The organism is Marinobacter sp. LV10R520-4 (assembly GCF_002563815.1).
Lineage (GTDB): Bacteria > Pseudomonadota > Gammaproteobacteria > Pseudomonadales > Oleiphilaceae > Marinobacter.
In genome coordinates, this window is record NZ_PDJM01000001.1 from 980,417 (window position 1) to 1,038,087 (window position 57,671).

A 57,671-nucleotide genomic window follows, 5' to 3' on the forward strand; every position below is an offset into this window, starting at 1 on the left:
CTGCTATCTTGACACTATAAAACCGTGTGGACAGATTTCAATGCCTTATTGCTAATCGTCTAAATCTTCGGTCAGCAATGAACGGCTGACCAAACCCGCAGCAATTTCACGCAGCGCGATTACAGTCGGCTTGTCATTTTCTGGTGGCACCATGGGCTCCGCACCTTTGGTGGCAATCTGGCGCGCGCGCTTGGTAGCCAGCATCACCAGCTGAAAGCGGTTATCAACGTGTTCAAGACAATCTTCAACGGTAACTCGTGCCATGATTTCCCCGACAAATAAAATGACTGATTTTGCAGACCAGCCAGTGTACTGCCAGACGGTCAATTTGTATACCGTAAAAGTCCTTACTCTTGCCGCCCGCGATGGTTGCAAAGCCCGGCCAAAAGCGCAGCGTGACGCTGCTGCTGTACATTCATACGCAAACGCTGGCCGCGCACGATGGCCAGCAAATCCGCCAAGGCATGGTCGAAGTCATCATTAACAACAAGGTAATCAAACTCGACGGCGTGGCTACACTCATCTTCCGCCTCCGCCAAGCGCCGTTCAACTACTTCCGCGCTGTCGGTGCCACGACCAACCAGGCGCCCCCGCAGTGTTTCAGCAGACGGAGGCACGATAAACACACTCACACAGCCTGGCTGCAAACGTCGAACCTGCTGGGCTCCCTGCCAGTCAATTTCCAGAACTACATCGCGGCCCGCCGCCAGAGTCTGGCGCACCCATACCTGTGATGTGCCGTAATAGTTGCCGAACACGTCGGCGTGTTCCAGGAAATCGCCGCGGCCAATCATAAGCTCGAATTCGCTGCGGCTGACAAAATGGTAGTTTACGCCATCCTGTTCACCGCTGCGTATTGCGCGGGTAGCGTGTGAGACAGACACCCCAAGCTTTGCATCGTGCTTCAGCATTTGTGCCACAAGGCTGGTTTTACCGGCCCCGGAGGGGGCAGAAATAATAAACAGGGTGCCCTGCTCTCCGGCATGACTCATGCAAATAACTCCCCAATCTTGAATGGTGGCCCGTAAACAGAACCGTTAAAGCAAAAATTATACGGCGTTTGACCTGGCACCGCACCCCAGCGCACCCCTACTGTTACTATTGGCGCAATCGATTCACCTTGCCGTCACCATGTGGAGACTCTGCCATGAAAAAACTCCTGATTGTTATGGACCCACACGACAGACATCAGCATGCCTTGGGCCGCGGCATAGAACTGGCCCGCGCCACCGGTGCCAGCCTGGAAATCGTGGCGTTTGTGCACGAGTTTCTGGAGGCTTTGCCCGACAAAACTGAGGTTCGTGAACGCGCCAGGGACTCATTGCTGAAAATGCGCCAGACCTGGCTTGAACGCATGCTAGCCATGGCCAACTGCAAAGACCTTAAAACCAGCACGCTCACGGTCTGGGAAAAGCACATACATCAGTGGCTGATTGCGCGGTGTAGCGAACAACAGGTGGATGCCGTACTGAAAACCGGCAATCGCTCCGAAACATTTCTTTATACACCCACCGACTGGCACCTGATTCGCGAATGCCCGGCGGCGGTGATGCTGGTGGCAGCCGCAAAATGGCACCAGGCTCGGCCAATTCTGGTCGCCGTGGACTTAAACTCTACCAACCCGGTGAAACAGGCCCTGAACCACCGCCTGATTGAACGCGGGTATCATCTGGCCAAAGCCCTGGGCGCCGAACTGCATCTGGTGCACGCCTTGCATACGCCCACCCTGCTGGCCGAACTGGACATGATTCACCCGGCAAGGCTGCACCAGGAACAATACAAGGCACTGCTCCCGAAGGTGGAGCACCTGTGCAATACCTGGCACTTGAAACCAGAGCAGGTGCACCTGGTGGCCGGGCTGGCGCAGGAAGTGATACCGCGCGTAGCCAGTGAGATAAAAGCCGACATGGTGGTAATTGGCACCACCGGTAAAACCGGCCTGCGGGCACGAGTTATTGGCAACACCGCAGAAAAAGTGCTGACCGCCCTGAAAACCGACCTGCTGGCACTGAAACCCGTTGAGGCAAAAAGTTGAACTGGCGAATTTCCTGCTGAGGCCATGGCACAACAAAAATCTGCACCGAAAGGAAACACCATGACAAAGCCACTCAATTCTCTGAAAGTTCTGGATTTCAGTACACTGCTGCCGGGGCCCTTCGCCACCATGATGCTCGCGGATCTTGGCGCAGAGGTACTCACGGTTCAAGCCCCGGATCGCGTTGATTTGGTTCGCACCATGCCGCCCTTCGACGGCGATCTGGCCACCGGGTATTCCCTGTTAAACCGCGGTAAAAAGTCGTTAAAGCTAAACCTGAAAGATCCGTCTGCGGTGGCCTTGGTAAAAACACTGGTTGGCGATTACGACATTGTGGTGGAGCAGTTCCGGCCCGGTGTGATGAACCGCCTCGGGCTCGATTATGAAACCTTGCGCGCAATCAACCCCGGTCTTATTTACTGCGCCATTACCGGCTACGGCCAAACCGGGCCATACAGAAATCGCGCTGGCCACGACATCAATTATCTTTCGCTGTCAGGAGTGGCCAGTCATTGCGGTCGCAAAGCCGGCGGGCCGCCACCGCTGGGCGTTCAAATTGCCGATATTGCGGGGGGTTCCCACCACGCCGTGATGGGCATACTGGCGGCCGTCATTCATCGCCAGCAAACTGGACAGGGTGTTTTTATTGACATAAGTATGACCGATGCAGCGTTTGCGCTGAACGCCATGACCGGCGCCGCAGCCATTGCCGGCGGCGTTGATCAGAAGCCGGAGCAGACACTGCTTAACGGTGGCAGCTTTTATGACTACTACCAGACCAGTGACAACCGCTGGCTGTCGATTGGCAGCCTGGAACCCCAGTTTTCAAAACGTCTGTTCGACACACTGGAACTGCCCCACCTGGCCGCGTTGGCACAAAGCCCGAAATCCGAAGATCAGCAACTGCTTAAAGTGGCGCTCAAAGCCAGGATTTTCAAACACACCCTGGCCCACTGGCAAACACTTTTTCAGCCCCAGGACGCCTGCGTAGAGCCGGTACTCAGCATTACAGAGGCCGCAAATCACCCACAGATAAAGGCTCGCGGGCTGGTGCGCGATGTTGACCGCGGAGATGGCGTTATGCAGAAACAGATCGGGAGCCCGATTCGATTCGTATCGAGCACAGAAGAAAAATTCGACTCACAATAGTGGCAAGGCGCCATGCACCCAGAGCAATCGTTCGTTAATGTAGTTTGGTTCAAACGCGATCTCAGGCTGACAGATCACGCTCCCCTGTATGCGGCCTGCAAGACAGGGTTACCTATTATTTTGCTGTATGTGGTAGAGCCCTCACAGAGGCAGAACCCTCACCTTAGCCAGCGCCATTGGCGCTTTGTTATTGAGTCGATAAGCGATATGAACAGCCAGCTCACACGTGCTGGTTGCGAGGCTAGCGTTACGCTGGCGCTCGGCGAATGCACTGAAATCCTGGAACAACTGCAACGGCACCACCGCATTCACACGCTGTTCAGCCACGAAGAAACCGGCGATGCCAGCACCTTTGAACGCGACCAACAGGTTGCAAAGTGGTGCCAGCAGCAGGGCTTCAACTGGCAGGAGTTCGCGACCGGCGCGGTGATTCGCGGGGCGTTCAATCGCGATGGTTGGGACCATCACTGGCAGCAAGTGATGGGCGCGCCGCAGCAACACGCGGACCTGCGGCAACTCCGCGTTATACATCCGCACGCCCTTACCGACTGGCAACCGTCCAACGAATGGTTGCTCCCGGATCCGCAATTTCAAACCGGCGGCGAAACCGCAGCACATCAGTGGATGGATAGTTTTTTCAACGCTAGAGGCCGGCTTTATAGTGGCTCTGTGTCAAGCCCCATCTCCAGCCGCACCTATTGTTCGCGGCTTTCACCCTACCTGGCTTTTGGCAATATCAGCCTGCGCCAAGCCTATCAGCAGTATCGCGCCAGCCGACAAAATCCGGGCTGGGACCGCTCACTGCGAGCTTTTGCCTCGCGCCTGCACTGGCACTGCCATTTCATTCAGAAATTTGAAAGCGAATGTGCCATGGAGCAGCGGCCGGTGAATCACGGATACCTGACCTACCCCTACCGCACAGACGACGGCGTGAACACCGATCTGGCAGCCTGGCAAGATGGCCGCACCGGCTACCCGCTGGTAGACGCCTGTATGCGCTGCCTGCACGCCACCGGCTACATCAACTTCCGCATGCGCGCCATGCTGGTGAGTTTTCTATGCCATTTGCTGAATATCGACTGGCAGCGGGGCGTGCACCATCTGGCGCGGATGTTCCTGGATTACGAACCGGGTATTCACTACTCGCAATTTCAAATGCAGGCGAGCGTGACCGGTATCAACACCATCCGGATTTATAACCCGGTATTGCAGTCACAGGAGCAAGACCCACAGGGCACGTTTATCCGCCAGTGGGTGCCGGAGTTGGCCGAACTGCCAGACACCCTGTTGCACAAGCCGTGGCTTCTGACGCCGATGGAAGAACAGATGTTTGATTTGCAGATTGGCCAGCATTACCCGGCGCCATTGTTCGAACTGGCGCCTGCTTACGCAGCAGCGCGGGATCGCCTTTGGGAATGGCGGAGCCGGCCGGAAGTAAAGCAGGAAGGCGAGCGCATATTACAACGCCACGTAAACGCACCAGGCAGCAACAACTTTCACCAAAGACGACGCTGATGACCGCCAAAAAACCACTACCACAAAAAACCTGCCCTACCTGTGGCCGACCCTTCAGTTGGCGCAAAAAGTGGCAAAACTGCTGGGATGAAGTGGTGCACTGCTCGGAGCGCTGCCGGCGCAATCGTAATCGTAATCGCGCAAGTGACGGCGACAGGGCGGAATTACGCAAGCCTCGGTGAGTGAACCGGGACAGATTTAAAATCTGTCCCGGCTTTAATCCGGCGGATCTGCCCGCCCGGTACTGGTGGTGTTTACCCGGAACCAGCCAGCAATAGCATAACGGTCGCGTTTGGCCGGGAGAACTTCGTGGGGGAATTCTTCACTAAGGAAGGCAACCAAAGTGCCCATGCTGGGCGTTACTTTAAGTACGCTCTGGCTCTGTTCACCGTGATGACTCCGTTCACCGTGATGACTCTGATCGCCGTGATAAAGCGCCAACTCGCCGCCATCGTCCGGCATCCAGTCCGGGTTAAGGTACAGCACCACCGACAACATCCGGTTTGACTGCCCTTTGAAAGCATCCAGATGCTTCTTGTAGAAATCACCCGGCGCGTAGTGCGAAAAATGACTTTCAAAGGAGAATAAACCGAGAAACAAACGGCGATTAAGATACTGCTGCAACTCAGCGGCCCAGTTCAGCCAGTCCTCGCCCGCAGGCGTATCGCGCTCTATCCAGCTTATGGCGTCGCTGCGTATAAAATTATTGACCGTGTGGGCTTGCTGCCTTCCAACACCGGCGGGATCAAACTGGTGGCCGGGCATAGTACGCAGCTGTTGCCAAAGCCCGCTCAGCAGGTTTGTGGGCAGGGCATTAGGTTTGATGCTGTAGCCTTTCTCCAGCAAGTCTGCCGCAATAGCCTCAAAGACGTGCTGGCTATCGCCTGTGCCGCAGTCATCATTAAACCGAACCAGTGCACTCATACGTTCATTCTCCACTTTAATACACTGGTCCAGCGCTCTATTGCCTTGTGACTAAACGTATGGTTGTAGAACATCACTCTATGTTCTGCACCTTAAAATAGAATGGGCTGTAAATTTTATTTTGAATCAATAGGTTATTAAAAATAAAATAGTAATTTTTTTAAATTACTACCCAATATACTCCCCAGATAGAAGCGTGCTTGCAAAAAAATTTGTAACGGCAAATACTTCACTGAGGCAGCGTCAGCTTCGTCGTCTACCTCCTGCGTCACCATCAGAGCCCAAACAGCCTAGCTTCGATGCGAAACCAACATTCTGCTATACAGCATTCGACCGAGTTGTCGCTTCCTCTGCAGCCACTAGAAATTGCCAAGGACATCTCCCAGAGATTAGCATGCATTATTAGCCTTACTTGTCTATTTCGCTTTGAGGCTGCGGAATTAAATTTACAAGGGGCTCGACGCCAGATCCTAGAACCCCAATTTCCCAAACAAGCTTGTCGATTTCATCGATTCTTTCTTTGACAAGCTCCCAGTATTGACTGCTTCTGTGCACCTCCGCTTGTTCACTTTTGCTGGCCCCGCAGACTGCTTCACAATCACATCTAGCCATAACTTCTTGAACCATTCTTTTCGAAAGGATGCTGATTATTCCGTTGCGAACAGCTTCAGCATCCAGCTTCTTTTCCTTCAGTTTCTTTAAATTATTTTCAAGCTTTAAGACTTTTCCCCGAGACCGACTTTTTTCATATTTATTTCGCTTGTTGGCATTACGAATGATTTGCCGTATCGCCTGAGTTCTCGATTTCCCCCCGTCCTTGGAAATTTTATCAAGCCCTCTGATGACATCTTCAGGAAGCTGAAAACTAACTTGCTTACCACTACGCTCACGATATTTGCGCTGATGCCAAGCTCCTCGCATGCTTCGAATCAAGTCTCGTGAAAGATTATCATTAGCGACAACATTCCTGATTGCCGCGAGAAGCCTCTCTCCATCTGCCGGATAAGCTGGATGTTCATTTAATAAATCACTCCTCCCTTTTTTGTAAAGATAACTGGATATCCAGCGGATCTGCTCATCCACATCTGGTTCTATCCAAGAAACCAGAGCGTCTCCCTGCCCATTGAATGCATCCGATTTCATACGTCTACCCACATTTGCGTTACAAGTTAACTTCTGATTATACGAGCATTATCACTAGTATGATAACACTGTGATTTTAGCCAACAGATGGGGTTCATATCCGAGTTAAAATAAATTAAACCTGATAGAATCCTGCTGATGGAAATTAACCTGTTTTACTATCCAGATCTGAAATTAAGCCCTGAGGCACGCTGGTTATTGCTTCAGTGGTCAAATATCTCTGGTCTCGACCAAACAATTACATCCTCGCTTAAGGAGCTTCATCGCCAGCTTGGAATGTCACCACAACATGCGAGGCTGGCGCTCGATTTTTTGAAAGCAAATAACCAAGTCATCTATGAAACTGTCCGACATGGAAGGGGGCGCCCGGTATCAAGCCATCATGTCTCGCCAAAGTTTCGCCAACAGCTGGAAAAACTGGACGCACCTGTAACCGTCCACCGGCTCGAAATCGAATCGCTCTGCCACCAAGCAATCACAGATAGAGAATCACAAAGACAAAAGTCTCAGAATCGGATGAGCGGAGAGCAGCGAGCGAAGATGTTCGTTCCTGCCACGTATTGGCTATTAGCGGTTCTTCTGGCTCATGCAGAGACGCCAGGAATTGTCAGAGGCCTCAGCTATGGGCAACTCCGTGCAGTCACAGGAATGACAACGAAAAGGCTGAAAAGCCAATTGTCCAAGCTCAAGAAATTCGGTGTCATCGCGCGCCACGAAGCGGGGTTGCCGCGAATCAAAGAAGGGCTGCGAATGTGCTCCGTCTATATGCTCGACCTAGCGCACCCGCTTCTGCTGGGCGAAACCTCCATTGGCCTAAAAGTCATATTCAAATCCGTTGGAAAGCATGAAAATTTAAACTTCTTATCAGGCTTTTACGAAGCCGCAATAGTGGCGAGTGAATTGGGCAGAAACCCTGAAAAAATACGCGATAGGGTTGCAGAGAATCTTGCATCGGACGCCACCGAAAAAGACCTCGATGTTTTGCGGAGGCATCAACTCCTAAGGGAACGTTGCTACAGCGCCTATGATAATTTGCTTCTTGATGCTTGGTCTCTTCTTCCTCCGTGGAAGCTCTTAAAACCGGTAGCTGACGACCTCTTAAGAATGCACCGGTTGGGCATGGGGGCCATTTTCAAAGCCCACATACACAGCTATGCAATGATGTTGCTTTCCAACCACTGGAGTGTTTTCGAGCGTGAGTGGGGGGAGACCCACGATCCCGTCAACGCAGTGATGGCGGCTATTCAGAGGGACTGCAACTTCCTGGCAAAAGTTGATAGTGAAGAGTGCGAGCCCTGCTCCAATGGCCCATTATTCACGTTCATCTATGCATTGTCTCATCACGTGGCAGTTCAGCTATGGCGCTACTTAAAAAACATCGACCAACATTCTGAATGCGATTTTTCCACCGCGGCTTTCATCATAGAGCCGCTGTGCTCTGAAGGTGCCAAGAGCTGGAAATTGGAAGCCTATTTCCGCCTCTCCGACGGTGTTACATATTTAAGTGATCGCTTGCGTGTAGTCACCAGTGTCAGCCTTTCATTGCCAAAGGAGTTGGATATATTGGCAGGTGAGAAGCATGAATGATGTAAAGTAATACTCACCAGCTTCATCTCATGAACGAATAACAGGAGTTCATCATGAGCATGAAACTGATTCGCATTAAAGTCGTCATGGACCGCACCGGACTTGCTAGGTCTACGGTCTATAAATACATCAGTGAGGAAAAATTCCCGAAGCCCATCAAACTTGGCACCCGTGCCGTTGCCTGGGTAGAAAGCGAAATCGAAGCCTGGATACACGGTGCAATCGAGCAAAGGGACTGCGAAGCGATTTAACATGCGGAACGCGAAATTTATTTAATGTAATTGAAGAGTCGATATTCCACCACTGCCCCCCATTGAACACCAGTGTCCACGCGCATCGACGATACACAGATCATCGTTTGCGACCCTTGTTTAATTATTATTACCAATCACAACCCTCCAAGTGGGGAGGGGCACCAAGCCCCGCACCAAGCCACGCACCAAGCCCCGCACCTAACCCAGATACAACATAGCAATACCTACCTACCCATAAATCTTCTGAATCCAGCAAAGCGTTGGAGAATTCATCGTGCCTGAAACAATCGCCCATACCCTCCGGTTCATGGGCGCTCTCCTACATTATCGGAATGAAAAATGCCAAAGCGACACCCATCCAACCCCAACCTCCATCTCCACTCCTTAAACTCATTCTGCGGCATGCCCGTTCTGGCAGAGTCCTTACCAATGGTGACCGAGTACCTCGAGGCACTCCATGCCACGCTTCTGAATGCGATGAACCACTACCCTCGGGTATCGGCCATTCGTTTTGACCCAGTCATCCCTACCGCGATCAGTGACGGGATGACAGTGGAGAATCACAAGGAGCTGATCAAACGGTTCATTGCATCCCTTAGGGCCATCATCAAGCACGATCGTGAAACAAAGCGCCAATCTGGCTGGGCACCTGATAGCGAGGTGCGTTACGTCTGGTGTCGGGAGGTTGGCGCCAACGGCAAACCGCATTACCATTTCCTTCTGATACTCAACCGCGACGCTTACCACACGATCGGCAAGGCATGCTCGCCTAATGAAAATCTCTTCAATCGAATCTCCCGCGCTTGGAACAGTGGGTTAAACCAGGAGTGGAATAGGGCGCAGCCATGGATACATGTGCCAGAAAATCCGATGTATTGGATCGATAGGAGTGATGAGAACGGCCTTCATAGGGCGTTTCACCGTGCTTCTTACATGTGCAAGGCCGCTACCAAGCACTACGGCCATGGAATGCGGGCTTTTGGAACGAGTCGAAGCTGAGGGAGGGGAGCAAATACCGACATCAGTCTCAGGGAAGGGAATTACTAAACAGTTACCGAATACGACAAAATTAGCTTGGACAGCTTTGTCTGAATCTAGCCAAGGCAAACCGGCCACGCAATAACGTGGCCGCTGGCGCTCTTGTTAATGCAGCCTCGCGAATAATTTATTTAGATAGGTCTTGCCGCCATCTTCCATAAACAATACATGCCGATTCTCCAGTTCAGCCTTCTGGGTCGGATCACCCACGTTGAGCAAATCTGAAAACTTGGTCGGTGACAGCACAAAAGCATTCAGAACCAAAGGTGGCTCTCCAGGCTTGGCCTGTGCGCCAAGAGTTTGCTCCAGTGTTTTCACTTCCTTGTAAAGCCCAAGCTTTGGATGCGAGAGATCCAGGTTCCGTAGCCCTTTAGGATCAACGAAAGACAGCCACTGCTGCCCTGTCGCTTCGTCCACCAACCACAAAAGGAAATCCGGGTAGAAATTGCCTGCCAGCGCAAAACCCAGACCTTTCTTTTCACTATCGGCATTTCGCAACAGGTACAGGCTGCGCGAACCAATCACTTCTTTGCCTTCCGGCGACCTATAAAATTCCTCCAGATCCTGAACAAACTGCCATTCGCTGGGCGCGTCAAAGCCCAGGGGACGCATTTTCAAAGGTACTAATTCCTTATCTTCTGGCGCCAGCAGTGGGTAGTACAAATGGCGATCAAAACTGATAGCCACCATGTGAGGCGCATTCCATTGACTTGCCTCGCCGATCTTGCCATCGGCCACCAACTGTTTCAGCACTTCCAGCTTTTTTAAATACTCCAGCCCACTATCAGTGTTGTCTATTTCAAATTGATAAAGCTTGAGCATCGATCCGTGATCTTCGTCGATATGGGCGATATCGTAAAACTGGCCTTCGTAGCCTTTCTTCAATGCATTGTAAAAACGGTCGGTGTGCTCAATCAGCAAGCGAATCAGGATGTCTTCCTGTTTACTAACATCGCGGAAGCGTCGAACCGTCAATTCAACCGCTGGAATAAACAGCGTGTACCAATCGGCTGGACCTGAACAGAAGCCGATGAGCTTCTGGCGATCCAATCGCAGATTGCTCCAGCTGCGCTGAATTTTATATTCCTGCAATGCCAAATAAATCCGATCCCAGTTGAACAGGGTAAAAACATCAGCACTCAGCTTGCCTTTATGACGCGCCTCAGTAGTTACCAGGCTCCTCGTATTGCGCTCTGTGCTAAGGGCCTCCACACGAGGATACAAGTCCAAGATCACATGGGGGCTTTTGATCTTGTTCGCAAACTCCGCCGGAATCTCATACAACCAGGGATAATGTGTGCGTTTGAAACCCTGCTTCTGGTTATCCTTGTAACCATCTTTCAGCGCCAGAGTCTTCAGCTTACCTGCAGGCAGGTTCGCTCTTGTGGGAAAGTCCAGCTCCAGAATCTCGTCACTGGGCGTAATCCCTTCCTCGCGCAAGTAGTCTTTAAACGCTGCCATATAGCTGGCACGCACACCGAAAACATTAAGCGTTTCAAGCTTATCCAGATGCGTTCCCTTCGGGCGTTCCTGCGGAGTGGTGCGCTTTAATGAAAAACCCTTACCTTTGAGACGCACACCGCGACCAAATAACTGGATGATTTGCGAGCCTTCACCCTGCCCCATATTCAACAAGCCCATGGTAGACACACGCCAACTGCTCCAGCCTTCGGTGAACTTCCGTGAGCCGATCAATACATTAAGCTGGCTACGCTTATTGTTCAGTGTGCCAAACAAGGCGCCACCGAAATCATCGCGCTCGCTATCGAACGCCGCTACGTCCTCTGCCTGACTGAAAAACTTGCTATCATCCCCGATGTTGATCAACCCAAATGGCTCAGCATCACCAATACGCAATGCCAACTCGCCCTTGCTGCTCTTGATATTAACCAGCTTCAGCCGCTGTCGAGCCGGGGCATTAAACACTCGCTGCAAAATATCGGCATAAAGAGCGTCAACGTTGCCTGCAAACCCCATAAGGGGCGTAAAGCGCCCACTGAAAATGTTGTTTCCCTTGGCATCCAGAATCTGCGCTTTATCAGCAACCAAATCGGACAGCCAGACCTTAATTTGCGCATCGTTATTCAGGAAGTCAGCCAGAAACTTCACCACTTCCAGAATATCTGACTCTTCGCCAGAAACCGTATTACCCACAAACACCCACAGTGGCTTTTCGATATTGAAATCGCTCAGCTTGTCGCCGTGGGTACTCCACAGCCAAAGCTGTTGATAGAAGGCCAGAAGGCAAGCGGTGAAATACTTGGCCGCATTATCCTCCTGCTCGTAGGCCTCCCCGCTCATATTGAGAATCAGCGAGTCCTTGCCGTAACCGTCTTCATAGAAGAATTTGTAGGAATAATCGAACAGAATACATTTGGCGTAGGTCTCTCGGGTAGCCGTCACCCGGGCAAAACGCCGCTCTTCAGGACTCAATGCCAGTTGCGCGAATTGGTCTTCATCCAGCTTTTTGATGTTAGTCGTGCCGAACAACATCTTGGCGCGCTTTTTCTGGATCTCCAGCTCGGCCATTTCTACGGTATAGCCTTTGGCAACGGCCTGCCCAAAAGTAGCAGAATACTCAAACGCGAAGCCCCCCTGCACCAGGGCGTTACGGCGCCTCATCCATGCAGTGGCATCTTTACCCGTGCCCCGGTGGCCTTCATCCACCAAGACTAAATTATTGCCCTCGAACGCTTCCACCGCGACGGTCTTGTCGCCCATTTCGTCGCCCAGCTTATTGATGTCGATGACCTCAACCATGCCGGGATACTTCAGCGTTTGGTTTTTGTTGAAGTGCTGCGCCGGGAATCCAGACAACTTAAGCTCTTCCAGGTGCTGCCGTGACAGCCCCTCATTGGGAGTCAGCAGAATAATCTTGTCCGGATGACTGCTCGAATGGCCCGCCTGAAAGTAATGTAGGTACTGCTTGATGTTGACGTGTAGTAGCAGGGTTTTACCACTACCCGTAGCATTCCAAAACGCTACTTTGTTCAGATCATCGGCCACGAAGTCCCGGAAGGGTTCCGCGCCCTGTTCCCCCCGGTAGCGCGTCATTTGCTCATTTACACCGTCAAGCAAGGCTTGTCGTTTGTTGAAGTACCAATCAAGATAAATTTCGCTGAACAGCAGCGACAAATACTGGAAGTACTTCATCTGCAGTACATGGCCCTCCAGCTTGTTGCGCTCGGCAGTGATCGCTTGCCAGTAACGCACAATGCTCAAGTCATAGCGGCGGAGATCCGCCTCGGCAATCAGATTGGGATTAAACAGGCCATGCATCAACTCATGGAAGAACTTGCTCTGTCCATCCTCGCCAATACCTTCATGCCGGTCATCACCCAAACGCAGCTTCAAATCGGCCAATTTTTCGGTATTGAAGAACGTTAACATCCAACGGTTTAGCACCAGTTCCTGGTGGAAGCTGCGTTTTTGTTTTTTCTTGCTCACTCCGCATCTCCCTCGGACTTACTCGGCGTGTCGACTTTGGCTTTACCGGGCTTGCTTTCCAGCATTCGAGCTGTGGACTCTAATTCGCGGATATTCTCGATGGCGCCAAGTGCTTCTTTTTCCTCACGGCGCCGTTCTGCGAATTTCTCGAACTCGGCATAAGCGATGGCATCAGCTTGCTTACGGGTGCGTTTGCCTGCATCCGGCAGAATCTGGCGGTCGTTAAACTTTAGAAAATCGTCTAGTTTCTGCTGCCAATCAGCCATGAAGACCTGCTTCCGCCGTTCAGCCTGATCTTCAGCAAAATCCAGCCACATGGTGATAATGCGGTTCAGCTCGCGGATCTCGTTCTCACTCAGGTAGTTTTTGGCCACCGTTACATCCCGCTTGCGCACATCGTCACCCGCCCAACTGGTAAGCCCGGCATTGGGCATCAAGTGATTAATGCGCCTGGCGATAATCTCCGGTGCTGTCATGCCGGCGACTGCAAAATGCAGCTTGTTTTGCATGGTCTGAAAAAAGCGCGTGGTTTCCCTCAGTGACGGCTGGTAGTCCGCTGCCAAGGTAAAGATTTCTCGCACCCGCAAGTACATCCGCCGCTCGCTGGCGCGAATATCGCGGATACGTTCCAGCAGTTCGTCGAAGCGGTCAGGGACGCCAGACCCTGCTACTGGCGGGTTCTTAAGACGCTCATCGTCCATGGCAAAACCTTTGACGATGTACTCGCGCAAAACCTGAGTAGCCCACTGGCGAAACTGAGTAGCGTGTACTGAGTTCACCCGATAGCCCACAGAAATAATGGCGTCCAAATGGTAGAAGCCAGTCAGATAGCGCTTACCATCAGAAGCAGTTATTCGGAATTTCCGAATAACTGCTTCTTCTTGCAGCTCATTGTCCTGAAAGATGTTTTTCAAATGTTCATTGATCGTTGGTACTGTCACACCAAACAGCTCGGCCATCTGCTTCTGCGTTAGCCAGAGGCTTTCATCGTACAGCCTTGCCTCCACGCGCAAGCGACCATCTTTACCAGGATAAATAACCAACTCACCGGCCATGTGCAGATCTGAAAGCGATGTATACTCATGGTCGGCCATTACACATCCTCCACCGAGAACATACGCTCTAGAAACTCGGGCTCGATCTGGCGCAACTTCAGTACACGAGTGGCGCCGCCTTCTTCATCGGTCTGGGTCAGCACGGTAGGGATGTTGTGGTCACCGTTGATATACACCACGTCGAACTCATTGTCGGCTGGATTGATAGCCAGTTTGTCGCAAAGACGAGTGACACCTTCATAATCCAGTACATCGCAATCGCGCCACAGCACTAAGCAGCTCTCACCGCTGGGCAGGGTGCCAGTGACCGTAATAAAGCCGCGCTGCTGCTGGGCATCAACATGTTTTACACGTAGACCAATCAGGTAGTTGAAGGTTTCCACCAGATCAACCTTCGTGCGCTCATAGGCACCGGCTGAATCAGTAGCGATGTTCATGGCGTAATCAAAAGGTTTTCGGAAATCCTCAACGGACAACAACGAACCCCTGCTTTCCACATCCAGCATATAGTGCAGCAGGTAGTCATCCTTGGCTGACTGAGCAAGCATCTCAAAGGTCTGACCCTGTTTTGCATCACGGCGCAGTTGCAGATTATTCAGGGCGTCCTCATAGCTTTCCAGTTTGAGGACTTTGAAGCAATGAGAAGCGGTTTTTTGAGGAGCGATGGGTTTTCCATTCGCCCACCCTGCAGAAAAAACAACTTTCTGCAACCTTGGTTTCAGTACGGCATCAAAGTACTCGCCTTGCTCAGCAATCACATATCGCCGATGCCCTCCATCTCTTCTGTTGAGATTTATTACTGCATGCGCCGTTGTCCCCGATCCTCCAAAGTAGTCTAAGATATAGGCATTAGGGTTGGATGCGCCTGAGATGTAAATCGAATCGACTACGGCATGGATAGACTTTGGATAGGAAAAAGGGTTGACGCCAAAAAGTGCCTTGAGTAGTGCAGAACCATGCTCCGTGGATGAGTGTTTGGAGTCTGCCCATGTTGATACAGAAACGACCCCCCCTTCATTCGGACGTCGCTTGTAGTAAACATAATTCTTGCCTGAGCGATCTTTTCGTACCGCCAGGTCCGACTTTCTTGCTTCAACCGTTCGCCACTCCCAGCGCCAGCGCTTCTGATCCTCGTCTTCATTATCTGGGAAAACGGCTTCTTCGCCGGCGACAGGTTGTTCACAGGGAATCCACTCTTCTGTTTCCTCGCGCCAATCCATTTTTGGTACACGCAACTCGTTGTCGGTCACATAGATCGGGTAGTACATTGCGCGACGCTTATCTCTATCAGAGTCCGAACCCTCTCGACGCAAATTACGCCATTCGAAAATTCCAATTTGATCAGACTCTTTGAACCGGGCGAGCTGCGCTGCAGTAGGCGGCAGCCGTTGAATTTTTGAAGCGTCAGATTTCCCGGCAAAAAGCAGGTATTCGTGAGAAACCGCGTAACCAGTGAGCGTTGGGCGCCCTGATGGATTGGAGCGAACATTAATAACACCAAGAAGATTGTCATTAAAAACACCTGACAATATAAAACTTAACTCTCGTTGCTGAGCATCATCGATAGCTGACACAAGCACTCCGTCAGGAGTCATCAGCCTTGGAGTAAGTTCAAGGCGGGACTGCATTAAGGATGCCCAGCTAGACGATTTATATCCATTTTTGTAGCAAATAGCGCTAGCGTTTGTGTTGTAGGGAGGGTCAATGTAAACACAATCGAATTTTTCCGCATATCGAGCATCTAAAAAACTCAGAGCTTGAAAATTGTCACTATTAATCAACAAACCATCGATTGATGAATCCAAGTCATCGATTGATTGACTCAAACGGTTTTGGACAGACTCTTCATACAAACTAGTATCTAGCATCCGGTATAACCCCGACTTTAGATCTTCAATCGTACCGGGAATGACGCCATCCCATATCCCTATTTTCTGCCATTCTTGCCACTGCTTTTCATTGGCTGCTATCTCTGGATACAGCTCTTCCGGCACCCGGTCCAAGGTAATGCAATAATGGCTGGAGACAACAAACTTCTTCTTCAACCAAAGCTTCTTCTGGAAGTCTTCCAGTTGCGCCAGAAAGTCAGTCAGCTCTAGAGCAATTGCGCGCAGGCACTGGATCATACGAAGATTTTTTTCAATGTCAGCAAAGGCGCCGGCACTCTGCACATCGTCCAGGTTCATAACTTCGTTCTTAATGTAGAAATCCAGCTCACGGCGCAAGAAGCTGCCCAAATCTTTGTGAACAAAGTAGTCGGCAGTGTTCTTGGTTGTGTAGTCAGTCAGGTACTTTTCCAGCAAAGTCCGCTGGGGGTTCTTTTCGGTGGGGGCACGGTTAGCGAGAGCCAACCAGCGAGCTTTGACGCCTTCATCGTCAAGCACAACGTCCACGGCTTGTTTGACCAAGGCATCCTGCTTGGTGCCTTTGGATTGGGGCGCATACTCGAAGCGAATAACTAGTTCTTGGCTATCAACGCTGCCGATTTCCTCAACCGGGATCAATTCATCTTCATATTCATCGCCCTGCTCATCAGTGCGAATGACTGTTTTTGGCTGAATCAGCGCAAAGCGACGCTCTTTGTCGTTATCCTTGCGGTTGTCTTTTGCAGTATCTGCCGATACCAGGCGGAAGTGCACCGTGCGTCCGTCTTCTAACTTAAAGCTATAATTTGCGAAGTTCTCACCACTTTTGGTGTAGTACTGGTCTTTGTTGGCCCAGTGCAGCATCACTTCTTCCCCGGCGTAGGGGATAGCGTATGTATCGCCCTTGTACCGGCGCTGGCTTATAAAGTCGCCGTTATTGTAATAACGTGAGAAAAAATTTAGCAGGTGAGAAAAGACGGCGTTTTCGTGCTCTGAAGCACCGGTGCTGTAAGCAGCCAGTTTTTGTCGCAGCTCCTGCACCTTTGGCACATTATTTGGATCGATTCCGTCGGCGGTGTACTGCTCTTCTTTTTCTTTCAGCTCACGGACAACCTGCTCGCTTTGGGCTGCATTGCCGCTGCTCAGTGCAGTTTGTACTTTTTCAGGTAAGCGCCGTTCCAAGTACTCATTAATCTCATCAGCGCGGGCATTGAGAATACGGTAGATGCCAAAATCCAGCTCTGGACGGTCAATCTGGAAAATCTCGCGCAGCTTGGCAACGAGTTCCTGGAATTTAGCGTTTTTAATTGAGCTCATAATTCAAGCCTTAAAGGTTGTTTCCCTGGATAATTTGCCTGGGGTGTTACACCACATGCCAGCGCAAGGTAAATAGGGTGTTGGTTTCGGTTTTTTCCTGTAAGCGTTGTTGCAGGGATTCAATAAGTTGATCACGTTTATCAATGATTTCGTCCTCTACAGCAAAGATTTCCTGCCGTTGGCGGCGCTGCTGCTTTTCTAACACTGAAATTTCCCGCTGAATACCGGACTGTTCTTGGAGGGTAGCCGCCTTACGCGCATCGCGTTTAAGCTGAGCTATGCGCGCTTTTGTGTTTTTCAGTGCCTCTTCTGCGGCCACCAGCTTGTCTTCAGCCCATTTTTCCAACTTGTCACGTTCTTCATTAAATAGACGCTGATTGACTTCAAGTATGTCAGCAATAGCTGCGGCAATGTGGCGATCACTATTAGCGTTTAATTCCGTAGGTGGCTGGTCAGTCATTCTCTCCGGGTGGCCCTTAGCCTCTATGACCATCAGCTTTTCACAGGCTTCCTGGTCAAGTAGGCGTCCATCATCGGTTAAACCAGAAAACAGCAGCGCGTCAGTGGTTTCAAACGCGGTGACTTCAAGCCTGTCCAAGCGTAGCCAGCCAGACTTTCCTATCATACTTTCCACCAGACTTATCTTGCTGCCGTGGGCGCTGTAATTGAAAACGAGTCGCGCTGCAGGTGTGGGAGACGCCAAGCTGGTTTCTAACGCCCATTCGCCCAGCGGATGGCTAAGACGGTAAGCATGGGCAAGCATATCTGGCTGAGCTGCGCCACGAATAAGTTGGTAGCGACCGGATGCGACCGTTGGACTAATTCCTGCTGGCGACTGCTTCAAGGCGAAGGCATAGCTGGCATGATCAAAGCGTGCCAGCTTTTCTAGCGCGAAACGCGTTACGCTCCAGAACCAGCGACCTAACTTATCGAGGCGCGCTTCGGCCTCATCCAGACGTAATTTGAGGCGGTCGTGTACGTCTTCATCGAAGTTTTCCAACAGCTGACTTTGAGTATTTTGAATCCGGTCGTTGATCGCTTCTTCCAACTCGGCCTGGAGAGTATTAAAGGCTCGGTCGATCTCGTGTGGATGACGGCAGGTCTCATAAATAGTGAGAATGCGCTTTTCAAAATCGATACCGCTTTCGATACGCCCTAGCACCTCGTCCGATGCACCGAAAACGCCAGAAAACAGATTGAACTTCTCAGATAACAGTTCCAATACGCGCTGATCCGCCTGGTTGCGGGTATTGAGGAAGTTAATCACCACAACATCGTAACGCTGACCATAACGATGGCAGCGGCCGATTCGTTGCTCTACCCGCTGCGGGTTCCACGGCAGGTCATAGTTGATGACCAGCGCGCAGAATTGCAGGTTGACTCCTTCAGCTGCCGCTTCTGTGGCAATCATGATATCAGCGCCAGTTCCGTCGTCCTTGCGGAAGTGGTCGATCAGGGCGGTACGGCGATCAACTTGAGGCGAGCCAGTTACTCGATCTGTGCCCCGATGCTCAATCAGCCACTGCTGATAAATAAGTGTGGTGTCTGGGTGATTATTGGTTCCACTGAAAAGTGCTAGCGTGCCCTCATAACCGTTCGAAGCCAAAAACTGATATAGGTATTCTTGAGTGCGCTTGGACTCAGTAAAAATAATGGCTTTACGAGGAGCGCCAAGCTCGGCCATGTTACTGAAACCGTGCTGAAGTGCTGTGAGCAATGACTGGGCTTTGGTATCACTATTCAGCCCCTGGGCTAAAGCGATTATGTCATTCAACTCAACGAGCTCTTGCCGTATAACCTGCTTTTTTTGCTCTGGCCCTCGCGTTACCAGATCACTCACAGCTATGTCAGCTGAATCTACGTGTTCAACTTCGCGGTTTTCTTCCTGGTCTTCCTCAAGGTAGTCGGTTTCAAGGTCATCGTCTTCGACCCACTGCTCAACCAAATTAACTTTATCTGCGTCGGCCTCGTCAACCAGCATCTGCTCCAGCCTTGCACAGATAGTTGCAAGCGTTGCCAGGATTGCAGGAGTACTAGAAGCGAGAAGCTTGCGAAGAATCAGCCCGGTTAGATGGCGCTGACGTTTAGGCAGCGCATAAGACTCCTCCCGCAACAGAAACGCTGAAACGCGCTCATAAACGGCCTGTTCTTCATCTGTAGGATTAAACGGCTGAGTCAGAGCCTTGCGTTCAGTATATTGGATGTACTCCAACACATCTTTGCGGAGCGTGCGCTGGGTAAAGCCAGCCAACCGACCGCGTAACTCTTCGAGCCCACCGGGATTATTCACATATTGCTTGCGGAATGCCTTTTCATCGCCGAACAGATGCTCGTCAATCAAGGTCGAGAGGCCGTACAACTCCATGAGAGAATTTTGCAGCGGCGTTGCCGTGAGCAAGAGCTTTTTGCGACCATCCAATGCCCGGCGCAAGGCCTGCCCGGTTCGATTACTCGATCGGTGGGCATTACGCAACTTATGAGCCTCATCAATAACCACAATGTCCCAAGGCACAGCCCGCAGTTCAGCTTCCAGCCGGGCAGCAAACTGATAAGACATGATAATAACGGTTTTCCCTGCCAGCCTTTGAAGGGTGTCTAGAGTGCTTCCAGCAGACTGCTTGCGGAGCGCTACAGCGTCCAGCACCGTGGTTGGAACAGCAAACTTCTCTAACAACTCCTGCGCCCACTGCTTGCGCAAGCTCGCTGGAGCAATAATCAGCAACTTGCGACGGCGCTCGGCCCACAGCTGGCAAAGCACCAAGGCCGCTTCAATCGTTTTGCCCAACCCTACCTCGTCAGCAAGCAGGACTCCCTGCTGGAGCGGATTGCGCATCGCAAAGAGCGCGGCTTCGATCTGATGCGGATTGAGATCTACACTGGCGTCAAACAACGACTGCGATAACCGGTCTACGCCGTCAGCGGCATGCCGTCGCGTCAGTTCATGGGCGTAGTATTTTGCATGGTAGGCGGTAATCAAAAAATAACTCCTTGGGGTAGCGCACAAGCTAACGCTATAACCAGTGGCTGGGTATCGCAATTCCATAGTTTTTAGAAACCACTTGCAGCATGCTCACTATCTCGCCGTGGCGGGCCTGCTCTTCGGTGTTCCAGCTATCGCGCCGCGCCAAGAGGATACTCAACTCACTCAAATTGTACATCTCTAGCCGATGAAAATTACCCCAAGTTGGGAGGCCAAACAGGGCAGGTTGTAGATGACCACTGTGGAATCGCGCTCACTTGCTAAACGCCTTTCGCCCTGCAGCTTGGCTTTGGCCTCCTCGGCCTCATCTTTGTCATCGTAGGTATTAAGTAGCTTCATAATTGGTGGCCCTCCATGCGCTCACCGCACTGGATGATAAAGCGATTCAGCGCCAGCTCCAATCATGGACAGACGTGATTCATTGTTTAGAGGCCTATTGGATAGCTGGGGAAGCCATTTTTGAGCCTGCTCGGGCCCAAACTCATTGGAGAGCACTGCCGATCCCTTGCCAAGTCAACCGTAATCAATTCTAAGTTCCTCCACGACATGCAGCGCAGTCAGTTATTCATCATGTGTGAGATACAGAAAAGAAACTTAGTTGAGCTCTGCAGCTGTTACCTTTTTACAAACCGACTGCGACCTACACACAAAATGACCACAGGTTTCGAGAGCACATAGCCTAAACGTTCTGGGGAGCTACGAAAAAAGGTGAGTCGCCGAGGAGTTTCCACTCGCATGTATCTTAACCGCGCATTTGACTTGAAGGACTTGTGCATTCCCGAAGTTTAGATGCGATCGAGGAGCTGACTGACACATGTTTACTTAGGCCGGACGGATAAAACCCTTCAATCACCTAGGTTATTTCACCCTCGTCATACTCACACAACGCATTACCGCCCCTTGGCAGCCGCTGCATCCAGCGCAGCCTGGTCAATGAACTTCTCTTTCATTTGCTTGGATATTTTCGTCACTTTAGCAGCAGCTCCCTGCAACGACACACCTTCCTTGATCACAAAATTCACGCAATAGATCGACGTTCGATGACTTTTGCAGCGTGCTTTTACCCCGTGAATTTCAACTCCAACGGCATATAGGCCAACAGACCACCAAAAACTGACTGAAGTGGTTCAGCGACATCCAGACACTAATGTGTGGTGCACCCCGCTTGTTCGGTAGCTAAAAATGCTGACTATTCGATAGACGCAGTAGGACTAATTCAGTGAACTCTCGCGGGAATTTGGAAGAAGAATGAAGCCAAGCCTCTCCTTAGCACGTCACACCACTAGGCAGGTGTCGCATTAGCCAGGCACAAAAGCCGGCATAGAGCGTCGGTCATCATGAACAAGAGACCCTCCTGCATATTACAGATAACGGTCAAAATATCTATAAACGACGTTTCATCTTCTACGGTAGCCAGCATTTCCTTTCAGATAATGGTCGTTTTCTAGATGTCCGCCCAATCTCCTCAAAGAGCTCAATTTTTCATTGTTTTATGCCCAACAATCACGTACAACAATCTTTGAATAGAACAGGCACATTTTATAATTATAGGTAAGGAAGCCTCAATGAAACTTGAACTTTATTTATTGAATTGTTATGGCATAAACCAGCTGATAAAAGAATTTGATTTTAGAAAATCAGTCGCTAATAATGGCGTACATTCCTTGTATGCCCCTAACGGGACACTAAAGACATCGCTGGCTAAAACTTTCAAAGATATAGAGGCTGAAAAAGAGACTAAAGATCTTATTTTTCCTCAGCGAGAAACAAAAAGAGATATTAAAGTAAATGGCCAACCCATTATAAAAGACCAAGTAATGGTCATTGATTCTTACGATGAAAGCTATAGCTCAAAACAACTTTCGACGTTATTGGTTAATGAGAGCCTCAAGCAGCAATACGACGAGGCGTTGAAAGAGGTTGATGACAAAAGAGCTCTGTTGGTTAAAGACCTAGCAAAATCCTCGGGAAAACAGGCAAAGTCGGTTCCAGAGATCGTTTGCCAAGCTTTTAACCGGCCAGAAAAAGAGCTACTTGAGCTTCTAAGTGAATTGTTTGCCAAAGAGAATGAGAACTTTTCTAGTTTCAATGGATTTAAGTACGGCGACTTATTCAGCCCTAAAGTTCTCGAACTCGCTTCTACAGATGGCTTTGGTCAAGACCTCGCTGATTATGTTGAAACTTACGATAAGCTTATTAGTGAATCGGCAGTGCTTTCAAGAACATTTAATCATCAAAAAGCTAGTGTTATTTCTAAAAGCTTGTCTGACACGGGATTCTTTACTGCTTCGCATAGTGTTAATCTATCAGTTAGAGGCGAGAGACAAGAAGTAACTTCAAAAAAACATTTGGATGAGATTCTTCAAGAAGAACAAAATAAAGTTTTCCATAACCCAGAGCTTAAAGAAAAGTTCAGCAAACTAGATAAGAAGCTTACGACAAAAGAGACGCAGGAATTTCGTGACCTCATTTCTGAAAATCAGGCATTATTTCCTGAGTATAAAGACGTAAATAAATTCAAACAAAAAATTGTGATTAGCTATCTTCAAACCCACCAGTCAGCCTGGGAAGATCTGGTAACGATCTATCAGTCTAATAAGCATATAGTAAAAAATATTATTGATCAGGCGAAACAGCAAGAGACTACATGGAGAAGCGTTATAGAAACGTTTAATATGCGATTTAGTGTGCCATTTAAACTGAGTGTTGATAACCAAGATGAAGTTATTCTGAGTGATGCGGCGCCAGTAATACGATTTGTATTTGATGATGGTCGCGACACCAGTGATCAAGTCAGTCACCAAAGTTTGCTTTCAGTGCTTAGTCAGGGTGAGAAACGCGCGCTCTATATTTTGAACGTACTATTCGAAATAGAGGTTAGAACTAAAGCTGGAACACCTACCTTAATTGTAATCGACGACATTGCCGATTCATTTGATTACAAAAATAAATATGCAATTGTTGAGTATTTGCGTGATATCGCCAAAGTTCCACATTTTAATCTTCTTTTGTTGACTCATAACTTCGACTTTCATCGGATTGTAGGTAGTCGAATTATTGGTAGTAAAGGCACAGGCGCTCGAGATCGACGATTGTTAGCCTCAAAAACAGCAACAAATATACAACTGAACACTGAGAAATATCAGAATGATGTATTTAATGCCTGGAAACGTGGAATGCATCAGAATGAACTGTATATGCTGGCTAGCATACCATTTGTTCGAAATCTTGCTGAGTATTGTGGACGTCACGCGCATTATGAAAAGCTAACGTCTCTTCTTCATTTAAAGCAGGATAGCAAAAGCATTACTGTCGAAGATTTACAGACAATCTATAGAAGCATGTTTTCTGATAATCCGAAGTTAACATTACCAAATAGTACGGACTGCGTAATTGACACACTTTTTATAAGTAGCGACGCTTTATCCAATGCTGCCAATGAGTCGCCAGAACTCGAATCCAAGGTTATTGTTGCAATGTCAATTAGATTAAAAGCGGAGGAGTTCATGATTTCAAAAATCAACAACCAAGCCTTTCTTGATACCATAAAGTTCAATCAAACTAGGGAGCTGTTTGATAAATTTGTTGAATTGTTCCCTAGTGAAACATTGTCAATTTGTTTGCTTGATCAGGTCAACCTAATGACACCAGAGAACATACATTTGAACTCTTTCATGTATGAACCGATATTGGACATGTCTGCCCATCGGCTCTATGGCTTGTACAATGAAATAAAGCAGCTAATGGTTTAATTTCTGGTTCGCGCGTGAAATGCCACTCTAGCGCGATAATTAACTTGGCCAGTCCGTATTGACTCATTAATAAACTAACTAACTGAATGCCGTTGACTCACCTAAAATCAAACTAGCGTCTGTAATTTTGGGGTGAGTAATGGAACAGATAATGAGCCTCTCAGCTCGGCGAGAAATGTTGATCAGCATTCGTCAGCGTTATCTGAAGTCGTCATGGACGGAAAAGAGTCGCGTTCTGGACGGCTTTATCGCCGTGACCGGACCGGATACGATAGAAAATACGCAATCTCGTTACTTCATCAAAAATCCAGGGCCACGGACTCAGTTAAGGCGAAGGTAAGGCCCGGTTCGCAAGTCTATGATGAGCAGTTTAGACAGGTTTTACTCTACATCTGGTACACGGCTAATCAGGTTTGCTCGAAGCGACTTGTGCCCTTTCTACCGGACCTTGTTGCTGCCATGGTCCTCATCATATTCAAACAACGCATTGCTAAATCCTTTGGCAGCTGCTGCATCCAACGCAGCTTGATCAACGCCCTCCTCCTTCATCTGCCCAGCTTTCTCTCTGGCTTGGGCAACCGCTTCCTGCAATAGCATCCCTTCCTTGACCACAAAATCCACGTAGAAGATCGGCGTGCGGCAGCTTTACGTTGTGATTTTTCCTCATAACTTCAATTTCAACGGCATATACGCCATCAGGCCGCTCGACACGGCCTGGTAGTAACTGAGCCTGGCTGCCAGTGTCCGTATGCTGTTGTAACCCGTGGTGCGGAAGATGAACGTCCCCAAGTCATCATCATCTCCAACCTTCACATTCAGACGGCCATAGGGCTTACACAGCCCGCCTATATCCAGACCCGCACAGGGTTGTTATCTGTATGGCAAAGACTGCACTCAGGTAAAAAATATTCTCGGACTAATCTGCAAATACAACACTACAAAGAAGAAATGACATTACCCAAACGAACAGCTTGCTCTCTAGTAATCCAAGCAGCCATCCTTGCAGGTCGGATCTCCGATATAGCCCCAGGCCTATTAGAAAGCAAACCAATTGCTTCCAATTGTGAGTCACGGTATTCAAGCCACTTTCGTTGCGCCGCACGGATCTTTAACTTTTCCTGATCATCTAAAACTGATAAAAGCGTTGTGTAATTCCGATTAAGCTCTGCATCCCAACCCCGCAGGCTTTGTCCGTAACATTCGAAACGTGCTAAATCATCATCAGCTAATTCCACACATGCACTTTCTATTTGATTCAGCGGGGATTCACCCGAGTAAAAAATCACAGGTATTGCTTTTCCAGTGTCCAGGCCTACCAAACGAGTGCCAGTAGAAGGTTCATAGATCAGTGACACAGCTTTTCCCTTTGCCCATGCGTCAATTTCTTTCCAATAAAGAACACTTGAATCCACTTTAACTTTTTCACCATTTCCGAGTTCTACATATCCCTGGTCATGGCTATCAACATATGTTGTAATTTCTTTTGAACTATAATTACCACTGCCAAAAGAGATCTGTCGATCCAGCTTAATTGGTTCACAATTCTCTTCCTGTTCTATCAGTGCTTCACTCGCGCGCCATTGATGGATTGAATTAAAATACCCCAAATGGTACATACTTTCAGAATTATAGGATGCACCCATTATTTTATTTAATAATAATATTCGATTATCATCCTCAAAATTTACTTGCCAGTAATTAGTATCGTCATACAACCTGAGCTCAGTATCAGAGACATAGTGAATTGTCGAAAAGAATTCGTTAGGATATTTTCCACAATAATACTTTAATGCTTGTCCGTAAGAACTGAATATCGTTCGCATGTTAAATTCATTCACGAACGCTGCGGGAGTAATTTTTCTGGGCTGTTCTGCGGCAACGCTTACGGCGTCAAAAAAAAACAAAGGTAATCCTAGTGTTGACGCGAATATTATTGCCATTGCGCTCGATTGAACCATTTATTGTCACCCTCATTATAGCTATAGATAGTTTATTTTATTACCCTTGCTCTATTTCTTTTATTTTTACTCATAGATTGGTTGCTTCTTGTCAATTTTTTAATATTTTTACGTTGCATTTTTCTTAGCTTATTCTCTCTTGGAAGAGCTGTAACTACATCAGAAATAAATGTGTATCCTCGGACATCTATTAATTCTAAATTTGCTGTTACGATAGATAACAAAAAATTAAAATCATGTAGCTTTTTCATGTGAGCAATACAGCCTGCGTTTATAGTCTTTGATTGCTCATTTTTTCCAACATAAAATGAAAACTCCTCATCATTAAAACTCCCAATTAAACGAAAAACCCCTCTGTCAAAATCAGTAACAGCATCAATCATAAACGGTTGCCAATTTTCTATTTGCCAGTCAAATTTTATTGCATCCGGATTTTGGGTAATGAGCTTTAGAGGAAAATGACTATTATCTGTGCACGGATGTCTTGGCCAAGGAGGCCCTAAGATATCGAAAAAAACCCGACCACCACTCGGGGCCTGATAAAAGAAAACAACCTCACCGCAAACGGAGCAGCGAGCATTTGGATTAACAAAACTTTTATGTTTTCCAGCTATTATAGGTATGTCAGGAAATAAATATGGTGGATATGGCGAGCTACTTTTACCTGAATGTCCTGTTCCACCCCAACCACAAGTACAGTTGAATGGATGATTCTTTGCGTTACACATATAAACTCTCCAAAATCTTAACAATCACTATATTTATTTCCGCGATATTGCACAAAACCTCGCTCTCAATAACGCCCCGTTTCTGCCACGTCACACGGGGCTAAGTCTTTTATTTAACAATAGCTTAGCCGAATTATTCTAGCAGCACCATGTAACCACCTGAACTCCTTATTGGCCCGCCTGCGCCGAAGAATTGTGATCCCTACCCGATTTACTCCCAAAACGGCGTTTCCCAACCAAAAAATAGGCATACACAGGCCGAGGCGAGCGGCCCCTTTAGGACCACTCGCTAACATCTAACCAGGCGCCGGCCGAGCGGCGTTTAAATCCTTCCTCAGTTTTGAAACGACAGACGAAGTGCCCAGCGAACTCTCATCTGCAGTAGCCGGATAAAACTCCTCAATTACCTGAGTTATTTCGTCTTCATCATATTCAAACAGCCCATTACCAAACCCCTTCGCAGCCGCTGCATCTAGGGCAGCTTGGTCGACGCCCTCCTCCTTCATCTGTCTGGCTTTTTCTCTGGCCTGGGAAACCGCTTCCTGCAATAGCATCCCTTCTTTGATCACCAAATCCACGTAGTAGATTGGCGTGCGGCGGCTTTGCGTCGTGCTTTTTCCTCGTAGTTTTAATTCCAACGGCATATACACCAGCAGGCCACCGGAGACGGCCTGGTAGTAACTGAGCCTGGCTGCCAGTGTCCGTATGCTGTTGTAACCCGTAGTGCGGAAGATGAACGTGCCCACGTCATCATCATCGCCAACCTTCACATTCAGACGGCCATAGGGCTTGCATAACCCGCCTTTGCCAAACTCGCACAAGGTTGGTGAGGGGCATGGCAAAGACTGTACTCCTGACTGTGTGAGGCGCCTACATGTGTCGCCGTTGCCTGCACACATTGGCCGTCCGTTTTTACGGTCGAACATCGTGTATTCAGCCCGCAGATTTAGATCCGCTTCGTTGAACAACATGCGCACTGGAATGGTTCGCAGCTTGCCGTTAGGCGCGTCCTTTCGTAGCTCTTCATCGAGTGGATGTAAGAGCCAGCCGTCCTTTTCCTGGACTTGGGATGTAATGGTGAATTGATTGTCTTTTTGCGGTAGCCGAATGCCGTTCTTCTCTATTACCCGGCCAATGCTGATGCGCCCCAACACCGGGGGCGTGATGGCTAAACCTTTAATCATGGTAACTCTCCTGAAAAAAGGGCCACGAGGCACTTGTCATACCCGCGTAGCCAAGGGGTGTTTATGCTTGAATGAGAAATCGCCGGCTTCCCGACTTAGTGATTGGGTATTGATCCAGAAGCCCTGGCTGATCCTGAAGCAGCTTCTTGGCATTCAGCCCAATGGAATCCTTGCTTCGTTTCCAGCTGACGCTCCCGCTTGGGAAGGTCGCCTTTGAGGCTTCACCCATTTGGCTTTGGATGCGCTGCTTCAAATGCGACTCGGTGGATTTCAGGGTTTCCATTTCAGATCGGATCGCCAGAAGCTCGTCAAACGCCTGGGACAGCTCCTTGCTCTGGCTGAAGTCCAAGGTTTCACCTTTATCCACTGGGTACAGATGGCGCAGCGCACGATCCGCTGAATCGGTACCATCGGCTGGGGGTGGTGTATCCTTTTCAACGAAATCCCAAAACTGGCGCTCCAGCACAATCAGTGCGTCGATGAGCTCTTCATTCCGCTCAATTCGATAGATTTTTAGCTCTTGCCCACACAGCAGCACGCAGACATCGGCCGCCTGCTTACCCGTCACAGCCAACTGGTGCTGTACCTGACACTGGATGTAGTCCGGCACACCCTCTTTCCAAAGACGTGAACCAAACTCCCCGGCGGTTTTGCATTCCAGGATCTGCACTTCGTCATCGGCTGCTACGGAGTAATCAAGGTTCGCCAGCATCCAGTGCTTATCGGGATCGGAATGCTGCAGTACCGCATTCACCCGGCGCACTTTGCGACCTGTCTGCTGGCTGTATTGCTCAGCCACGATGGGCTCCAGAACATGGCCCCAGTAGACCGGAGAGCTCGGGTCGTCGGAATCCGGCCTTGGTAAGCTCGCATCCCGCCCGGTTTTGACCATCCACAGCTCAAGCTGGGATTGATAAGGGTTCATGCCAATGGCTGCGGAAGCATCGCTACTGCCTATGCCCTGCTTGCGCACCTTCAGCCACTCATCTCGACTGAGATCCTTTGTAGAGACCAGCCTCAAAGCTGGTCGCTGCTTCTGAATTACTTTTTCACTCATGCCCATGATGTTTCCTCCAGACATAAAAAAGCCCCGCAAGAGCAATAAGCTCAAGCGGGGCTTTATGACGTTTTGGTGTTAGTGAGGGGTGTTAAACCACGAGAGACATGGCCTGTTCTAGTGCACGATTCTTGACGGCAGCGCCGGTTCCGAACCAGGCAGAATCCAGCCGGTGGTCAATGGTTTTAGCCCGACGCTGGTGATCGATGAATTCGGTGACGGCATTCAGCAGGCCATAGGCTGTGCCTTCTGAGGATGCCAAGTTGGCACCCATGCCCTCGCCTTCATACAGGCCCAGTGCTTTAGCCATGGAGCGTTCGTTGGTTTTGCCAACGCCAGCGCCAGAGTCATCGGTGAACACCTTGAGAAAGTAATTTCTGGCCTCGGTGGCTTTCACCTTCCGATCGCTCAGGGTTTTCAGGCGGTACATGAAATCGTCCCAGGCGGAAACGGATATCCCCAACTGTTTCTTCACCAGGTTCGCATCGAATGCAGTGTTGTGCTTCACCTTGACTGCAGTAGCGGTGGCATCCTTAAGCGCCACAGCAAGGGTGTTGTTACACACCACACGGATACTGGTGAATTGAGCTGTTGTGGCCATGGTGCCGTCACAAGCCGTCGCCAGAAGCACATAGGCATTGGTTTGGTCGTTGCCCTTCAGCACGCCGGATTGACCGGTACGGGCCAAAGCCCACATTTTACGGCCACCTTTCAAAACACCGGCAGTTTCCAGCTCAAAACCGGATACTTCGGTCAAATCCCGATAGAACTCCAGGATCTCTTCTGGCTGCACAACCTTGAATCGATTGCCAACCACAGACAGTGGCGCCCTGGTATCCGAGCGGTACAACACCTTACTGTCCGGATACGCCAGGATCTCTCCGAGGTGACCGGAGGCGTTGGTAACAAACCGCACGGGGCTTTCTTCAATCTGCCAATTCAGACCGGCCTGCTTCGCCCAAACTTCCAGGGGTTGATTCGAAGTGAGTTGATTCCCCAGGCCATGCCAAGGGGTTTGGCCAACGTAGGCCATTTGCTCGATGAGATGAGCCATAGTTGTTCTCCTTAGAAAATGCGGGGGAATTAGCGGATGTCGTTCTTAGAGCCGGAGTCCGCAGTGAAAGAATAGCCACACTCAAGACAGCGGTGATTATCGAGGACACAGTCATCCAGGACGTCACCGAAAACGACTCCAGCTGATGCGCCGCTGGCACCGCCTAAAAAAGCGCCAATGATAGCGCCGCCAATACCACCAATAGCCGCGCCTACAGGGCCAGCCCTGACGCCTATAGCCAGACCCGTTTGAGCTCCGGCAGTGACAGCGGTAAACCCGCTATAGGCGCCGATAGAAGCACCGACCACGCCAGCGGCTTTCTTTCCGTAGTTGTTTTTACCGATCCGAATCGACAGGCAATTGGGACATTGTTCAGACATTGGAATTACCTCTGTGAATTGGGAGGGAAGGCACTGTCAGTGCCTTGGTTCACAGGGGTGATATAGGTGTGAAATATTTTTGAAAATTTTAGAGTTTGCATGACAGGTTTGGATTTGATGAAGCGACCGGCTTTAGACGCATTGAGAGCCAAGAACAAAACAGACGGATGACTTCCTCGGCATAAAGTCGGCAGTGAACGCAGTCGTAGAAAGAACCCCAATGACGAGAGGATAATTTCGCCCAGTTTTTCTTCAAAAAAAACACTAATTGATTTATCTTAATAAAACCAGAAACCAGTATATATTCCATCAAAAGTGGTTACGTTAATGTTACAAAATCGAAAATTTGTATTTGACCAAATTAGCTATATTTTGGCTATTACAAGATTAGATATTGAGCAACATCAAGCCATTTCCGATTATTCTTTGAATGTACACTCTGAAAACTATTGGCGGGATATCTTCAATTTTATACACAATTCATGCTATGAAAATGCTAACTTTGAAACATCAAACACGCCATGCATTGACCTGATTGACAACAAAAAAAAGATACTAATACAAATAACAACTACAAAAACTAAGGAGAAAATAGATAACACACTCAAAGCTCTTCTGACTAATTCTTATAAAGATTATAAAATAAAAATTTATTACCTTTTGGATAAAGCTCATCCTAATGAAAAATCCCAACGTCAGGTTCTAGATCAATACGGAGTTACGCTTTCAGATATTTTGTTCGACTCACACGATATAATCTCAGACGTTAATAATCTGACTACGGCTAGAATGATCGAATTATATCAACAGCATTTTGAGCCAAATCAAGAAAAGTACACCGACATAAAGGTATTAGATCTAGCCATACACGACCTAGTAAAAAATCATACATCTATAAAACCAAACTTCAATACAAGCTATGGCTCAGTTGAAGTTAACAAGAAGATAATAATAAACAATCTTAATGAGCGATTGAGCTCAAAAATCAAAGATAATCTTGATTACGCGTGCTTAGTCGATGAAATCGCTGACGGACTAATTCTTCATGACCTTAGAGAGTTCATAATTGGAGACTTATATAAAAAAGTTCTTTTAAGAGCTCTAAGGTATAATATTGAACAATCAGATAAAAAAATATTAGCTATCGAAGACCTTAATTTTTTGGCGATGGAAAAAAGCTTGGACTTCAATGAAATAATATTAAGTTTATTTCACTCAATTGAAAGCAAATTATTAATAAAAGACTTTAATTCAACAAATGTAGGTTGGATATTAGTGTCTTACTTTTTCGAGTATTGCGATACAGGAGTAAAAAATGCTTTTCCCAACCAAAGCAATTAAACCTGCGGACTCTGTATTCTTTATCGCAGCATATCTAACTGAAGCCCTCTCACAGGGTCATGACAATTTCGACTCCGCATTTGACTACATACAAAATACGTATCCAAAAACTGTTACAATTGAATTAGTTATTTTATCTTTTGATTTTTTATTTATGCTGGACCGAATAGAGGTGAAAGGTGATTCTTTTAAAATTAAGCTCAACTAATCCTTTATTTAAGACTATTGTGTTCAATCCTGGACTAAATATAATTGCCGGACTTCAAATAAGTAGCTCAAACACGAAAGAAACGTACAATGGAGTGGGTAAAAGTTTTACTTTAATTTTGGTTCACTTATTACTCGGCGCAAAACTTGACACCAACAGCTCGAAAGGAAAAAAGATAAAGAATTTCTTGGCCGAATATGGTGAATTCAGGCTTGATTTCAAACATAACGGCATTAGTCACTATGTAGAAAAAAAGTTTTCTGAAACCGCTTACCATCTTAATGGGAAGCAGCTAAGCCAACCTAAATTCCGCGAGAAACTTAATCATATTTTTTTGCCGCCTCATCTCAAAGGAAAAATCAACTTCAGGCAAGTTTTTAATATTTTTGCCCGGCGTCATGGTGGATCATTCTACGCAAGCCCTCTAACCCAACAGGGCCAAGACAGGCATGATTACTTTCAAAAATTTGCTAATTTACAACTACTAGGATTAGACACCGATTTAGTAGAGCGAAAGAAAAAAATAAAAGAAGATCTTTCCGATTTAAAAAATACGCAGACAATTTTAGAAAACCAAAAAGAGAAGTATGAATCAAAAAACATCAAAGATCTTGAAGAGCTTGTCAATAAGCTAACAGAGGATAGAAACAACTTTGTCATAGCTGAGAATTTTGATCAATTGAAGCGTCACGGTGACGAACTTACAAATGAAGCAAACAAGTTCAGAAACCAAATCTATAAATTAGACACCTCAATTACTAGAAAGTTACACAATCTTGAACTTTCAAAAAAAATAAATATAAACCCAAGAACAGTTCAAAGCCTGTACGAAGAGGCCAAATTTCATTTTAACGAAAAGCTATACAGAAACATAGAAGAAGTCACTAACTTCCATAACAACCTACTATCTAATCGAAGAGAAAGACTGGATCAAGAAATACAATCTGCGAGGAACTCAATAAAGACACAGGATAAATACTTAAAAGACGTAGAATCTAGAAGAGACCGCATTCTGAAAGACCTTGATTCTAGAGGTGCTTTAGAAGAGTATAATTCGATTAATGAAACGATCAATCGATTGTCCAAAGAGATCGTTGAGCTTCAGAAGTTTAGCTCTATGTTAAAAGAGCTCCGCGAAAGAGAAACTGAACTAGACTTAGAGAATGCAAAATTAAAATCGGATAGTCTTGAATATTTGGATCGTGAAGAGCAAAGATTAGAGAAAATTGAGAATCAATATCGTACACTGGTAAAAAAGTTTTATGATAATCACGGTGGAAAGCTAAAGATCAACCTAACTAAGGACGCCAAATATCTTTTTGATATCGATATTGATATTCCTCGCGATGGCTCTCAAGGTGTTAGCGAGGTGAAGATATTTTGTTACGACATTTTACTTTATGAATTAAATAAAGACTTACTTGGCTTTATAGCTCACGATGGTTACATATTTTCAGAAATGGACCCGAGGCAAAAGTCGATGATCTTTAAGGTAATATTAGAAAAAACAAAATCTGGCACTTTGCAGTATTTTGTAAATATCGGCCAGTCTTCTCTTGAGGAAGTTCTAGACAAAAATAATCAAATTAGCATTCTTACAGATGAGGAAAAACATTTGATGAATCGATCAATTATTTTGGAGTTATTTGACAAAAATCCAAAAAATTGGTTATTCGGAACTGAGTTTGGGTAGCTTTTACCTAACGATTCATGATGGCACTAAATGATAAAATTTGAATTTTTTATCATAGCTGACTTCTGATTTGTAAATAATTATTGAGACAAAATCAATCATTTGAATCCTTTGTTAAATAAATGTTTTGAGCACCGATAAACGCACTAACCACGCCAGCGACTTTCTTACTGCAATTTTTTTGCCATCTGGGATTGACACGCAATTAGGGTAATATTCAAACATTGGAATTAGCTCGATGAATGAAGCTAAATCCGGATGGTGCATACCTCCCGGATGACACAAACTCCAAGACCGATAAAGAATGGCTAACCAGAGGCGCCATTAATAGATGGTGCAACCAACTCTGCCACTTTAGCCAAGGCCTCTTTCCGCTCATCGAAGTAATCGTAACGGTCATATATCCCTTCGACTCCCTTCAGCTTGTGGTTCAGGCAACGCTCCGCGACGTGCCCTGGTACGCCTTCAGCAGCCAGCAAGCTACGACAGGTGCGTCGCAGGTCGTGTACGGTGAACTGGGCGACACCCCCCATCATGTTCTCTGGCTGTAGCTTCCTCCCCGGCTCCCTACCAAAAAGCTTGGCAATGGCGCGATTCAACGTGTCCTTGCCCATATGGGGCTGTTTACTACGGCGCCGATTAGGAAAAACATAGTCTGAGCCACAGGCATGGGTTTTGAGCTCACCCAGCCAACTAACGGTTTGAATGGGAAGGGGAATGACGATCTCAGCACCTGACTTACTACGCTCCCCAGATAGCTGCCACCGGTGATTCTCCAAGTCGAACTCTGACCACCGAGCTTCAGTAAGCTCTGTCTTTCGCACACCCAAAACGAGCAACATTGCGCAGGCAAGATAATTGTCTCGGACGAAGCTGTCCTTGTTTTCCCGGAAAACTTTGAAGATCTGCCGAATCTCATCAAGGCTTAGGGCTCTATCGCGGCTCTTCTCAATGCCCCCCGCGTCATTGACATTGAAAGCCGCTGCTGGATTATAGGTAAGCAACCCCAGCTTGATGGCGTGATTAAACAACTGTTTCAAATACATCAAGGTATCGTTTGCAGTCGCTGGACGACCACTATTAGCTACTTTCCTGACAATAGCGCGCACATCCATTGGGGTGACGCCATCCAAAGTGAACTGCCCAATGGGCGGTGCGATTTCTTTTGCGAAAATCCTTTTTGGAATGTGAGGGTGCTTGAGACGCTTTTCCAAGTCCTGGTACCAGTCATCAAAGAGGTCACTCACGGTCCTAATAGTCGCTTGCTCTTCGCGTTTGCGCTCTTCGATCGGGTCGACGCCGCTGCGAATGCCCTTCTGGGCCTCCACCGCCTGCTCACGGGCTTCAGCTAAAGAAAGCTGACTGGACTTACCGAGCGTCAGCTCACGTCGTTTAGCTGCGAGCGTGTACCGGAGCATCCAGTAAGGTACACCCTTCCTGGGTATCATCAAGTACAGGCCGCTCCCATCGCTATGGCGGCCCGGTGAACCCTCTTTAGTCAAAGCCTGAACTTTCTTGGCCGTAAAGCTTCCCATCACCCCGCCTCCCTACAAGCAACCAGAAATTTAAAATAACCTTCTGATTTAGCTACCAATAGATGGGAAGTGTTAGTAAACGAAACGAGCCAATTTCCGAGGGATCGATTTGATTGGGGAGTATTCATGAATAAATTGCACCTTTGATGGAGGGTAAGCCAAACTACCACCCATTATACTCCCCAACTCCCACTGGATTACACTAGATTTTCATAGACAACAATAGACAAACTCTAATTTTATCTATTTAAAAACAAATAATTATAGATTTTTATGGACTTCAATAGACATCACTCTATGTTCTGCACCTGCTCCCGCAACTGCTCAATCCACACTTTCAGGTCCACCGCGGCGCGGGTCAGGCCGGCGTCTATACTTTTGCTGCTCAAGGTATTGGCTTCGCGGTTCAGCTCTTGCATCAAAAAATCCAGGCGTCGGCCGACGGCGTCTTCACTGGCCAGGGTATCGCGTACTTCGGCCACGTGGGCATCCAGGCGGTCCAGCTCTTCGGCGACATCGCTTTTTTGCGCCAGCATCACCATTTCCTGAGCTATGCGTTCCGGGTCTAGCTCAATTTTGGCTTTTTCAAAGCGTTCGCGCAGCTGTTGCTCCTGAGCCTGAAGCAGCTGCGGCATGCGCTCACGCACGTCAGCCACTTGGGCGTGTATGGCGACCAGACGCTGTTCCAATATAGCCAGCAAGCGCTCGCCTTCGCGTGTTCTTGCCGCTATCAGTTCGTTTATGGTTTGCTCAAACAGGCTGGCCGCGGCGGCTTTGGCCTCGGTGTAATCCTGCTCGGGCGTTGCCATAACACCTGGCCAGCGCAATATATCCAGCGCACTGATGTGGGCAGGGTTGTCCAGAATCCGGCTAATGCGCTTGGCCGCGTCGTTCAACGCCTGGGTGAGCGGCTCATTGATGGCGAAGCTGTGTTGGGCCTGGTCGCTGGCGTGCAGGCGAAGGCTCACGTCTACTTTGCCGCGCTTCAGTTGTTTGCGCAGCTGTTCGCGAAAATCGTTTTCCAGCTCTCGCAGGCACTCCGGCAAACGAAATGACGGCTCCAGATAGCGATGGTTAACGGTGCGGATTTCGCAGGTCAGTGCACCCCAGGCTCCACGAGTTTCCTGGCGCGCAAAGGCAGTCATACTTCGAATCATGGTCACTCCGGCATAAGTTTATCAGCCTGTTCAGCCAAGCTTTTACAGAGTCTATCAGGCTAGAGCGCCGAGCGGCGAACCGCAGTAAGCGGATTCTGCGGCGGCACCACAGCGCTTGGGTCTGACGGGTCGGAAGCCGGCATGGCCGTGCTATACTGCGCGCCAATTCATTTGTACAAGCAGGCCTGCAGCCCAGGCACGCTGCTCATTTTAACCCATCAGGAATTTTTTTATGCGACCCAGTGGCAGAGCCCCCGAACAACCCAGAGACATCCGCATTACCCGCAACTACACCCGTCACGCCGAAGGCTCTGTGCTGATCGAGTTCGGCGACACCAAAGTAATTTGCACGGCATCGGTGGAAAACAAGGTGCCACCGTTTTTGCGCGGCGAAGGCCAGGGCTGGATTACCGCGGAATACGGCATGCTGCCCCGCTCAACCAACAGCCGTATGGGGCGCGAAGCAGCTCGCGGCAAACAAGGTGGCCGAACGGTTGAAATCCAGCGCCTGATTGGCCGTTCACTGCGCGCTGCGGTGGATCTGAAAGCACTGGGCGAGCATACCATCACCATCGATTGCGATGTTATTCAGGCTGACGGCGGCACCCGCACCGCGGCCATCACCGGTGGCTGCGTAGCGCTGGTAGACGCGCTGAATTACCTGGTAGCACAAAAGCGCCTGAAGAAATCGCCGCTGAAGCAGATGGTTGCCGCGGTATCCGTCGGCGTTTTCAAAGGCAAGCCGGTTGTGGATCTGGACTACCCGGAAGATTCGGTTGCGGAAACTGACATGAACGTGGTGATGACGGATAAAGGCGGCTTTATCGAAATTCAGGGCACGGCAGAAGGCGCGCCTTTCGTTCAGGAAGAACTGGACAGCATGCTGGTACTGGCAAAACAGGGTATTGAAAAATTATTTGCGCTGCAGAACGAAGCGCTTAACGGCTAACTCAAAACCGTGGGTGTCGAGGGCCATAGATTTGATCTAAATCGGGGACAGATTTTAAATCTGTCCCCTGCGACCCAAAGCGCAAACCGGGGACGGATTTTAAATCCGTCCCCTACCTCGCCCCCCTATGTTCAAGGTCAACCTAAAATCCAATCTCGATGTCGTAATCCATCACCACCGGCGCGTGGTCGGAAAACCGGGTGTCGTCATCAATCCAGCCATCTTGAATGGTCTTTCGAATACCCGGCGTAGCAATCTGATAATCTACCCGAATACCCGACTGCTTGCGCCAACCTGAAGCCCACTCCGGCCACCAGGTAAACTGATTGCTTTGTTTGTTAATATCACGGAACGCGTCAATGCTGCCCATTTCGTCGAACAGGCGGTCTAGCCACGCACGCTCGTGAGGCAAAAAGCCGGATACGTCCAATTTGTGATAGCGCGAACTGGCGTCGGTAACGTGATGAGCGCTTTGCAGGTTGGCACACACAATAAACTGCCGGCGTTTACGCAGGGTTTTTTGCATGTGTACGGCAAACGCGTCCATGAAATCGTCTTTATGGTCCAGAACGGTCAGGTCATCATCACCAATCGGGTCGTCTTCCAGGCCAAGCGCGCAGGGCGCCAGCACGCTGGCGACGGAGACTTTGTCGAAATCGGCCTGAATAAACCGGCCTTCGCGGTCAGCCTGCTCATTGGCAAAGCCATACATGATGGCTTTCGGGAAGTGGCGGGTATAAATTCCAACACCGCCATCTTCATTGTTTTCGCCGTCAATAAAATAGGCTTGGTAGCCTTCTGGCACCAGCTGGCGGTCTTCAACCTCGTAGGCGCGCATGCGGTGGTCCTGAACGCAGATAACGTCGGCGTCTTGCCCTGCTATCCAGTCAAAAAAACCTTTTTCAACAGCCTGTTCAAGACCGTTGACGCTGATTGATACTACCCGCATACGTATTCCCTGATTCGGTTTGTGTGTATGATACCGATTTTAAGCACTTTTTAACTACTTTTGAAAGACCAACAGCCCTAGAAGCCGCGCCATGCATGATTATCAAAAAAATTTTATCGAGTTCGCCATACAGCGAAATGTGCTGCGTTTTGGCAAATTTACACTCAAATCCGGTCGCATCAGCCCCTACTTTTTTAACGCGGGCCTGTTCAATACCGGTAATGATCTTCTACAGTTAAGCCAAGCCTACGCTGCAGCCATTGAACGCAGCGCTCTGAATTATGACATTATTTTCGGGCCCGCCTATAAGGGCATCCCGTTGGCTACCGTAACGGCTATGGCGTTAGCAGAAGCTGGTAACAATAAACCTTTTGCCTTTAACCGTAAGGAAAAGAAAGATCACGGTGAAGGCGGAAGCATTGTCGGTGCGCCCTTAAATGGTAGGGTGCTGATTATAGATGATGTCATTACCGCTGGCACCGCTATTCGCGAAGCAATTGAGATCATCCATCAAGCGGGGGCTGAACCCGCCGGTGTACTGATCGCTCTGAACCGCCAGGAAAAAGGCAAAGGCAAATTGTCTGCCATCCAGGAAGTAGAACAGCAGTTCGGTATACCCGTGGTCAGCATTATCGGGCTTGATCAGGTACTGGACTACGTCAGCAGCAACCCAGCTTTCGACCAACACGCTAATGCGGTGACCCGCTACCGGGAATCTTACGGAGTTTGACGAATGGCAAAACACCTGACCGCTTCACTCCTCATGTTTAGCCTGATTGGCACCGGTGCCATCAGTGCCACTACGGCCCACGCCGGCATGTACCGGTATACGGATGAAAACGGCCAGGTGGTCATTGGCAGCAGCATTCCGCAGGAAGCAACGCAACGGGGCTATGACATTCTTAACAGCAACGGGCGTGTCGTTACCATCATTGCGCCCGCCCCCACGGAACAGGAACTGGCCGAACGCAGTGCCGAACAACAACGCCAGGACGCCCTGGAACTCCAACGCGAACAGGACCGAAAACTGCTAAAGCGCTTCAGTCACCCAGATCAGGCGCGCAGCGCCATGAACCGGAAAATTCGCGAACTGGAGGGACTGATCAGCCTGAAAAAAGGCAATATCACGGTCATCTCCGGGCAGTTGAACGCCGAACAAAGCCGCGCCGCCGATCTGGAACGCTCTGGACGAAAAATTCCCGAGGCAACCCTGGAGAAAATTCGTCGGCTGGAAACGCAGATCCTGGATATTGAACAGGAAATTGAAACCCAGACCCAAGACATTCAGACCCAGCGGGAAATCTACGAAATCGATATTCGCCGGCTTGAACAATTAACCGACAAAAAAAAGGAAGACTAAACCAGTCTTCCTTTTTTATTGGCATTCGCCGGTTTCAACCGGCCCACGCTCTTGGTGAGCTTGCGGGCCGCTGAACGCTATCAGGCAGAAGCCGTTTCTTCAGTTTTCGCGTCGCTGGCCTTAATCGGCTCAGCTTCTTCTGCTTTTACTTCTTTGCTGTCTTCAGCTTTTTCGACCTTAACAGCGGCTGCAGGAGCGGCCTTGGTTTTCTTGGCGCTGATTTTGCGAGCTTCTTTGCTGGGCTCAACAGCTGCCTTTACGTCTTCTGCTTTTACGGCAACATCAATTGCGCCTTCTTCTACAGCATCAGCGCCTTCAGTTACCTGCTTTTCAACGCGTGAGATCAGCTGGGCGGTGAATTCACCAACCATGCCGTTCAGTTCGCGCAGCTGGTCAAACACGTTTTCGCTGTAGCCGTAATAGCTCTTACGCAGGGATTTTACGCTGTGAGTGCGCGCGCTTTCTTCCAGCTTTTCAGCCATGTCGAAAGGCTTGGCAGACAAACGCTTCTGCTGCTTCTCAGCGGCGTCGATACCCTTGTTAACCATATCCTGAAGCTGTTGCTGATACGTGGTAAGTACACCCATAATAAATCCCCTGTGTTACGTTTGTTGATCAAAAGTGTTTTCGATCGATGAGTGTAGATTAAGGAGAAAAGTTAGAGTGTTCACACTAAAATCAGAAATCGTTCAAAAATTATTCTACCGGCCTGCTTAACAACGCGCTCATGACTACCAGCGAAACAGCACCCAGCTTGGCACCAGCATGCCGGATTCACTTTCACGGGCCCAGCCACCGTCGGCAGGCACCAGGTAGTATTCCGGCCCTATCTGGGGCACAACCTTTATTTCCATCACCTGACCATTCACCCGGTACTCGTAATACACCTCTTTTTCGCCGCTGCGGATAACAATCTGGGTGCCTGCGTTAGACGGCTGATAGTCCGAGATAATCACAGGCTGTTTTGGCGTTTCCACAACGGTGTCGTCCAGATTGCCGGTTTCCTGGGCAACAACGGTTGCTAACGGCCACGCCAACAACACAAGTGGTAAAATGATTTTTTTCATTTTCGTGATACCCTTTTGACTATCTGTTTATGGTGCGCTTATTGCCGGTTTCCTGGCTTTTTCAAGCCAGTTTCGCGCCCGAAATAATCGCCGTACTTTTTATTATTACCGTACTTTTTATCATTGCCTTAATTGTCACCATCAGAGTTACACAAGGCAACCCACGCTTCAATACGATTGCAGGCACAGGCATCTATGACTGAACAACACACTCCACCCGTGGTTCTTGTAGACGGTTCCTCTTATCTATTCCGCGCTTACCACGCACTTCCACCACTCATGACCAGCAAAAACCACCCAACCGGCGCCATCAAGGGCGTTATTGCCATGATACGCCGGATAGACCTGGACTTCCCCGGCTCCAAAATTGTGGTGGTGTTCGATGCCAAGGGCAAAACCTTTCGCAACGACCTGTATGCGGATTACAAAGCAAACCGCCCACCGATGCCTGAAGACCTGGCCGTACAGATTGAGCCCATTCACCAGATTGTCAGGCACATGGGCCTGCCGTTGCTGATTGTGGATGGCGTGGAAGCCGATGACGTGATTGGCACCCTGGCCCACGAGGCCACCAGCAAGGGCATCGATGTGGTGGTGTCCACGGGAGATAAAGACATGGCACAGTTGGTAAGCGCGCACGTAACGCTGATCAACACCATGACCAACACCCACATGGACGCAGCGGGCGTTGAAGAAAAGTTTGGCGTAACACCGGCGCAGATCATCGATTATCTGGCGCTGATGGGCGACAAGGTGGATAACATACCGGGCGTGAACAAGTGCGGCCCGAAAACCGCGGTAAAATGGCTGCAGGAATACCAGAACATCGACAACTTGATGGCCAATGCCGATGACATCAAAGGCAAGGTTGGGGAATACCTGCGGGATGCCAGGGAAACCCTGCCCTTGAGCCGGATACTGGCCACCATCAAACTGGACGTAGAGCTGGCGTTCGGACTGGAAGATCTTCTGGAACGCGAGCAGAACAACAGCGCCCTGCTGGAGCTGTTCCGCGAATACGAGTTGCGCAGCTGGATCAACGAACTCGAAAACTCAGGCCCCCAAACCGCCGGGTCTGCTGCTGCGCAGTCCGGTGTTGATCAAAGCACGTCTGATCAGAGCACGTCTGATCAGAGCACTGCACATCAAAGCAGCCCTGGTGAACCCACTCAGCGCCGTGACAAGCACTACAGAATTATTACCGACCAGGCAGAACTGGATGAATGGATAGAGCGCTTAAAAGCCGCAGAACTGTTTGCCTTTGACACCGAAACCACCAGTCTGAAATACATGGCTGCAGAGGTTGTGGGCGTATCGTTTGCGGTACAACCGTTTGAAGCAGCCTACGTGCCCTTTTGCCACGACTACATGGGCGCGCCCGAACAGCTGGACCGCGACACGGTGCTGGCCCAGCTCAAACCGCTACTGGAAAGCCCCGACCATAAAAAAGTCGGGCAAAATCTGAAGTACGACAAAAACGTGCTGGCCAACCACGGCATCTGCCTGGAAGGCATTGCCGAAGACACCATGGTGCAATCCTATGTGCTGAACTCGGTATCTTCACGCCACAATATGGACGCCCTGGCCCTGCATTATCTGGGCGAGGAAACCACAACCTTTGAATCCCTGGCAGGCAAAGGTGCCAAACAGCTGACGTTCAACCAGCTGGAGCTTGATAAAGCCGGCCCCTACGCCGCCGAAGACGCCGACATCACCCTTCGCTTACATCAGGCACTGCGCCCGCAACTAGCCGCCACCGGTAAGCTGCAGTCGGTGTATGAAGACATTGATTTGCCCTTGGTACCGGTGCTGTCGCGCATGGAACAAAGGGGCACGCTGATCAGCGCCAGCACACTGCGCCAGCACAGCCAGGAACTGGCTGAACGCATGGCCGAACTGGAAACAGCCGCGTATGAAGCCGCCGGGGAGACCTTCAACCTGGGCTCGCCAAAACAGCTGCAGGTTATTTTTTATGAAAAGCTGGGTTTGCCAGTTCTCAAAAAAACGCCCAAGGGTGCGCCCTCAACGGCCGAACCGGTGCTGCAGGAACTGGCCCACAGCCACGAACTGCCAAGGCTGCTGCTGGAACACCGTAGCCTGAGCAAACTCAAGTCCACCTATACAGACACTCTGCCAGATCTGATCCACCATCGTACCGGTCGCGTGCACACGTCTTACCATCAAGCAGTCACGGCCACCGGGCGCCTGTCGTCTTCAGAGCCCAACCTGCAGAACATACCCATTCGCAGCGAGCAGGGCCGACGCATTCGCCAGGCGTTTATCGCCGAGAAAGGCTACAAGCTGTTGGCAGCGGACTATTCCCAGATTGAATTGCGCATTATGGCGCACCTGTCGGAAGACAAAGGCCTGCTAACCGCGTTTGCCAAGGGCGAAGACATTCACAAAGCCACCGCAGCGGAAGTGTTCGGGGTATCTCTGGAAGAGGTGAACACTGACCAACGGCGAAGCGCCAAAGCCATCAACTTCGGGCTGATTTACGGCATGTCGGCGTTTGGCCTGGCGCGGCAGCTGGATGTCGAACGCAAAGTGGCCCAGCAGTACATCAACCGTTATTTCGAACGCTACCCCGGCGTACTGACGTACATGGACAATATTCGCAAACAGGCTCACGAAGACGGCTACGTGGAGACTCTGTTTGGCCGGCGCTTGTACTTGCCCGAAATCAACGCCCGCAACAAGCAACTGCAGCAGGCCGCCGAGCGCACCGCGATTAACGCGCCCATGCAGGGTACCGCTGCCGACATTATCAAGCTCGCGATGATTGATGTGGAAGCCTGGCTGCTGGCCGAATACCCGGACAGCGCCCGCATGACCATGCAGGTACACGACGAACTGATCGTCGAAGTAAAAGAAGAGGCGGTAGAAGCGGTGCGCGAAGGACTGATCAAGCGCATGTCGGGCGCTGCGGAACTCGCTGTGCCCTTGCTGGTAGAGGCTGGCGTGGGTGATAACTGGGACCAGGCCCACTAACGAAAAACGCCCGCTGAGTGTTCGCTCAAGCGGGCGTTTTTGTGACTGCGACAGGCGGGTAAAATCGGCCTGTCGTTATAGCTTCGAAATCAAACGTTAGAAGGCTTTGCTGATTTGTAGTGAAGCGCTCCAGGCGTCGAGTTCGTATTCGCCTTCGTAGTTGGACTTACCCGCAGCCGGATCCTTCTGGCTTGGGGCATCGTATTGATAAACGAATTCTTTAATCTTCGGATCGTCCACAAACAGCAGGGTGCCAATGGCGGCATCCACCGTCCAGCCGCTTTGCGCATCTTTCCACTGCGTACCCAGAGTGAGCCAATGACGGTCTGATGAAGGAACGCGGGCGGTTACGAATTCGTCGACCGGCGATTCATCCCACGCGTAGCCCGCCTTAAAGGCCCAGGCAGGCGTAGCTTGCCAGATTCCACCAACGTTAAACTGCCAGGTATTCTGCCATTTTTCAGTAACGTGACTGAGCGGTTGATCACCTGTACGCCGAAGAGCCTGAGATATCTGGCCACCGTCGCCTTCCGTGCTGAACACGTCAAGGCCTTCGAACCGGCTCCAGCGCGCGTAAGTGGCGCCGGCGAGCACGGTCACTGAATCGTTCAGCTGATGGCGAGCACCTACGGTAATGCTCTCTGGGATGGCCAGCGGCACACTGGCCGCTTCTTTCATCGTGATCGGCACAAATACGCCTGGCGTTTGCTGCTTGGGAAAACCACTTATTTCGGCATCGCCTTTCAACTCAAACTCGGTTCCGGTTTGTGCCGTCAGGCCAAATTGAGTGCGTTCAGATAGTTCATACAAAAAGCCAACGCGAAAGTTGACGGCGATGTCATCACCGTTAACATCAGAATAAGGCGCCCCATAAGCCGCTTCGTAGTTTTTTGCCAGGTCGCGAGCCGTGGCATCATTAGATTGCGCTGAAAGCACGGCCCTAATGTCTTGGAACTTTGTCAAACGAGCTTCGGCATACATGATGTTGATGCCCAGGCCCATTGAAAGACCTTTACCATTATTGACAGCGATAGAAGGGGTAAAAGAAATCGCTGTCAGCTCGGTTTTGTCGGCAAAGTAGCGGCCAACAAAATCGTCATCGTAATCCGCCGCCAACCCGTAAGGCGCATGGATACCAAAACCCACATCGATAGAATCGTTCACTTCGTGAGTCATAAACAAGTTGGGCAGCACGGCCAAGCCAGCAATATCGCCACCGCCCGAGCCCTTAACTGGATCGCCTAATGCGTCAGTCGCAATAGTGCTGCCACTTTTAGCTTCAGCATCAATATCCAGAACGGCCACACCAAATGACATATTGGTGCCTTTCAACTGGCTCATGCCCGCCGGGTTAAAGAACACCGTGGATGCGTTCTCCGGATTCGCTGCGGCACCCGCATTCGCCACGCCCATCGCGCTGGCGCTCTGTTCGTTAAGGGAAAAGCCACCGGCAAAAACAGTCGCAGGCGCTGCGATGGCAGCCAAGGTGGTCAGGCGGATAGCACGGGCAAGACGGGTCGATTTCATTTTTTTGATGGCTCCTGATTATGAACGGCCGGAGTATACTCAGGTGGTTACGGCCGTCACAATTGCATTTGCCATCAATTGCTAATAACACATATTTAAGACGTTTGTCTTAGCGCCTCAGTCCTGCTGAATGGTCAGCTTGTCCACCGAAGACGACAACTTGTCCACCCCCTGGGCGTCGGTTCCAAGCTTTATCATCAAACGCAAATCGTTGGGTGAGTCGGCATGTGCCAGGGCATCTTCATAGGTAATCGAACCTTCGGAATACAGCTCATAGAGCGCCTGGTCAAAGGTACGCATGCCGATCTCGTTGGATTTGGCCATCAGGTCTTTAAGCTTGTGCACTTCGCCCTTGCGAATCAGGTCAGCCGCCAGCGGCGTATTGATCAGCACCTCAATAACCGCTTTCCGGCCCTTGCCGTCTGGCGTGGGCACCAGTTGCTGCGCCACAATGGCGCGCAGGTTCAGCGACAGGTCCATCCAGATCTGGCCGTGCTGTTCGGGTGGGAAAAACTGGATAATCCGGTCCAGCGCCTGGTTGGCGTTGTTGGCGTGCAAGGTCGCCAGGCACAAGTGCCCGGTTTCGGCGAACTGTACGGAATATTCCATTGTCTGGCGGGTTCGCACCTCACCTATCAAAATCACGTCTGGCGCCTGGCGCAGGGTGTTTTTCAACGCCACTTCAAAGCTGTCGGTGTCTATGCCCACTTCGCGCTGGGTCACAATGCAACCCTGATGTTGGTGTATAAACTCAATCGGGTCTTCGATAGAAATAATATGGCCACGGCTGTTGTGGTTGCGGTAGCCAATCATGGCAGCCAGCGAGGTGGACTTGCCTGTGCCGGTGGCGCCCACAAACATGATAAGCCCGCGCTTGGTCATGGCCAGCTCTTTAACGATGTCGGGCAGCGAGAGGTCGTCGATTTCCGGTATCTTTACTTCAATGCGGCGTAACACCATACCGCACTGATTGCGTTGGAAAAACGCGCTAACCCGAAAGCGGCCAATGCCACGGGCGCTGATGGCGAAGTTGCACTCGTGGCTTTGATCAAACTCGGCGCGTTGCTTGTCGCTCATGGCGCCGTAAACCAGCTCACGGGTCATATCGGGCGTCAGGGCGGTCTTTGTGACAGGCCACACCTTACCGTTCACTTTCATACTGGGTGCAACGCCGGCGGTAATGAACAAGTCCGAGCCACCTTTCTCAACCATCAGCCGCAGTAGCTTTTCAAATTCCATTTTTATCACCTTTCGTTGAGCGCGCCCAAGCGCCCGAGTCGTTTTGTATCAGCCGGCGAAGATCCTGTCAGGCTTAAAAGGCATCGGGCATTTTTGCTTTCAGACGCGCCTGGTCGCGAGAAATAAGGCCTTTTTGCAACAGGCGTTCCAGACACTGATCCAGGGTCTGCATGCCCAGCGAGCCACCCGTTTGTATAGACGAGTACATCTGCGCGATTTTGTCTTCACGGATCAGGTTGCGAATGGCCGAGGTGCCAATCATGATTTCGTGGGCAGCAATCCGCCCGCCGCCCATTTTCTTCATCAGGGTTTGCGAGATAACCGCCTGCAACGATTCCGACAGCATCGACCGCACCATGGATTTTTCCTGGGCCGGAAACACATCCACTACCCGGTCAATGGTTTTTGCTGCCGAGGTGGTGTGCAGGGTACCGAATACCAAGTGGCCCGTTTCGGCTGCGGTCAGCGCCAGACGAATCGTTTCAAGGTCACGCAACTCGCCCACCAAAATAATGTCCGGGTCTTCGCGCAGCGCCGAGCGCAGTGCTTCATTAAAGCCCAGAGTATCGCGGTGCACTTCGCGCTGGTTAACCAGGCACTTTTTCGATTCGTGCACAAACTCGATGGGATCTTCAATGGTCAGGATGTGCTCATAACGGTGGTCGTTGATGTGGTCCACCATCGCCGCCAGCGTGGTGGACTTGCCAGAACCGGTGGGTCCGGTTACCAGCACCAGCCCCCGTGGCACTGCGCAAATGTCTTTGAACACCTGGCCCATGCCCAGGTCTTCCATGGTCAGCACTTTCGAGGGAATGGTCCGAAACACCGCACCGGAACCGCGATTCTGGTTAAAGGCGTTAACCCGGAAGCGGGCAACACCGGCCACTTCGAACGAGAAGTCGGTTTCCAGGAACTCTTCGTAGTCTTTCCGCTGCTTGTCATTCATGATGTCGTAAATCAGACCGTGCACTTCTTTGTGTTGCAAAGGAGGCAGGTTAATACGGCGTACATCACCGTCCACACGAATCATCGGCGGCAAACCAGCAGAAAGGTGCAAATCTGACGCGCCCTGTTTCGCCGAAAAGGCAAGCAGTTCGGTAATATCCATAGAGTTCCCCGGGAGTTTTTCTTTTTCGCCGGCTGCCGTAACCAGCACATCAAGACCGGTGATCACTTGGCATTTCAGTGACCTGCGGGTAACGTGTGATGCTACCCGAAGCTGTACAAGTAGAGCGAATTCACACTATGAGCAGCATAGCAGACAACATCAAGAGCGTAACCCAGCGCATCGAAAAAGCAACACTACAATCGGGCCGAAAGCCCCATTCTGTGCGCTTGTTGGCGGTTAGTAAAACCCGCCAGGCGGACGAGTTGCGCGAAGCCGCAGCAGCAGGCCAGCAGGATTTCGGTGAAAACTACCTGCAAGAGGCGCTGGACAAAATAGCGAACCTGCAGGATATGCCGGAGTTACGCTGGCATTTCATAGGACCGATTCAATCCAATAAAACCGCACAAATAGCTTCGGCGTTTTGTTGGGTACACAGTGTTGAACGCCTGAAAATAGCCCGCCGCCTGAACGACCAGCGCAACACGGCCTTGCCACCGCTGAATATTTGCCTGCAGGTTAATATTGACAATGAACCCAGCAAATCCGGCTGCTCGCTGGACGAACTACCGGCGCTGGTCGCCGCCATTGCCGAACTGCCGCAACTGACATTGCGCGGACTTATGGCGATTCCAGACCCGGATCGCGGGGAAGCTGCATTGAGGGCAAGCTTTCGGGCCATGAACAATGCCTTGATCCGGTTGCGCCAGGACCAGCCCGGCGCCGGGCCGCTGGACACCTTGTCTATGGGCATGTCTGACGATCTGGAGCTGGCCATTGGCGAAGGCTCAACCTGGGTAAGAGTAGGCACCGCCGTGTTTGGCCCACGCCCGCAAAAGAGCTGAAAACTGCGGTTCCTGTTATGATCGGCAACAGGCACAACTATTTTTTTCGATTGGGTCAAACCCTGGAGTGAATCTTGAGCAAATCACCGACCATTTCATTTATTGGTGCCGGTAATATGGCGAGCGCCATTATTGGCGGCATGCTGGATAACGGCTATAAAGCCGGTAAAATCTGGGTCAGTGCCCCAGACGACGAGCATCTGCAAGGCTTGCGCAAGCGTTTCGGAATCAGTGTTACCACCGACAACCGCTACTGCGCCCAACAATCTGACATTGTCGTATTGGCGGTAAAGCCGCAAGTCATGGCCAGCGTGTGTGAAGACATTGCCGCGGTGGTGCGCAATACCCGGCCATTGATGGTTTCAATCGCAGCAGGCCTAACCGCCGACACGATCGACGGGTGGCTTGGCGGTGGCGTACCCATGGTGCGGGTAATGCCCAATACGCCGTCGCTGGTGGGCAAAGGTGCTGCGGGGCTGTTTGCCAACTCACGGGTCAGCGAGCAGCAAAAAAATGACGTTACGGCCATTTTTGACAGCGTAGGTTCTGCCAACTGGGTGCAGCTGGAAGAACAACTACACGCGGTAACCGCCTTGTCTGGCAGTGGCCCTGCCTATTTTTTCCTGATGCTTGAAGCTCTGGAAGAAGCTGCCGTTAACGCTGGCATGGCAGCAGAAACAGCGCGCGAACTGGCGATCCAAACCATGGCAGGCGCCGCAGAAATGGCGGCTCGCAGTGATCTGGAACCGGCGCAACTCAAACGTAATGTGATGTCACCCGGTGGCACTACCGAGCAGGCGGTGAATACGTTTGAGCAAGGCGGTTTGCGCGAACTGGTGCAAAAAGCCTACTCAGCGGCCTATACCCGCTCCCAGGAAATGGCCAAAGAACTGGCCGGTAAATAACCATAGCAAACGGAGACACCCGCTGATGCTGCCGAAGATTCTGCTCACAATTTTGTCGATCGCCTCGTCGTTCTACATGACCCTGGTACTGCTGAGGTTTTTGCTGCAGCTGGCACGAGCCGATTTTTACAACCCCATTTCGCAGTTCGTAGTGAAGGTCACCAATCCTCCGCTGCGCGTTGTGCGTAAACTTGTTCCTGGCTGGGGCGGTATTGATGGCGCGGCTATCGTGCTAGCCATACTGATTCAAGCCATCACCTTTACCCTGGTATTGCTGCTGTATGACGCCGGCGCGGCGCTTTTCAATCCGGCGTGGCTGTTGGCCTGGTCAGTGCTGAACGTGGCGGGACTGGTAGCAACTCTGTATTTCTGGGCGGTGATTGCCGTGGTGGTTATCAGCTGGATCGCGCCCGGCAGCAGCCACCCGGCGATTCAGCTGGTGGCTCAGATTACCGAACCGGTCATGCGCCCGGTGCGCAAAGTGGTGCCATCACTGGGCGGCCTGGACCTGTCACCCATTATTGTATTTCTGATACTGCAGGTGATTACTGTGATGATTGATCACATGAAGGTCGCCACCGGCATGCCGGCGCTTTTGGCTGGAATGTAACTCAGGTCGGCGGTTGCAGCTCGCTGCTGCCGCCTTTAAACTGAGTCGCTTGGGCGCCGTTCCCTTAAGGCGTATCCGTATTTCTCGATTCCAGCCAGGAAGTCATCGCGCCAATGCCCGATCCATTGCCCGCAGATTCTGTTGGGCTTGTTACCCCGCAGGCCTACCATTTTGATACACCGCTGAAGCTTGCTTGCGGCAAGGTGCTGAACCGCTATGAGCTGGTGGTGGAAACCTATGGCGAACTGAATGCCAGCGCCAGCAATGCTATTTTGGTGTGTCACGCCCTCAGCGGCCATCATCACGCCGCCGGTTATCACAGCGCCGACGAACGCAAAGCAGGCTGGTGGGACAGTTGTATTGGTCCCGGAAAGCCCATTGATACCCGCCGTTTTTTTGTGGTGAGCCTTAACAATCTGGGCGGGTGCCACGGCAGCACCGGCCCCAGCAGCACCAATCCGGACACCGGCTCACTGTATGGCCCGGACTTTCCAGTTGTCACGGTAACTGACTGGGTCAACAGCCAGGCGCGGCTGGCAGACAAGCTCGGCATAGAATGCTGGGCTGCGGTGGTGGGCGGATCGCTGGGCGGCATGCAAGCACTGCAATGGAGCCTTACCTATCCCGAGCGCATACGCCACGCCGCGGTTATCGCGTCAACACCGCGCCTGAGCGCTCAGAACATTGCCTTTAACGAGGTAGCGCGACAGGCCATTACGAGTGATCCGGAGTTTCACGCCGGGCGCTACAGCGACAATCTCACACTACCCCGGCGCGGTTTGATGCTGGCGCGCATGGTGGGCCACATTACCTACTTGTCTGATGCCTCCATGGGTGAGAAATTTGGCCGTGAGCTGCGCGAAGAAGCCTACAAATTCGGCTACGACGCCGAATTTCAAGTAGAAAGCTATTTGCGCTATCAAGGTGAACGCTTTTCCGAATCCTTCGATGCCAACACCTACCTGCTGATGACCAAGGCCTTGGACTACTTCGACCCCGCCTACGAATTCGACGGCGACCTGGCAAAAGCTCTGCAGGGCGCACGTTGCGAATTCCTGGTGCTGTCGTTCAGTACCGACTGGCGCTTTGCGCCAGAGCGCTCTGAAGAGTTGGTTAAAGCCATGATCGCCGCTCGCTGCAAAGTCAGCTACGCTGAAATTGACGCACCCTGGGGCCACGATGGGTTTCTGATTCCCACGCCACGTTATACCGATGTATTCACCGCCTATATGGACCGTGTTGCGCGGGAGATTGGAGCATGAGAGCCGATCTTGAAATTATCCAGCAGTGGATAAAACCGGGCCATCACGTATTGGATCTGGGTTGCGGTGACGGCACGCTGCTCGATTTTCTGCAGCGCGAACGCGGCGCAAGCGGCTATGGCCTGGAGATCAATCCAGCGCACATCACGCACTGTATGAGCCGCGGCGTATCAGTAATAGAACAAAACCTCGACACCCAGGGACTGGCTAATTTTGACGACAACAGTTTCGATGTTGTGCTGATGACCCAGGCCTTGCAAGCGGTACGCCGGCCCGACAAAGTGCTAGACGAAATGCTGCGCCTGGGCAACGAGGGCATTGTTACCTTTCCCAACTTTGCCCATTGGCGCCTGCGTTGGGGATTGGCGTTGAGCGGGCGCATGCCCGAATCCGAAGCGCTTCCGTATAAGTGGTATAACACCCCCAACATACGGCTGTGCACGTTCCAAGACTTTGAAGCTCTGTGCCGCCAGAAAAGCATACGCATCACCAGCCGCAAGGTTGTAGACGGCCAGCATCAGAACAGCTGGGTAGCCCGTTTGTGGCCAAACCTGCTGGGCGAAATCGCTATTTACCGCATCACCAAGGAGAATTCACAATGATGATTGCCAAACACTCGGTTTTTATGCGCTCGGCGTTTGCGCTGGTGCTGTTGTGCTTTGCTGGCCTGGCCCAAGCCGACAGTAAGAGCTTCGGTGAATACACCGTTTCCTGGAGCGTGCTGCCCAGTACATTCCTGACACCGGAAATAGCGAAAGAAAACAACCTGCAGCGCAGTAAAAGCATCGGCATTGTGAACGTTGCCATCATGCAAACCAACGCCGACGGTGCCTTGTCGCCGGTAGCGGGCCAGGTAGAGGGCCGAGTCACCAACGACATCCAGCAAGTTCGCTTTTTGGCGTTTCGCCGCATACAGGAAGGCAGCGCGGTATACTTCATTGCCGAGTACCAGTATGGCACGGCTGAATTGCTGACGTTCAATGTCACCGCGCGCCCAACGGGTCACAATCAGGAACTGCCGGTACGATTTTCCCAGGCCCTGTTTAACGACTAAGCCCTTAACAACTGAGCCTTCAATGCCCCAGACACTGGTTATTGCCAGCAACAACCCTGGCAAAATTGCAGAATTCAATGATCTTCTGGCCCCCTTGGGGCTGGCGCCCGTTGCTCAGGGAGAATTGGGCGTCGGTGAAGCCGAAGAACCGGCGGTCACCTTTGTTGAAAATGCCATTCTTAAAGCCCGCCACGCAGCCCGTATTACCGGCCTGCCGGCATTGGCAGACGACAGCGGTTTGGCTGTAGACGCCCTAGGCGGCCAGCCGGGCGTGCGCTCGGCGCGTTATGCCGGCGACGACGCCAGCGATGGAGACAACCTGAATGCGCTGTTAGCCAACATGGCCGATGTACCAGACGGCAAACGCAACGCCCAATTCCACAGCGTACTGGTTTACTTGCGCCACGCCGATGACCCTACCCCGCTGGTGTGCCACGGCCAATGGCACGGCAGTATACTGCGCCAGGCGTCAGGCGCCGGCGGTTTTGGTTACGATCCGATCTTCTTTGTGCCCGAACGCAGCTGCAGCGCCGCCGAGCTAAGCCAGGCAGAAAAAGGCCGGCTTAGCCACCGCGGCCAGGCGCTGGCGATGATGACCGAGCAGCTGAAACGTGAGCTGCGGGACGCATCTTGAGCTTAAACCCGACACCTGCGGCCGTTGAGCCTGCGCTTAGCCTGTACCTGCACGTGCCCTGGTGCGTGCGCAAATGTCCCTACTGCGATTTCAATTCCCATGCCATTACCGGGGATATTCCTGAAAGCGCTTATTTAAAGGCGCTGCTGGACGACCTCGATCAGGATTTACTCCTGGCCGCAGGCCGCACCATCCAAACGGTGTTTATTGGCGGCGGCACGCCATCGCTGATGAGCGGCGGTTTTTACAAGGATCTGTTTCGCGAGCTGAAAACACGGCTGGAATTTGCGGCAGACGCTGAAATCACCCTGGAGGCAAATCCCGGCACTCTCGAGCAGGGCCGTTTTGAGGCGTTCCGCGAGGCGGGTATCAACCGGCTGTCGATAGGCGTGCAAAGCTTTAATCCAGAGCACTTGCAGGTGCTTGGGCGCATTCACGACAGCCAAGCCGCCCACAACGCTATAATAGCGGCCCGCCAAGCCGGTTTTGACAACTTCAATATCGATCTGATGCACGGTTTGCCAGAACAAACCCCTGAACAGGCACTGGACGACCTGGCCCAGGCGCTATCGTATCAACCACCGCACTTGTCCTGGTATCAACTGACGGTGGAGCCCAACACCGAGTTCTACAGCCAGCCACCTGTGCTGCCAGACGACGACCGGCTGTGGGATATTTACAGCCGGGGCGGCGATTACCTGCGCAGCCACGGTTTTACCGATTACGAGATATCCGCCTGGAGCCGGCAAAATATGGCATCGCGGCATAATCTGAATTACTGGACGTTTGGCGATTACCTGGCCCTGGGCGCAGGGGGCCACGGCAAAATCAGCCAGCCGGATGGCCAGATTCTGCGTTATTGGAAAACCCGCCAACCCCAAGCCTACTTGAATCGCATAGGTAGCCGCACCTCCGGCAGCGAGGCGATAGCCGTGGCAGAGCGGCCGCTGGAGTTTCTGATGAACGCGCTTCGCCTGGCCGCGGGCGTGCCCGAAAGCCTGTTTCAACAGCGCACGGGTTTACCCTTAAGCACGATTGCGGTACAACTTGACACATTAAGGCGAGAGGAGCTGATGCACCCTCAACGCATTCAGGCCACCGAACTCGGCCAGCGCTATTTGAACAGCCTGCTGCAGCGGTTTTTGTAGACGGCTGTATTGACGTCAATGTGATGTCAGTGTGATGGCAACGTGATGCCAGCGATGATAGAGGCGGCAATAATCTTGGCGCCAGTGGCAAGGGAGCACACCCGATGGAATCTGCCCCAACTCAACGCCCGCCAAACAGGCGGCGGCTGCCTGCGCGACTAAAGGCCGGCCTTGCGCTGTCCGCACTCCTCGCTATCGCCCTGCTGCTGATCAACCAGTTGCTGCATACGCCCCAGGCGCCTCAAGGCATTGTTAATCTACAGCTGGCCGGCAACGCTGCACATACACGCGATATATTGCAAAGCTGGAGCCCGCAACAACAAGCGTGGGCCAGAGTCTCGTTACTTTTGGATTTTTTACTGGTTGCGCTCTATTCCGCTACCCTGCTTCTGCTAACCCGCCATCTTTTAAAAGACCGCCCCGGTGTGCGTGAACGCACGGCAGGCCGTTGGGTGATTATTCTCTTTGCGCTGGCGGCCGTCAGCGATTGCGTTGAAAACCTGTTGCTACTGAACAATTTGAAGGAGCCAGACGACCTGCTCAGCCTGATTGCCACGTTTTCTGCGTTAGTGAAATTTACCGGTTTACTGCTGGGCAGCGCGGGCCTGGTGATTATTCGCGCCGCCCGGCGTCATCCGCTTACCCACGCATAAGCTGGCCGTTTATCAGTTGGTTCGATAAAACAACAAATCCCAGACACCGTGGCCCAGACGCTCGCCGCGCTGTTCGAATTTGGTCACCGGGCGGCCTTCCGGTTTCGGCGAGAAACCACCTTCACTTTGGGTATTGGCAAAGCCTTCGGAATCAGCCATCACGTCCATCATGTGTTCAGCGTAGTTTTCCCAGTCTGTGGCCAGGTGCAGAACCCCCCCAACTCTTAGCTTGTGGCGAAGGCGTTGAACAAATTCCTGCTGTACCAGGCGGCGCTTGTGATGGCGTTTTTTGTGCCAGGGGTCCGGGAAAAATACCATTACCCGGTCAAGGCAGGCATCCGCCAGGCACAGGTCAATTACGTCGTTGGCATCAATGCTGTAAATGCGGATGTTTTCCAATCCACGGTCTTCGATGTCTTTTAGCAAAGCACCTACACCCGGCAGGTGCACTTCCACGCCAATAAAGTCCTGCTCTGGCGCGGCCTCCGCCATGTCCGCCAGCGAGCGCCCCATACCAAAACCTATTTCGAGATTCAGCATGGCATCGCGGCCAAACACCTGGCGCGGATCAATCATGCCGTGCTCCCGAGTCAGGCCGAATGTGGGCCAGCTACGTTCGTAGGCTTTGCGCTGGCCCTCGGTCATCCGGCCCTGGCGCAGCACGAAACTGCGTACACCGCGGCGGGTGGTTACCGGGGACTCATCGGAACGGCCATTTTTAGCGTGAGCCTTTGGGGTATTTTCATCAGTCATTATGCATCCTCAAACCGCGGCTGGCGGATTCTGGCGAATCGATAGTGCCAGTTTACCAGACGCCCGTTCACCAGAGTACAGGGTGAGCTAACGACAACGGTTCAAGACAGCGGCTCAAGATGAAACCAGAGAACTTTGGCCGTTACGGCGGTCTAACTGCCGGTAACCCAGAGCTTCCACCAGGTGGGCGCGGGCCACATCGGCACTGGCATCAAGGTCCGCCAGCGTGCGTGCAACTCGCAGTATTCGATGCAAGGCCCGAGCAGAAAGCCCGAGTTTTTCCATGGCCCGCAGCAACAGTTGCTCACTGTCACTATCCAGCTGACAAGCCGTTTGCAACGCCTTGCCCGACAACTCGGCATTCAACGTACCTCTGGCGTTCTGTAAGCTGCGTGCAGCTACAACTCGTGCTCGCACCCGGGCACTGCTCTCGCCGGGCTCGCCGTGCTGCATAAAAACATCACCGCCTTGCACAGGCACTTCTACGTGCAAGTCGAAACGGTCCAGCAGCGGGCCAGAGATCTTCGAGCGATAGCGGATAATCTGGGCGGGACTACACTGGCATTCGATGGAGGGGTGGCCACTGTAACCACAGGGACACGGGTTCATGGCACCTATCACCATAAATCGAGCGGGAAATGTAACTTGGCGCGCAGCACGGCTGATGTGAATTTCGCCAGTTTCCATAGGTTCGCGCAGCACTTCCAGCACCCGCCGCTCAAATTCCGGCAGTTCATCCAAAAACAGCACGCCGCGATGGGCCAATGAAATCTCTCCGGGTCGCGGACTGCTGCCGCCGCCGACCATAGCCACCGCCGAAGCAGTATGGTGTGGCGCCCGAAAAGGCGGCTGGCGCCAACCGCCTTCGGCCATTGCCAGACCTGCTACAGAATGCACGCTCGCCACTTCCATTGCAGCAGTATCGGCAAGTGCCGGCATAATGCCCGGCAGACGGCTGGCGAGCATACTTTTACCGGTTCCAGGCGGGCCAAATAGCAATAGATTGTGACCACCCGCAGCGGCTACTTCCAACGCCCGGCGCGGCACTTGCTGGCCACGAACATCAGCCAGATCGGGGCCGCTTGATGCCTGCCCGCTGTCAGCGCCACTCAAATCCGCCGGCGCCAGAGGCACAAGCCGGGCACGCCCATGCAAATGCTCACACACAGCCAGCAAATGGCTGGCAGCCAGCACGTCGTGTTCGCTGGCCAATGCCGCCTCGGCGGCGTTAGCTTGGGGCACCAACAGTTGGCGGCCCTCTGCGCGAGCCGCTAAAACTGCGGGTAACACACCTTTCAAAGGGCGCAGCGCGCCATCTAGCGACAGCTCACCGACAAATTCGCAGGTGTTCAACGCCTCGGCTGGAATCTGGCCAGAAGCCGCCAGAATACCAAGGGCAATGGGCAGGTCGAAACGGCCGCCCTCTTTGGGCAGATCGGCAGGGGCAAGATTGATGGTAATTCGACGTGCGGGGAAATCAAAACCGGCGTTAATCAGGGCGCTGCGCACCCGCTCTCGGCTTTCGCGCACACCGGTTTCTGGCAAACCAACAATCGACAGCGCCGGCAAGCCGCCGGACAGGTGTACTTCAACGCTAACAGCCGGCGCAGACACGCCAACACAGGCACGGGTTTGAACAATAGCAAGCATAGTAACCTTCCATGGTTATTATTTTCCGTCAGCCTTTGGTTGACTGCTCCAGTTCTGTTACGCGGGCTTCCAGGGCTTCCACCATGGCGCGGGTTTTTAACAATACCGCTTGCTGGGCGTCAAACTCTTCGCGAGTAACCAATTCAAGACGCGACATTACCGAGGCAACACTGGCCCGCGCCTGCGCTTCAAAGTCGTCTTTGGCAGCACGGGCCATATCCGGTACAAACTGACCAAACTGACCCTGCAGCTGGGTAAAAATGTCTTGTGGACCTTTCATGAACACCCCTTATCTGTGTAAACACGCCGAAACAAGCTTTGCGGCAGCGCCTTCAAAGGCCCCATCTACCGCAGAATTATTGCACAACAGTGTATCACACCGCCTGCCCTGCCATAATGTGTCGGCGGAAGCGAATCCGCAGAGCATTAAGGATGCAAAGAGTGTAGTAGAACGCGCTATTATGATTCCATGGCGTTCAAAACGCGCCATTTTGGTGCAGGGTAAATCAACCTAAAACCATTAATATAATTTTATATTACTGTTTTTAAACTATTTTTTTGCGTTGGCACATTCGATGCTAAAGCCCCATACACAATCCGCACAATTGTCGTGC

Annotated in this window: 54 protein-coding genes; 25 read left to right on the forward strand and 29 right to left on the reverse strand. The window is 50.9% G+C overall.

The window, feature by feature from the left end; genetic code table 11:
• Nucleotides 1-51: 51 nt before the first annotated feature.
• Entirely contained in the window at nt 52-264 is a 213-nt protein-coding gene (gene rpoZ / locus ATG98_RS04650; RefSeq protein WP_026223933.1) for a DNA-directed RNA polymerase subunit omega, read from the reverse strand.
• 83 nt (nt 265-347) lie between these two features.
• The gene (gene gmk, locus ATG98_RS04655; RefSeq protein WP_098419697.1) at nt 348-992 is read right to left on the reverse strand and encodes a guanylate kinase; all 645 of its coding nucleotides are present in this window, start codon (nt 990-992) and stop codon (nt 348-350) included.
• A gap of 155 nt (nt 993-1,147) precedes the next feature.
• Here gmk and ATG98_RS04660 point away from each other — a divergent pair, with 155 nt between their 5' ends.
• Genes ATG98_RS04660 through ATG98_RS04675 form a run of 4 tightly spaced genes read left to right on the forward strand, consistent with a single transcriptional unit; the run spans nt 1,148 to nt 4,881 of the window.
• Entirely contained in the window at nt 1,148-2,035 is an 888-nt protein-coding gene (locus ATG98_RS04660; RefSeq protein WP_098422236.1) for a universal stress protein, read from the forward strand.
• A 60-nt stretch (nt 2,036-2,095) separates the two neighbouring features.
• Complete coding sequence (locus ATG98_RS04665) at nt 2,096-3,184, forward strand: CaiB/BaiF CoA transferase family protein (protein WP_179888044.1); 1,089 nt, start codon at nt 2,096-2,098, stop codon at nt 3,182-3,184.
• Nucleotides 3,185-3,196: 12 nt separating this feature from the next.
• Nucleotides 3,197-4,699 carry a cryptochrome/deoxyribodipyrimidine photo-lyase family protein gene (locus ATG98_RS04670; RefSeq protein WP_098422237.1) on the forward strand — a complete coding sequence of 501 codons (1,503 nt, stop codon included), beginning with the start codon at nt 3,197-3,199 and terminating at the stop codon, nt 4,697-4,699.
• Nucleotides 4,699-4,881, forward strand: a complete 183-nt coding sequence (locus ATG98_RS04675) for a DUF2256 domain-containing protein (protein ID WP_098422238.1) — start codon at nt 4,699-4,701, stop codon at nt 4,879-4,881. The genes ATG98_RS04670 and ATG98_RS04675 overlap by 1 nt, the downstream gene beginning before the upstream one ends.
• Before the next feature lie 34 nt (nt 4,882-4,915).
• Here ATG98_RS04675 and ATG98_RS04680 read toward each other — a convergent pair whose 3' ends face one another.
• Complete coding sequence (locus ATG98_RS04680) at nt 4,916-5,623, reverse strand: 2OG-Fe(II) oxygenase (RefSeq protein ID WP_098422239.1); 708 nt, start codon at nt 5,621-5,623, stop codon at nt 4,916-4,918.
• A gap of 408 nt (nt 5,624-6,031) precedes the next feature.
• Nucleotides 6,032-6,766, reverse strand: coding sequence for a ribbon-helix-helix domain-containing protein (locus ATG98_RS04685; protein ID WP_098422240.1), 735 nt, complete (start codon nt 6,764-6,766; stop codon nt 6,032-6,034).
• 138 nt (nt 6,767-6,904) lie between these two features.
• On the opposite strand from ATG98_RS04685, the gene ATG98_RS04690 reads away from it, so the two are divergent.
• From ATG98_RS04690 to ATG98_RS04700, 3 genes are all read left to right on the forward strand, one after another.
• Nucleotides 6,905-8,353, forward strand: a complete 1,449-nt coding sequence (locus tag ATG98_RS04690; RefSeq protein WP_098422241.1) for a hypothetical protein — start codon at nt 6,905-6,907, stop codon at nt 8,351-8,353.
• A 59-nt stretch (nt 8,354-8,412) separates the two neighbouring features.
• Nucleotides 8,413-8,604: a helix-turn-helix transcriptional regulator gene (locus tag ATG98_RS04695; protein WP_098424373.1), complete on the forward strand. Its 192-nt coding sequence runs from the start codon at nt 8,413-8,415 to the stop codon at nt 8,602-8,604.
• Between the two features lie 432 nt (nt 8,605-9,036).
• Nucleotides 9,037-9,606, forward strand: coding sequence for an inovirus Gp2 family protein (locus tag ATG98_RS04700; protein ID WP_179888046.1), 570 nt, complete (start codon nt 9,037-9,039; stop codon nt 9,604-9,606).
• A gap of 144 nt (nt 9,607-9,750) precedes the next feature.
• On the opposite strand, the gene ATG98_RS04705 is transcribed toward ATG98_RS04700, so the two are convergent.
• The 6 genes from ATG98_RS04705 to ATG98_RS22675 form a co-directional block, all read right to left on the reverse strand.
• Entirely contained in the window at nt 9,751-13,092 is a 3,342-nt protein-coding gene (locus ATG98_RS04705; RefSeq protein ID WP_218925829.1) for a DEAD/DEAH box helicase family protein, read from the reverse strand.
• Entirely contained in the window at nt 13,089-14,186 is a 1,098-nt protein-coding gene (locus tag ATG98_RS04710) for a virulence RhuM family protein (RefSeq protein ID WP_228706012.1), read from the reverse strand. The genes ATG98_RS04705 and ATG98_RS04710 overlap by 4 nt, the downstream gene beginning before the upstream one ends.
• Nucleotides 14,186-17,329, reverse strand: coding sequence for a site-specific DNA-methyltransferase (locus ATG98_RS04715; protein WP_098422243.1), 3,144 nt, complete (start codon nt 17,327-17,329; stop codon nt 14,186-14,188). Before ATG98_RS04715 ends, ATG98_RS04710 begins: the two co-directional genes overlap by 1 nt.
• 46 nt (nt 17,330-17,375) lie before the next feature.
• Nucleotides 17,376-20,219, reverse strand: a complete 2,844-nt coding sequence (locus ATG98_RS04720) for an SNF2-related protein (RefSeq protein WP_218925830.1) — start codon at nt 20,217-20,219, stop codon at nt 17,376-17,378.
• Nucleotides 20,220-20,489: 270 nt separating this feature from the next.
• Nucleotides 20,490-20,648, reverse strand: coding sequence for a hypothetical protein (locus tag ATG98_RS22820; protein ID WP_323807747.1), 159 nt, complete (start codon nt 20,646-20,648; stop codon nt 20,490-20,492).
• Nucleotides 20,649-21,199: 551 nt separating this feature from the next.
• Nucleotides 21,200-21,331 carry a hypothetical protein gene (locus tag ATG98_RS22675; RefSeq protein WP_267283824.1) on the reverse strand — a complete coding sequence of 44 codons (132 nt, stop codon included), beginning with the start codon at nt 21,329-21,331 and terminating at the stop codon, nt 21,200-21,202.
• A gap of 543 nt (nt 21,332-21,874) precedes the next feature.
• On the opposite strand from ATG98_RS22675, the gene ATG98_RS04730 reads away from it, so the two are divergent.
• Nucleotides 21,875-24,061 (forward strand): hypothetical protein, encoded by a 2,187-nt coding sequence (locus ATG98_RS04730; RefSeq protein WP_098422245.1) that lies wholly within the window; start codon nt 21,875-21,877, stop codon nt 24,059-24,061.
• A gap of 438 nt (nt 24,062-24,499) precedes the next feature.
• On the opposite strand, the gene ATG98_RS22175 is transcribed toward ATG98_RS04730, so the two are convergent.
• The 8 genes from ATG98_RS22175 to ATG98_RS04760 all read right to left on the reverse strand — a co-directional run bounded on the left by ATG98_RS22175 (nt 24,500) and on the right by ATG98_RS04760 (nt 30,422).
• Nucleotides 24,500-24,682 (reverse strand): hypothetical protein, encoded by a 183-nt coding sequence (locus ATG98_RS22175; RefSeq protein ID WP_228706013.1) that lies wholly within the window; start codon nt 24,680-24,682, stop codon nt 24,500-24,502.
• 42 nt (nt 24,683-24,724) lie between these two features.
• The gene (locus ATG98_RS22180) at nt 24,725-24,916 is read right to left on the reverse strand and encodes a hypothetical protein (protein ID WP_228706243.1); all 192 of its coding nucleotides are present in this window, start codon (nt 24,914-24,916) and stop codon (nt 24,725-24,727) included.
• Between the two features lie 80 nt (nt 24,917-24,996).
• A complete protein-coding gene (locus ATG98_RS04740; RefSeq protein WP_098422246.1) occupies nt 24,997-26,019 on the reverse strand; it encodes a lysozyme inhibitor LprI family protein in 1,023 nt (340 codons plus the stop codon).
• Nucleotides 26,020-26,051: 32 nt separating this feature from the next.
• On the reverse strand, nt 26,052-26,747 hold the full coding sequence (locus ATG98_RS21430) for a hypothetical protein (RefSeq protein ID WP_143751433.1): 696 nt from the start codon (nt 26,745-26,747) through the stop codon (nt 26,052-26,054).
• 296 nt (nt 26,748-27,043) lie between these two features.
• Nucleotides 27,044-27,931 (reverse strand): hydrolase or metal-binding protein, encoded by an 888-nt coding sequence (locus ATG98_RS04745; protein ID WP_098422247.1) that lies wholly within the window; start codon nt 27,929-27,931, stop codon nt 27,044-27,046.
• Between the two features lie 61 nt (nt 27,932-27,992).
• The gene (locus tag ATG98_RS04750) at nt 27,993-28,994 is read right to left on the reverse strand and encodes a YqaJ viral recombinase family protein (RefSeq protein WP_098422248.1); all 1,002 of its coding nucleotides are present in this window, start codon (nt 28,992-28,994) and stop codon (nt 27,993-27,995) included.
• A gap of 85 nt (nt 28,995-29,079) precedes the next feature.
• A complete protein-coding gene (locus ATG98_RS04755) occupies nt 29,080-30,042 on the reverse strand; it encodes a DUF932 domain-containing protein (RefSeq protein WP_098422249.1) in 963 nt (320 codons plus the stop codon).
• Between the two features lie 29 nt (nt 30,043-30,071).
• Nucleotides 30,072-30,422 carry a hypothetical protein gene (locus ATG98_RS04760; protein WP_098422250.1) on the reverse strand — a complete coding sequence of 117 codons (351 nt, stop codon included), beginning with the start codon at nt 30,420-30,422 and terminating at the stop codon, nt 30,072-30,074.
• A 327-nt stretch (nt 30,423-30,749) separates the two neighbouring features.
• Here ATG98_RS04760 and ATG98_RS04765 point away from each other — a divergent pair, with 327 nt between their 5' ends.
• The 3 genes from ATG98_RS04765 to ATG98_RS04775 are packed head-to-tail and all read left to right on the forward strand — an operon-like array spanning nt 30,750 to nt 33,664.
• Complete coding sequence (locus ATG98_RS04765; protein WP_098422251.1) at nt 30,750-31,763, forward strand: SMEK domain-containing protein; 1,014 nt, start codon at nt 30,750-30,752, stop codon at nt 31,761-31,763.
• Nucleotides 31,738-31,971 (forward strand): ABC-three component system middle component 6, encoded by a 234-nt coding sequence (locus ATG98_RS04770; RefSeq protein ID WP_098422252.1) that lies wholly within the window; start codon nt 31,738-31,740, stop codon nt 31,969-31,971. Before ATG98_RS04765 ends, ATG98_RS04770 begins: the two co-directional genes overlap by 26 nt.
• On the forward strand, nt 31,943-33,664 hold the full coding sequence (locus ATG98_RS04775) for a DUF2326 domain-containing protein (RefSeq protein ID WP_143751435.1): 1,722 nt from the start codon (nt 31,943-31,945) through the stop codon (nt 33,662-33,664). Before ATG98_RS04770 ends, ATG98_RS04775 begins: the two co-directional genes overlap by 29 nt.
• A gap of 308 nt (nt 33,665-33,972) precedes the next feature.
• On the opposite strand, the gene ATG98_RS04780 is transcribed toward ATG98_RS04775, so the two are convergent.
• Nucleotides 33,973-35,199, reverse strand: a complete 1,227-nt coding sequence (locus ATG98_RS04780) for a tyrosine-type recombinase/integrase (protein WP_098422254.1) — start codon at nt 35,197-35,199, stop codon at nt 33,973-33,975.
• 290 nt (nt 35,200-35,489) lie between these two features.
• Nucleotides 35,490-36,356 (reverse strand): YicC/YloC family endoribonuclease, encoded by an 867-nt coding sequence (locus ATG98_RS04785; protein ID WP_098419702.1) that lies wholly within the window; start codon nt 36,354-36,356, stop codon nt 35,490-35,492.
• Between the two features lie 232 nt (nt 36,357-36,588).
• Here ATG98_RS04785 and rph point away from each other — a divergent pair, with 232 nt between their 5' ends.
• A complete protein-coding gene (gene rph, locus ATG98_RS04790; protein ID WP_098419703.1) occupies nt 36,589-37,305 on the forward strand; it encodes a ribonuclease PH in 717 nt (238 codons plus the stop codon).
• A 142-nt stretch (nt 37,306-37,447) separates the two neighbouring features.
• On the opposite strand, the gene ATG98_RS04795 is transcribed toward rph, so the two are convergent.
• Nucleotides 37,448-38,254, reverse strand: coding sequence for an exodeoxyribonuclease III (locus tag ATG98_RS04795; RefSeq protein ID WP_098419704.1), 807 nt, complete (start codon nt 38,252-38,254; stop codon nt 37,448-37,450).
• Nucleotides 38,255-38,345: 91 nt separating this feature from the next.
• Here ATG98_RS04795 and pyrE point away from each other — a divergent pair, with 91 nt between their 5' ends.
• A complete protein-coding gene (pyrE, locus tag ATG98_RS04800; RefSeq protein WP_098422255.1) occupies nt 38,346-38,984 on the forward strand; it encodes an orotate phosphoribosyltransferase in 639 nt (212 codons plus the stop codon).
• A 3-nt stretch (nt 38,985-38,987) separates the two neighbouring features.
• The gene (locus ATG98_RS04805; protein WP_098419706.1) at nt 38,988-39,614 is read left to right on the forward strand and encodes a DUF4124 domain-containing protein; all 627 of its coding nucleotides are present in this window, start codon (nt 38,988-38,990) and stop codon (nt 39,612-39,614) included.
• A gap of 80 nt (nt 39,615-39,694) precedes the next feature.
• On the opposite strand, the gene ATG98_RS04810 is transcribed toward ATG98_RS04805, so the two are convergent.
• A complete protein-coding gene (locus ATG98_RS04810; RefSeq protein ID WP_098419707.1) occupies nt 39,695-40,201 on the reverse strand; it encodes a hypothetical protein in 507 nt (168 codons plus the stop codon).
• Between the two features lie 144 nt (nt 40,202-40,345).
• Nucleotides 40,346-40,681: a DUF2782 domain-containing protein gene (locus ATG98_RS04815; protein ID WP_098419708.1), complete on the reverse strand. Its 336-nt coding sequence runs from the start codon at nt 40,679-40,681 to the stop codon at nt 40,346-40,348.
• A 195-nt stretch (nt 40,682-40,876) separates the two neighbouring features.
• On the opposite strand from ATG98_RS04815, the gene polA reads away from it, so the two are divergent.
• The gene (gene polA / locus ATG98_RS04820) at nt 40,877-43,672 is read left to right on the forward strand and encodes a DNA polymerase I (protein WP_098422256.1); all 2,796 of its coding nucleotides are present in this window, start codon (nt 40,877-40,879) and stop codon (nt 43,670-43,672) included.
• A gap of 96 nt (nt 43,673-43,768) precedes the next feature.
• Here the strand turns inward: polA and ATG98_RS04825 are convergent, their stop codons facing one another.
• The 3 genes from ATG98_RS04825 to ATG98_RS04835 all read right to left on the reverse strand — a co-directional run bounded on the left by ATG98_RS04825 (nt 43,769) and on the right by ATG98_RS04835 (nt 47,546).
• Nucleotides 43,769-45,199 carry an OmpP1/FadL family transporter gene (locus tag ATG98_RS04825; RefSeq protein ID WP_098422257.1) on the reverse strand — a complete coding sequence of 477 codons (1,431 nt, stop codon included), beginning with the start codon at nt 45,197-45,199 and terminating at the stop codon, nt 43,769-43,771.
• 117 nt (nt 45,200-45,316) lie between these two features.
• On the reverse strand, nt 45,317-46,438 hold the full coding sequence (locus ATG98_RS04830; RefSeq protein ID WP_098419711.1) for a PilT/PilU family type 4a pilus ATPase: 1,122 nt from the start codon (nt 46,436-46,438) through the stop codon (nt 45,317-45,319).
• 73 nt (nt 46,439-46,511) lie between these two features.
• Nucleotides 46,512-47,546 (reverse strand): type IV pilus twitching motility protein PilT, encoded by a 1,035-nt coding sequence (locus tag ATG98_RS04835; protein WP_098421734.1) that lies wholly within the window; start codon nt 47,544-47,546, stop codon nt 46,512-46,514.
• Between the two features lie 137 nt (nt 47,547-47,683).
• Between ATG98_RS04835 and ATG98_RS04840 the strand changes: the two genes are divergently transcribed.
• The 9 genes from ATG98_RS04840 to ATG98_RS04880 all read left to right on the forward strand — a co-directional run bounded on the left by ATG98_RS04840 (nt 47,684) and on the right by ATG98_RS04880 (nt 54,654).
• Entirely contained in the window at nt 47,684-48,388 is a 705-nt protein-coding gene (locus ATG98_RS04840) for a YggS family pyridoxal phosphate-dependent enzyme (protein WP_098424376.1), read from the forward strand.
• Between the two features lie 74 nt (nt 48,389-48,462).
• Nucleotides 48,463-49,293 (forward strand): pyrroline-5-carboxylate reductase, encoded by an 831-nt coding sequence (proC, locus tag ATG98_RS04845; RefSeq protein ID WP_098419712.1) that lies wholly within the window; start codon nt 48,463-48,465, stop codon nt 49,291-49,293.
• 25 nt (nt 49,294-49,318) lie between these two features.
• Nucleotides 49,319-49,903, forward strand: a complete 585-nt coding sequence (locus tag ATG98_RS04850) for a YggT family protein (protein ID WP_098419713.1) — start codon at nt 49,319-49,321, stop codon at nt 49,901-49,903.
• Between the two features lie 113 nt (nt 49,904-50,016).
• A complete protein-coding gene (gene metX / locus ATG98_RS04855) occupies nt 50,017-51,165 on the forward strand; it encodes a homoserine O-succinyltransferase MetX (RefSeq protein ID WP_098422258.1) in 1,149 nt (382 codons plus the stop codon).
• Nucleotides 51,162-51,767 carry a methionine biosynthesis protein MetW gene (gene metW / locus ATG98_RS04860; RefSeq protein WP_098419715.1) on the forward strand — a complete coding sequence of 202 codons (606 nt, stop codon included), beginning with the start codon at nt 51,162-51,164 and terminating at the stop codon, nt 51,765-51,767. The genes metX and metW overlap by 4 nt, the downstream gene beginning before the upstream one ends.
• Complete coding sequence (locus ATG98_RS04865; protein ID WP_098419716.1) at nt 51,764-52,219, forward strand: DUF4426 domain-containing protein; 456 nt, start codon at nt 51,764-51,766, stop codon at nt 52,217-52,219. The genes metW and ATG98_RS04865 overlap by 4 nt, the downstream gene beginning before the upstream one ends.
• A 22-nt stretch (nt 52,220-52,241) precedes the next feature.
• The gene (rdgB, locus tag ATG98_RS04870; protein ID WP_098419717.1) at nt 52,242-52,853 is read left to right on the forward strand and encodes an RdgB/HAM1 family non-canonical purine NTP pyrophosphatase; all 612 of its coding nucleotides are present in this window, start codon (nt 52,242-52,244) and stop codon (nt 52,851-52,853) included.
• Nucleotides 52,850-54,001, forward strand: a complete 1,152-nt coding sequence (gene hemW, locus ATG98_RS04875) for a radical SAM family heme chaperone HemW (protein ID WP_098422259.1) — start codon at nt 52,850-52,852, stop codon at nt 53,999-54,001. The genes rdgB and hemW overlap by 4 nt, the downstream gene beginning before the upstream one ends.
• Nucleotides 54,002-54,105: 104 nt before the next feature.
• Complete coding sequence (locus ATG98_RS04880; RefSeq protein ID WP_098422260.1) at nt 54,106-54,654, forward strand: hypothetical protein; 549 nt, start codon at nt 54,106-54,108, stop codon at nt 54,652-54,654.
• 12 nt (nt 54,655-54,666) lie between these two features.
• On the opposite strand, the gene trmB is transcribed toward ATG98_RS04880, so the two are convergent.
• The 3 genes from trmB to ATG98_RS04895 form a co-directional block, all read right to left on the reverse strand.
• Nucleotides 54,667-55,407, reverse strand: a complete 741-nt coding sequence (trmB, locus tag ATG98_RS04885) for a tRNA (guanosine(46)-N7)-methyltransferase TrmB (protein ID WP_098422261.1) — start codon at nt 55,405-55,407, stop codon at nt 54,667-54,669.
• 114 nt (nt 55,408-55,521) lie between these two features.
• A complete protein-coding gene (locus tag ATG98_RS04890) occupies nt 55,522-57,057 on the reverse strand; it encodes a YifB family Mg chelatase-like AAA ATPase (protein ID WP_098422262.1) in 1,536 nt (511 codons plus the stop codon).
• A gap of 28 nt (nt 57,058-57,085) precedes the next feature.
• Nucleotides 57,086-57,337 carry an accessory factor UbiK family protein gene (locus tag ATG98_RS04895; RefSeq protein ID WP_098419722.1) on the reverse strand — a complete coding sequence of 84 codons (252 nt, stop codon included), beginning with the start codon at nt 57,335-57,337 and terminating at the stop codon, nt 57,086-57,088.
• Here ATG98_RS04895 and ATG98_RS04900 point away from each other — a divergent pair.
• On the forward strand, nt 57,336-57,572 hold the full coding sequence (locus tag ATG98_RS04900; protein WP_098422263.1) for a hypothetical protein: 237 nt from the start codon (nt 57,336-57,338) through the stop codon (nt 57,570-57,572). The genes ATG98_RS04895 and ATG98_RS04900 overlap by 2 nt on opposite strands.
• Nucleotides 57,573-57,671: the final 99 nt, after the last annotated feature.

Bases quoted from the DNA above. Each gene is read 5' to 3' on its own strand.
- ATG98_RS04690 (WP_098422241.1), top strand. From the start codon at position 6,905: ATGGAAATTAACCTGTTTTACTATCCAGATCTGAAATTAAGCCCTGAG.
- ATG98_RS04670 (WP_098422237.1), top strand. From the start codon at position 3,197: ATGCACCCAGAGCAATCGTTCGTTAATGTAGTTTGGTTCAAACGCGAT.
- pyrE (WP_098422255.1), top strand. From the start codon at position 38,346: ATGCATGATTATCAAAAAAATTTTATCGAGTTCGCCATACAGCGAAAT.
- ATG98_RS04840 (WP_098424376.1), top strand. From the start codon at position 47,684: ATGAGCAGCATAGCAGACAACATCAAGAGCGTAACCCAGCGCATCGAA.
- ATG98_RS04745 (WP_098422247.1), bottom strand. From the start codon at position 27,931: ATGATTAAAGGTTTAGCCATCACGCCCCCGGTGTTGGGGCGCATCAGC.
- polA (WP_098422256.1), top strand. From the start codon at position 40,877: ATGACTGAACAACACACTCCACCCGTGGTTCTTGTAGACGGTTCCTCT.
- ATG98_RS04795 (WP_098419704.1), bottom strand. From the start codon at position 38,254: ATGCGGGTAGTATCAATCAGCGTCAACGGTCTTGAACAGGCTGTTGAA.
- ATG98_RS04895 (WP_098419722.1), bottom strand. From the start codon at position 57,337: ATGAAAGGTCCACAAGACATTTTTACCCAGCTGCAGGGTCAGTTTGGT.
- ATG98_RS04680 (WP_098422239.1), bottom strand. From the start codon at position 5,623: ATGAGTGCACTGGTTCGGTTTAATGATGACTGCGGCACAGGCGATAGC.
- ATG98_RS04685 (WP_098422240.1), bottom strand. From the start codon at position 6,766: ATGAAATCGGATGCATTCAATGGGCAGGGAGACGCTCTGGTTTCTTGG.
- ATG98_RS04780 (WP_098422254.1), bottom strand. From the start codon at position 35,199: ATGGGAAGCTTTACGGCCAAGAAAGTTCAGGCTTTGACTAAAGAGGGT.
- trmB (WP_098422261.1), bottom strand. From the start codon at position 55,407: ATGACTGATGAAAATACCCCAAAGGCTCACGCTAAAAATGGCCGTTCC.
- ATG98_RS04770 (WP_098422252.1), top strand. From the start codon at position 31,738: ATGCTTTTCCCAACCAAAGCAATTAAACCTGCGGACTCTGTATTCTTT.
- ATG98_RS04675 (WP_098422238.1), top strand. From the start codon at position 4,699: ATGACCGCCAAAAAACCACTACCACAAAAAACCTGCCCTACCTGTGGC.
- ATG98_RS21430 (WP_143751433.1), bottom strand. From the start codon at position 26,747: ATGTGTAACGCAAAGAATCATCCATTCAACTGTACTTGTGGTTGGGGT.
- ATG98_RS04740 (WP_098422246.1), bottom strand. From the start codon at position 26,019: ATGGTTCAATCGAGCGCAATGGCAATAATATTCGCGTCAACACTAGGA.
- ATG98_RS04765 (WP_098422251.1), top strand. From the start codon at position 30,750: ATGTTACAAAATCGAAAATTTGTATTTGACCAAATTAGCTATATTTTG.
- metW (WP_098419715.1), top strand. From the start codon at position 51,162: ATGAGAGCCGATCTTGAAATTATCCAGCAGTGGATAAAACCGGGCCAT.
- rph (WP_098419703.1), top strand. From the start codon at position 36,589: ATGCGACCCAGTGGCAGAGCCCCCGAACAACCCAGAGACATCCGCATT.
- rpoZ (WP_026223933.1), bottom strand. From the start codon at position 264: ATGGCACGAGTTACCGTTGAAGATTGTCTTGAACACGTTGATAACCGC.
- rdgB (WP_098419717.1), top strand. From the start codon at position 52,242: ATGCCCCAGACACTGGTTATTGCCAGCAACAACCCTGGCAAAATTGCA.
- ATG98_RS04880 (WP_098422260.1), top strand. From the start codon at position 54,106: ATGGAATCTGCCCCAACTCAACGCCCGCCAAACAGGCGGCGGCTGCCT.
- ATG98_RS04890 (WP_098422262.1), bottom strand. From the start codon at position 57,057: ATGCTTGCTATTGTTCAAACCCGTGCCTGTGTTGGCGTGTCTGCGCCG.
- ATG98_RS04710 (WP_228706012.1), bottom strand. From the start codon at position 14,186: ATGGCCGACCATGAGTATACATCGCTTTCAGATCTGCACATGGCCGGT.
- ATG98_RS04815 (WP_098419708.1), bottom strand. From the start codon at position 40,681: ATGAAAAAAATCATTTTACCACTTGTGTTGTTGGCGTGGCCGTTAGCA.
- ATG98_RS22820 (WP_323807747.1), bottom strand. From the start codon at position 20,648: ATGAAGCTACTTAATACCTACGATGACAAAGATGAGGCCGAGGAGGCC.
- ATG98_RS04730 (WP_098422245.1), top strand. From the start codon at position 21,875: ATGAAACTTGAACTTTATTTATTGAATTGTTATGGCATAAACCAGCTG.
- ATG98_RS04785 (WP_098419702.1), bottom strand. From the start codon at position 36,356: ATGATTCGAAGTATGACTGCCTTTGCGCGCCAGGAAACTCGTGGAGCC.
- ATG98_RS04810 (WP_098419707.1), bottom strand. From the start codon at position 40,201: ATGGGTGTACTTACCACGTATCAGCAACAGCTTCAGGATATGGTTAAC.
- ATG98_RS04900 (WP_098422263.1), top strand. From the start codon at position 57,336: ATGAACACCCCTTATCTGTGTAAACACGCCGAAACAAGCTTTGCGGCA.
- ATG98_RS04760 (WP_098422250.1), bottom strand. From the start codon at position 30,422: ATGTCTGAACAATGTCCCAATTGCCTGTCGATTCGGATCGGTAAAAAC.
- ATG98_RS04755 (WP_098422249.1), bottom strand. From the start codon at position 30,042: ATGGCTCATCTCATCGAGCAAATGGCCTACGTTGGCCAAACCCCTTGG.
- ATG98_RS04750 (WP_098422248.1), bottom strand. From the start codon at position 28,994: ATGGGCATGAGTGAAAAAGTAATTCAGAAGCAGCGACCAGCTTTGAGG.
- ATG98_RS04665 (WP_179888044.1), top strand. From the start codon at position 2,096: ATGACAAAGCCACTCAATTCTCTGAAAGTTCTGGATTTCAGTACACTG.
- ATG98_RS04850 (WP_098419713.1), top strand. From the start codon at position 49,319: ATGCTGCCGAAGATTCTGCTCACAATTTTGTCGATCGCCTCGTCGTTC.
- ATG98_RS04700 (WP_179888046.1), top strand. From the start codon at position 9,037: ATGGTGACCGAGTACCTCGAGGCACTCCATGCCACGCTTCTGAATGCG.
- metX (WP_098422258.1), top strand. From the start codon at position 50,017: ATGCCCGATCCATTGCCCGCAGATTCTGTTGGGCTTGTTACCCCGCAG.
- ATG98_RS04835 (WP_098421734.1), bottom strand. From the start codon at position 47,546: ATGGATATTACCGAACTGCTTGCCTTTTCGGCGAAACAGGGCGCGTCA.
- ATG98_RS04695 (WP_098424373.1), top strand. From the start codon at position 8,413: ATGAAACTGATTCGCATTAAAGTCGTCATGGACCGCACCGGACTTGCT.
- ATG98_RS04825 (WP_098422257.1), bottom strand. From the start codon at position 45,199: ATGAAATCGACCCGTCTTGCCCGTGCTATCCGCCTGACCACCTTGGCT.
- gmk (WP_098419697.1), bottom strand. From the start codon at position 992: ATGAGTCATGCCGGAGAGCAGGGCACCCTGTTTATTATTTCTGCCCCC.
- ATG98_RS04830 (WP_098419711.1), bottom strand. From the start codon at position 46,438: ATGGAATTTGAAAAGCTACTGCGGCTGATGGTTGAGAAAGGTGGCTCG.
- ATG98_RS04865 (WP_098419716.1), top strand. From the start codon at position 51,764: ATGATGATTGCCAAACACTCGGTTTTTATGCGCTCGGCGTTTGCGCTG.
- ATG98_RS04715 (WP_098422243.1), bottom strand. From the start codon at position 17,329: ATGAGCTCAATTAAAAACGCTAAATTCCAGGAACTCGTTGCCAAGCTG.
- ATG98_RS04660 (WP_098422236.1), top strand. From the start codon at position 1,148: ATGAAAAAACTCCTGATTGTTATGGACCCACACGACAGACATCAGCAT.
- ATG98_RS04805 (WP_098419706.1), top strand. From the start codon at position 38,988: ATGGCAAAACACCTGACCGCTTCACTCCTCATGTTTAGCCTGATTGGC.